The organism is Embleya sp. NPDC005971, assembly GCF_040629175.1.
Taxonomy (GTDB): Bacteria; Actinomycetota; Actinomycetes; order Streptomycetales; family Streptomycetaceae; genus Embleya.
Genome location: NZ_JBEXUX010000005.1, coordinates 1 through 57,671 on the forward strand (window position 1 = coordinate 1; position 57,671 = coordinate 57,671).

At 71.0% G+C, this 57,671-nt stretch carries 47 protein-coding genes, 1 rRNA gene, 1 other RNA gene and 1 riboswitch (1 of these 50 running past the window's edge); of the genes, 31 read left to right on the forward strand and 18 right to left on the reverse strand.

Annotated elements, in window-relative coordinates; all coding sequences use genetic code 11:
- Together rrf and ABZ374_RS06750 are read left to right on the forward strand one after the other, a co-directional pair.
- A 5S ribosomal RNA gene (gene rrf / locus ABZ374_RS06745) occupies positions 1 to 93 on the forward strand; the annotation flags it as partial.
- A gap of 1,416 nt (positions 94 to 1,509) precedes the next feature.
- Positions 1,510 to 1,776 carry a hypothetical protein gene (locus ABZ374_RS06750; RefSeq protein WP_360307189.1) on the forward strand — a complete coding sequence of 89 codons (267 nt, stop codon included), beginning with the start codon at positions 1,510 to 1,512 and terminating at the stop codon, positions 1,774 to 1,776.
- Positions 1,777 to 2,036: 260 nt separating this feature from the next.
- On the opposite strand, the gene ABZ374_RS06755 is transcribed toward ABZ374_RS06750, so the two are convergent.
- Genes ABZ374_RS06755 through ABZ374_RS06775 form a run of 5 tightly spaced genes read right to left on the reverse strand, consistent with a single transcriptional unit; the run spans position 2,037 to position 7,499 of the window.
- A complete protein-coding gene (locus tag ABZ374_RS06755) occupies positions 2,037 to 3,332 on the reverse strand; it encodes a DUF58 domain-containing protein (protein WP_360307192.1) in 1,296 nt (431 codons plus the stop codon).
- A 6-nt stretch (positions 3,333 to 3,338) separates the two neighbouring features.
- Entirely contained in the window at positions 3,339 to 4,307 is a 969-nt protein-coding gene (locus ABZ374_RS06760) for an AAA family ATPase (RefSeq protein ID WP_360307195.1), read from the reverse strand.
- A complete protein-coding gene (locus ABZ374_RS06765) occupies positions 4,304 to 5,446 on the reverse strand; it encodes a DUF4350 domain-containing protein (protein WP_360307198.1) in 1,143 nt (380 codons plus the stop codon). The genes ABZ374_RS06760 and ABZ374_RS06765 overlap by 4 nt, the downstream gene beginning before the upstream one ends.
- Positions 5,443 to 6,108, reverse strand: coding sequence for a DUF4129 domain-containing protein (locus tag ABZ374_RS06770; protein ID WP_360307201.1), 666 nt, complete (start codon positions 6,106 to 6,108; stop codon positions 5,443 to 5,445). Before ABZ374_RS06770 ends, ABZ374_RS06765 begins: the two co-directional genes overlap by 4 nt.
- Positions 6,105 to 7,499 (reverse strand): hypothetical protein, encoded by a 1,395-nt coding sequence (locus ABZ374_RS06775; RefSeq protein WP_360307204.1) that lies wholly within the window; start codon positions 7,497 to 7,499, stop codon positions 6,105 to 6,107. Before ABZ374_RS06775 ends, ABZ374_RS06770 begins: the two co-directional genes overlap by 4 nt.
- Before the next feature lie 393 nt (positions 7,500 to 7,892).
- On the opposite strand from ABZ374_RS06775, the gene mtrA reads away from it, so the two are divergent.
- The 6 genes from mtrA to ABZ374_RS06805 all read left to right on the forward strand — a co-directional run bounded on the left by mtrA (position 7,893) and on the right by ABZ374_RS06805 (position 14,758).
- Positions 7,893 to 8,570: an MtrAB system response regulator MtrA gene (gene mtrA / locus ABZ374_RS06780; protein ID WP_026219725.1), complete on the forward strand. Its 678-nt coding sequence runs from the start codon at positions 7,893 to 7,895 to the stop codon at positions 8,568 to 8,570.
- 97 nt (positions 8,571 to 8,667) lie between these two features.
- A complete protein-coding gene (gene mtrB / locus ABZ374_RS06785; protein WP_360307767.1) occupies positions 8,668 to 10,371 on the forward strand; it encodes an MtrAB system histidine kinase MtrB in 1,704 nt (567 codons plus the stop codon).
- A complete protein-coding gene (locus ABZ374_RS06790; protein ID WP_360307208.1) occupies positions 10,368 to 12,143 on the forward strand; it encodes an LpqB family beta-propeller domain-containing protein in 1,776 nt (591 codons plus the stop codon). Before mtrB ends, ABZ374_RS06790 begins: the two co-directional genes overlap by 4 nt.
- Before the next feature lie 750 nt (positions 12,144 to 12,893).
- Positions 12,894 to 13,259 carry a phosphoribosyltransferase family protein gene (locus ABZ374_RS06795; protein WP_360307770.1) on the forward strand — a complete coding sequence of 122 codons (366 nt, stop codon included), beginning with the start codon at positions 12,894 to 12,896 and terminating at the stop codon, positions 13,257 to 13,259.
- Positions 13,147 to 13,827 carry a ribosome-associated translation inhibitor RaiA gene (raiA, locus tag ABZ374_RS06800; protein ID WP_360307211.1) on the forward strand — a complete coding sequence of 227 codons (681 nt, stop codon included), beginning with the start codon at positions 13,147 to 13,149 and terminating at the stop codon, positions 13,825 to 13,827. Before ABZ374_RS06795 ends, raiA begins: the two co-directional genes overlap by 113 nt.
- A gap of 220 nt (positions 13,828 to 14,047) precedes the next feature.
- The gene (locus tag ABZ374_RS06805) at positions 14,048 to 14,758 is read left to right on the forward strand and encodes a response regulator transcription factor (RefSeq protein WP_052174179.1); all 711 of its coding nucleotides are present in this window, start codon (positions 14,048 to 14,050) and stop codon (positions 14,756 to 14,758) included.
- Between the two features lie 60 nt (positions 14,759 to 14,818).
- On the opposite strand, the gene ABZ374_RS06810 is transcribed toward ABZ374_RS06805, so the two are convergent.
- A complete protein-coding gene (locus tag ABZ374_RS06810) occupies positions 14,819 to 16,033 on the reverse strand; it encodes a crosslink repair DNA glycosylase YcaQ family protein (RefSeq protein WP_360307214.1) in 1,215 nt (404 codons plus the stop codon).
- A gap of 28 nt (positions 16,034 to 16,061) precedes the next feature.
- Entirely contained in the window at positions 16,062 to 16,592 is a 531-nt protein-coding gene (locus tag ABZ374_RS06815) for a GNAT family N-acetyltransferase (RefSeq protein WP_360307217.1), read from the reverse strand.
- Positions 16,593 to 16,731: 139 nt separating this feature from the next.
- Between ABZ374_RS06815 and secA the strand changes: the two genes are divergently transcribed.
- Positions 16,732 to 19,500: a preprotein translocase subunit SecA gene (gene secA / locus ABZ374_RS06820; protein ID WP_360307220.1), complete on the forward strand. Its 2,769-nt coding sequence runs from the start codon at positions 16,732 to 16,734 to the stop codon at positions 19,498 to 19,500.
- 113 nt (positions 19,501 to 19,613) lie between these two features.
- On the opposite strand, the gene ABZ374_RS06825 is transcribed toward secA, so the two are convergent.
- Positions 19,614 to 20,207: an Rv3235 family protein gene (locus tag ABZ374_RS06825; protein ID WP_360307223.1), complete on the reverse strand. Its 594-nt coding sequence runs from the start codon at positions 20,205 to 20,207 to the stop codon at positions 19,614 to 19,616.
- Positions 20,208 to 20,475: 268 nt separating this feature from the next.
- Between ABZ374_RS06825 and ABZ374_RS06830 the strand changes: the two genes are divergently transcribed.
- Both ABZ374_RS06830 and ABZ374_RS06835 read left to right on the forward strand, forming a co-directional pair.
- Complete coding sequence (locus ABZ374_RS06830) at positions 20,476 to 20,937, forward strand: hypothetical protein (RefSeq protein WP_360307226.1); 462 nt, start codon at positions 20,476 to 20,478, stop codon at positions 20,935 to 20,937.
- A 26-nt stretch (positions 20,938 to 20,963) separates the two neighbouring features.
- Positions 20,964 to 21,623, forward strand: coding sequence for an HAD hydrolase-like protein (locus tag ABZ374_RS06835; protein ID WP_360307229.1), 660 nt, complete (start codon positions 20,964 to 20,966; stop codon positions 21,621 to 21,623).
- 31 nt (positions 21,624 to 21,654) lie between these two features.
- Here ABZ374_RS06835 and ABZ374_RS06840 read toward each other — a convergent pair whose 3' ends face one another.
- Positions 21,655 to 22,218 carry a DJ-1/PfpI family protein gene (locus tag ABZ374_RS06840; protein ID WP_360307232.1) on the reverse strand — a complete coding sequence of 188 codons (564 nt, stop codon included), beginning with the start codon at positions 22,216 to 22,218 and terminating at the stop codon, positions 21,655 to 21,657.
- A 358-nt stretch (positions 22,219 to 22,576) separates the two neighbouring features.
- Here ABZ374_RS06840 and ABZ374_RS06845 point away from each other — a divergent pair, with 358 nt between their 5' ends.
- Complete coding sequence (locus ABZ374_RS06845) at positions 22,577 to 27,460, forward strand: NAD-glutamate dehydrogenase (RefSeq protein WP_360307235.1); 4,884 nt, start codon at positions 22,577 to 22,579, stop codon at positions 27,458 to 27,460.
- Positions 27,461 to 27,527: 67 nt separating this feature from the next.
- On the opposite strand, the gene ABZ374_RS06850 is transcribed toward ABZ374_RS06845, so the two are convergent.
- Positions 27,528 to 27,953, reverse strand: coding sequence for a hypothetical protein (locus tag ABZ374_RS06850; protein ID WP_360307238.1), 426 nt, complete (start codon positions 27,951 to 27,953; stop codon positions 27,528 to 27,530).
- Between the two features lie 146 nt (positions 27,954 to 28,099).
- Between ABZ374_RS06850 and ABZ374_RS06855 the strand changes: the two genes are divergently transcribed.
- Positions 28,100 to 28,294, forward strand: coding sequence for a hypothetical protein (locus ABZ374_RS06855; RefSeq protein ID WP_360307241.1), 195 nt, complete (start codon positions 28,100 to 28,102; stop codon positions 28,292 to 28,294).
- On the opposite strand, the gene ABZ374_RS06860 is transcribed toward ABZ374_RS06855, so the two are convergent.
- Genes ABZ374_RS06860 through ugpC form a run of 4 tightly spaced genes read right to left on the reverse strand, consistent with a single transcriptional unit; the run spans position 28,255 to position 33,097 of the window.
- Entirely contained in the window at positions 28,255 to 29,151 is an 897-nt protein-coding gene (locus tag ABZ374_RS06860) for a carbohydrate ABC transporter permease (RefSeq protein WP_360307773.1), read from the reverse strand. The two genes, ABZ374_RS06855 and ABZ374_RS06860, sit on opposite strands and share 40 nt — an antisense overlap.
- Positions 29,152 to 29,171: 20 nt before the next feature.
- Entirely contained in the window at positions 29,172 to 30,533 is a 1,362-nt protein-coding gene (locus ABZ374_RS06865) for an ABC transporter permease subunit (RefSeq protein WP_360307243.1), read from the reverse strand.
- Between the two features lie 9 nt (positions 30,534 to 30,542).
- On the reverse strand, positions 30,543 to 31,889 hold the full coding sequence (locus tag ABZ374_RS06870; RefSeq protein WP_360307246.1) for an ABC transporter substrate-binding protein: 1,347 nt from the start codon (positions 31,887 to 31,889) through the stop codon (positions 30,543 to 30,545).
- Positions 31,886 to 33,097 carry a sn-glycerol-3-phosphate ABC transporter ATP-binding protein UgpC gene (ugpC, locus tag ABZ374_RS06875; protein ID WP_360307249.1) on the reverse strand — a complete coding sequence of 404 codons (1,212 nt, stop codon included), beginning with the start codon at positions 33,095 to 33,097 and terminating at the stop codon, positions 31,886 to 31,888. Before ugpC ends, ABZ374_RS06870 begins: the two co-directional genes overlap by 4 nt.
- A gap of 158 nt (positions 33,098 to 33,255) precedes the next feature.
- A riboswitch (ZMP/ZTP riboswitch) is annotated at positions 33,256 to 33,344 on the forward strand.
- A 32-nt stretch (positions 33,345 to 33,376) separates the two neighbouring features.
- Here ugpC and glyA point away from each other — a divergent pair.
- On the forward strand, positions 33,377 to 34,660 hold the full coding sequence (gene glyA, locus ABZ374_RS06880) for a serine hydroxymethyltransferase (RefSeq protein WP_360307252.1): 1,284 nt from the start codon (positions 33,377 to 33,379) through the stop codon (positions 34,658 to 34,660).
- Between the two features lie 84 nt (positions 34,661 to 34,744).
- Here glyA and ABZ374_RS06885 read toward each other — a convergent pair whose 3' ends face one another.
- Entirely contained in the window at positions 34,745 to 37,369 is a 2,625-nt protein-coding gene (locus ABZ374_RS06885) for an FHA domain-containing protein (protein ID WP_360307255.1), read from the reverse strand.
- A 278-nt stretch (positions 37,370 to 37,647) separates the two neighbouring features.
- On the opposite strand from ABZ374_RS06885, the gene ABZ374_RS06890 reads away from it, so the two are divergent.
- From ABZ374_RS06890 to prfB, 3 genes are all read left to right on the forward strand, one after another.
- On the forward strand, positions 37,648 to 39,150 hold the full coding sequence (locus tag ABZ374_RS06890; protein WP_360307258.1) for a serine/threonine-protein kinase: 1,503 nt from the start codon (positions 37,648 to 37,650) through the stop codon (positions 39,148 to 39,150).
- A 147-nt stretch (positions 39,151 to 39,297) separates the two neighbouring features.
- Positions 39,298 to 41,361, forward strand: coding sequence for a protein kinase (locus ABZ374_RS06895; protein WP_360307261.1), 2,064 nt, complete (start codon positions 39,298 to 39,300; stop codon positions 41,359 to 41,361).
- A gap of 37 nt (positions 41,362 to 41,398) precedes the next feature.
- The gene (prfB, locus tag ABZ374_RS06900) at positions 41,399 to 42,511 is read left to right on the forward strand and encodes a peptide chain release factor 2 (protein ID WP_360307264.1); all 1,113 of its coding nucleotides are present in this window, start codon (positions 41,399 to 41,401) and stop codon (positions 42,509 to 42,511) included.
- Positions 42,512 to 42,863: 352 nt separating this feature from the next.
- Here prfB and ABZ374_RS06905 read toward each other — a convergent pair whose 3' ends face one another.
- Positions 42,864 to 43,586 carry a hypothetical protein gene (locus ABZ374_RS06905; protein WP_360307267.1) on the reverse strand — a complete coding sequence of 241 codons (723 nt, stop codon included), beginning with the start codon at positions 43,584 to 43,586 and terminating at the stop codon, positions 42,864 to 42,866.
- 88 nt (positions 43,587 to 43,674) lie between these two features.
- Between ABZ374_RS06905 and ABZ374_RS06910 the strand changes: the two genes are divergently transcribed.
- The gene (locus tag ABZ374_RS06910; protein WP_360307270.1) at positions 43,675 to 43,866 is read left to right on the forward strand and encodes an LPXTG cell wall anchor domain-containing protein; all 192 of its coding nucleotides are present in this window, start codon (positions 43,675 to 43,677) and stop codon (positions 43,864 to 43,866) included.
- 376 nt (positions 43,867 to 44,242) lie between these two features.
- Here the strand turns inward: ABZ374_RS06910 and ABZ374_RS06915 are convergent, their stop codons facing one another.
- Positions 44,243 to 44,431, reverse strand: a complete 189-nt coding sequence (locus tag ABZ374_RS06915) for a hypothetical protein (protein WP_360307273.1) — start codon at positions 44,429 to 44,431, stop codon at positions 44,243 to 44,245.
- A 237-nt stretch (positions 44,432 to 44,668) separates the two neighbouring features.
- Between ABZ374_RS06915 and ftsE the strand changes: the two genes are divergently transcribed.
- The 7 genes from ftsE to ABZ374_RS06950 all read left to right on the forward strand — a co-directional run bounded on the left by ftsE (position 44,669) and on the right by ABZ374_RS06950 (position 51,179).
- Positions 44,669 to 45,358 carry a cell division ATP-binding protein FtsE gene (gene ftsE, locus ABZ374_RS06920; protein WP_020553326.1) on the forward strand — a complete coding sequence of 230 codons (690 nt, stop codon included), beginning with the start codon at positions 44,669 to 44,671 and terminating at the stop codon, positions 45,356 to 45,358.
- A 56-nt stretch (positions 45,359 to 45,414) separates the two neighbouring features.
- Positions 45,415 to 46,320: a permease-like cell division protein FtsX gene (ftsX, locus tag ABZ374_RS06925; RefSeq protein ID WP_360307276.1), complete on the forward strand. Its 906-nt coding sequence runs from the start codon at positions 45,415 to 45,417 to the stop codon at positions 46,318 to 46,320.
- 201 nt (positions 46,321 to 46,521) lie between these two features.
- Entirely contained in the window at positions 46,522 to 47,742 is a 1,221-nt protein-coding gene (locus ABZ374_RS06930; RefSeq protein WP_360307279.1) for a M23 family metallopeptidase, read from the forward strand.
- 57 nt (positions 47,743 to 47,799) lie between these two features.
- Positions 47,800 to 48,279, forward strand: coding sequence for an SsrA-binding protein SmpB (smpB, locus tag ABZ374_RS06935; protein WP_360307776.1), 480 nt, complete (start codon positions 47,800 to 47,802; stop codon positions 48,277 to 48,279).
- 140 nt (positions 48,280 to 48,419) lie between these two features.
- Positions 48,420 to 48,789, forward strand: a transfer-messenger RNA (tmRNA) gene (gene ssrA / locus ABZ374_RS06940).
- Positions 48,790 to 49,234: 445 nt separating this feature from the next.
- Positions 49,235 to 50,641, forward strand: coding sequence for an NAD-dependent malic enzyme (locus ABZ374_RS06945; protein WP_360307282.1), 1,407 nt, complete (start codon positions 49,235 to 49,237; stop codon positions 50,639 to 50,641).
- A 256-nt stretch (positions 50,642 to 50,897) separates the two neighbouring features.
- A complete protein-coding gene (locus ABZ374_RS06950) occupies positions 50,898 to 51,179 on the forward strand; it encodes an HU family DNA-binding protein (RefSeq protein WP_355539945.1) in 282 nt (93 codons plus the stop codon).
- A gap of 158 nt (positions 51,180 to 51,337) precedes the next feature.
- Here ABZ374_RS06950 and murA read toward each other — a convergent pair whose 3' ends face one another.
- The gene (gene murA, locus ABZ374_RS06955; protein ID WP_360307285.1) at positions 51,338 to 52,681 is read right to left on the reverse strand and encodes a UDP-N-acetylglucosamine 1-carboxyvinyltransferase; all 1,344 of its coding nucleotides are present in this window, start codon (positions 52,679 to 52,681) and stop codon (positions 51,338 to 51,340) included.
- Positions 52,682 to 52,832: 151 nt separating this feature from the next.
- Between murA and ABZ374_RS06960 the strand changes: the two genes are divergently transcribed.
- The 6 genes from ABZ374_RS06960 to ABZ374_RS06985 form a co-directional block, all read left to right on the forward strand.
- A complete protein-coding gene (locus ABZ374_RS06960) occupies positions 52,833 to 53,207 on the forward strand; it encodes a hypothetical protein (RefSeq protein WP_360307288.1) in 375 nt (124 codons plus the stop codon).
- Positions 53,208 to 53,211: 4 nt separating this feature from the next.
- Positions 53,212 to 53,769 carry a YqgE/AlgH family protein gene (locus tag ABZ374_RS06965; RefSeq protein WP_360307291.1) on the forward strand — a complete coding sequence of 186 codons (558 nt, stop codon included), beginning with the start codon at positions 53,212 to 53,214 and terminating at the stop codon, positions 53,767 to 53,769.
- 119 nt (positions 53,770 to 53,888) lie between these two features.
- Positions 53,889 to 54,206 (forward strand): DUF3039 domain-containing protein, encoded by a 318-nt coding sequence (locus ABZ374_RS06970; RefSeq protein ID WP_360307294.1) that lies wholly within the window; start codon positions 53,889 to 53,891, stop codon positions 54,204 to 54,206.
- A gap of 378 nt (positions 54,207 to 54,584) precedes the next feature.
- Positions 54,585 to 55,418 (forward strand): FAD binding domain-containing protein, encoded by an 834-nt coding sequence (locus ABZ374_RS06975; protein WP_360307779.1) that lies wholly within the window; start codon positions 54,585 to 54,587, stop codon positions 55,416 to 55,418.
- On the forward strand, positions 55,415 to 55,984 hold the full coding sequence (locus ABZ374_RS06980; RefSeq protein WP_360307297.1) for a 2Fe-2S iron-sulfur cluster-binding protein: 570 nt from the start codon (positions 55,415 to 55,417) through the stop codon (positions 55,982 to 55,984). Before ABZ374_RS06975 ends, ABZ374_RS06980 begins: the two co-directional genes overlap by 4 nt.
- Positions 55,985 to 56,014: 30 nt before the next feature.
- Positions 56,015 to 57,671, forward strand: partial view of a xanthine dehydrogenase family protein gene (locus ABZ374_RS06985; RefSeq protein WP_360307300.1) — the 5' portion only. The gene runs 515 nt beyond the window's last position; the window shows 1,657 of its 2,172 coding nt (coding positions 1–1,657); its start codon is at positions 56,015 to 56,017; its stop codon lies beyond the right edge, outside the window.

Genomic DNA, 57,671 nt, shown 5'->3' on the forward strand with positions numbered 1-57,671 from the left:
ACGCCCGGTCTCATTCCGAACCCGGAAGCTAAGCTCTCCAGCGCCGATGGTACTGCACTCGAAGGGGTGTGGGAGAGTAGGACGCCGCCGGAATCTACGTGTGAAAGGCCCATCCCGAACAGGGATGGGCCTTTCGCGTTTCCCGGGCCCTTTCCCGGGCCCTTCTTTGCGTCTCGGGGCCGCGGGGAATTTCGGCCGGGCCGGGCACGGGAGGCTCAGTGCTGAACGGCCGGCGTGGACCGGCGGAGATCGGCCCGGTCCCACGGTCACCGGCGGCCGGGAGCCCTGAGTCCTCCGGCGAGAGGTGGGCGTTGCGCGCGTGACCCTCGAACCCCTGAGACGGCCTTCGGACGGCCTCCCGCTCGACCGCCCCGACCCCAAACGCCCACCGGAACAGACCCGCCCCCCCCGGAAAGACTCCCGGCGCCCCTCACCGGGCCGCCCTTCCCGCCACCCGACCCGAAACGCCCACCGAGAACCCCCGCCCACACGCAATCCACCACCGGCATTCACAAACCGGCCCTCGACACGCACTCACGCCGCACGGCCCCGCAAAACCGCAGGTCAGCGAAATCCCGAGCGTGCGAAGCAGCCTCGGGATCCCGATCGTGACCCTCCAAGCCCTCAGACAGCCCTCCACCCGGCCACCCGACCCGAAACGCCCACCGAAACGCTCCCGACCCACTCGAAAAGGCCCCCCGGCGGACCTCACCGGGCCGCCCCACCCGCTCCGCCGTTGCCGGCGCCTTTCCCGCCGAGCAACACCCACCTCTCGCCGGGAAACCCAAGGCTCCCGGCCGCCGGTGACCGTGGGACCGGGCCCATCTCCGCCGATCCACGCCGACCGTTTAGCACTGAGCCACCCGCCGCCGACCAAGACGCGACCGCCGGCCGTGAACGCCCGGCCCACTCGGAAAGGCTCCCCGGCCGACCCGACGCAAGCGCCCACCCGCTCCGCCGTTGCCAGCGCTTTTTCCCGCAGGCGACGCCCGTGTCTCGCCGGGAAGCTCAGGGCTCCTGACCGCCGGTGACCCCGGGACCGGGCTGATCTCCGCCGGTCCACGCCGACCGTTTAGCACAAGGCCACCCGCTGCCGACCAAGACGCGACCGCCCGCCGCAAACGCCCGGCCCACTCGAAAGGTCCCCCGGCGGACCCGACGAAAGTACCCTCCCGCTCCGCCGTTGCCGGCGCCTTTCCCGCCGAGCAACACCCACCTCTCGCTGGGAAACCCAAGGCTCCCGGCCACCGGCGACCACGGGACCGGGCCCACCTCCACCAGCCCACGCCGACCGTTCAGCACAAAGCCACCCGCACCCAACCCAACCAAGACGCACCGCAGGCGGCGAGCACCCCACCCACCCGGCAGGAAGGCCCCCAGGGCCACCCAACTCCTGCCTCAGACCCCAATCTCAATCCCAGCCCGCCCCCAACCGACCACCTCAGCGGTCCCCCGTGTCGGAAGACCTGTGCTGGACTGTGGCTTCCTGCTCAAGCAGTCCGGGCGACGTTGCTGATCGAGGCGGTCCGGGCGGCGATGGCAGGTGGCACGTTGATCAGCCCGCAGGTCACCCTCCGCCTGCTGGACCGGCTGTCGGCGCACCCGACCGCGCCCCCGGCGCCGGCCGTAGGCCATTGCGCCGTACCCGACCAACCGGCCGCGGACCCGCTCACCACCCGCGAGCGCGAGATCGTCCGGTTGATCGCCCGCGAGCACACCAACGCCGAGATCGGCGCGGAGTTGTACAGCACCGTCGGCGCACCGTCGGCACCGTAAAGACGCATATCGCGAACATCCAGGCCAAGCCGGCGGCCCACAATCGAGTTGGGATCGCCGCCTGGCCTGGGCGTGGGCGAACGGGCATGTGACACCAGGAGGTCGAGCCGGCGGCACCACGGCTCGAACCGACTGCCGACTGCCACCCACAAGTCCCGCTCCACAACGGCTTGTTCCCCAACGGCTCGTTCCCCAACAGCCCGTTCCGCAACGGCCGTTCCAAAACCACCCGTTCGCCAACCGCCCTCCCCACGCCCGCCCTACAGCCGCCCCGCCAGCTTCAGTGCCAAATACGTGTCCGTGAGTGCCGACGCCAACTCCCCCGGGGGTGCGTCCACGACGGTTACGCTTCCTCGTCGCAACTCGGCTGCTGTTGCCCGGCGTTCGGCGAGTTCGCGTTCGGCGGCGGCGGCCTCGTAGATCGCTGTCACGTTGCCTCGGCGGGCGGCCATCGCGGTGATTGCCGGGTCGGCGACGGCGGCCACGATCACCTCGTGTCGGGCGGCGAGTCGGGGGAGGACCGGGAGGATGCCCTCCTGGACCGCCTCCCGTTCCAGGCCGGTGATCAGCACGATCAGTGAGCGGCGCGGGGTGCGGCGCAGGATTTCGGCGGTCAGGGATCGGGCGTCGGGTTCGACCAACTCCGGTTCCAGCGTGGCCATCGCCTGGACGAAGGCCGGGAGTATGCCGTTTCGGGGTGCGCGGCGTACCTCGGCGCGGACTCGACGGTCGTAGGCGAGCAGGTCGACCCGGTCGCCGGCGTGGTTGGCGACGGCGGTCAGCAGCAGGGTCGCGTCCATCGCCGCGTCCAGGCGGGGGACGTCGCCGATGCGGCCGGCCGAGGTGCGGCCGGTGTCGAGGACGACCAGGATGTGGCGGTCGCGTTCGGGGCGCCAGGTGCGCACCACGACGCCCTGGTTGCGGGCGGAGGCGCGCCAGTCGATCGATTTCGCGTCGTCGCCGGGGACGTATTCGCGCAGTGTGTCGAACTCGGTGCCCGCGCCTCGGGTGAGCAGGGCCGAGCGGCCGTCGAGTTCGCGCAGGCGTTCCAGTTTCGAGGGGAGCAGTCGGCGGCTGGGGAAGCCGGGCAGCACGCGCAGTCGCCACGGTACGTGGTGGGAGCCCTGGCGGGCGGCCAGGCCGAGCGGGCCGACGGAACGCACCGTGATCCGGTGGGCGTTGCGGTCGCCGCGGCGGGTCGGGGTCATCGTGGTGGTGAGCCGGCGGCGTTCGCCGGCGGGGATGCGCAGGTCGTGCCGCTGGGCAGTGGTGCCGGTGCTGGGTGGCCAGGCGTCGCGCAGTCGGCCGCGCAGGGGCCGGGGGCCGGGGTTGGTGACGGTCAGCGTGACCTCGGCGCGTTCGCCGAGGCGGACCGCGGTGTCGCCGCCGCGGTCGAAGGTCAGGGTGCGGACGCCGGGGGCGAGCAGCAGGTCGACGAGGACGGCGAACAGCAGGGCGCCCTCGACCACGGCCAGGCCGAGCAGCGAGGGCAGCAGCAGGCCGACCACCAGGACGCCCAGTGCTGCGGCCAGGACGGCACGACCGGTCAGGGCCATCGGCGGTTAACGCGGGACCGGGGTGTGCGCCAGGACGGCGTCGATCACCACGTCGGGGGTTACACCTTCCATCTCGGCCTCGGGGCGCAGCCGTACCCGGTGTCGCAGTGCCGGTCGGGCCAGGGCCTTGACGTCGTCGGGGGTGACGTAGTCGCGGCCGGCCAGCCAGGCCCAGGCGCGGGCGGCGGCGAGCAGCGCGGTGGCGCCGCGCGGGGAGACGCCCATGGCCAGTGACGGGGAGGTGCGGGTGGCTCGGCAGATGTCCACGACGTAGGCCAGGATGTCCGGCTCGACGCGCAGGGCGGCCACGGCGCGGCGGCCGGCGGCCAGGTCCGCGGCGCCGGCGACCGGGCGGACGCCGGCGGCTTCGAGGTCGCGCGGGTCGAAGCCCTCCGCGTGCCGGCGCAGCACCACGATCTCGTCGTCGCGTTCGGGCAGCGGCAGGGTGAGCTTGAGCAGGAAGCGGTCCAACTGGGCCTCGGGCAGCGGGTAGGTGCCCTCGTACTCGATCGGGTTCTGCGTCGCGGCGACCATGAACGGGTCGGGCAGCGGGCGGGTGGTGCCGTCGACCGAGACTTGGCGCTCCTCCATGGCTTCGAGCAGGGCGGCCTGGGTCTTGGGCGGGGTGCGGTTGATCTCGTCGGCGAGGAGCAGGTTGGTGAACACCGGGCCCTCGCGGAAGGAGAACGCGGCGGTGCGCGCGTCGTAGACCATCGAGCCGGTGACGTCGCCCGGCATCAGGTCGGGGGTGAACTGCACGCGGGTGGTCGTCAGTTCCAGGCTGCGGGCCAGGGCGCGCACCATCAGCGTCTTGGCGACGCCGGGCACGCCCTCCAGGAGTACGTGGCCCCGGCACAGGAGGGCGATCACCAGTCCGGTGACGGCGGCGTCCTGGCCGACCACGGCCTTGCCGATCTCGCCGCGCAGGGCTTCGAGGGCGTCGCGCGCCTCGCGGGTCTGCTCGGGTGCGCTCACGTCGTGCGTACCTGCCTTATCAGCGCGTCGAGTTCGTCGGACAGGGCGACGAGGGCTTCGTCGCTCTCCGGGCTCGCACCGTACAACAGGGCGTGCAGGTGCGCGGGCGTGTGGTCGGTGCGGGCGGTGACCGAGGCGATCAGGGCGGCCTCGGTGGGGTCGGCGCCCAGGACGCGGGCGATGCGTTCGCGGGCGGCGGCGCGCAGCAGTTCGGCGGCGGTGTCGCGGGCGCGGCCGCGGCGGTAGAGCCGGGCGCGGCCCTCGACGGTCTCGGCGGCGCGGACCACCACCGGGAGCGGTTCGGTCACCACCGGGCCCAGTCGGCGGGCCCGCCACAGGGCGAGCAGGACGGCGGCGACGGCCAGTTGTGCGGCGCCCCAGCGCCAGCCGGCGGGCAGCAGGTCCCACAGCGAGTCGTCGGCGGGCGGGAGTTCGTCGGCGCCGGGCAGGTACCAGACCAGGTGCGGATGGGCCCCGAGCAGGTTGAGCGCGAGGGCGGCGTTGCCGTTGTCGTCGAGGCGGTCGTTGACCAGCGGGCGGTCGGAGCCGAGCACGACGGTGTCGTGGCCGGCGCGGGGCGGGGTGCGGACCAGGGTCGGGCGGCCCGCGTAGGGATAACAACCGGTGGCGTCGGGGAGCAGGTCGAGGTCGAACCGGGCGCCGCCGGTGTCCGCGTCGCCGGCCCGGGTCGCGGCGGGCAGTTCGCAGCGCGGTTGCAGGGTGCGCCGGCCCGCGTCGCGGGCGGTGTGCACGCCGGGCGCCAGGATCGCCAGCGCGGCCTCGCCGGGGCGGACCAGCACCGTGCGGGCGGGCCCGGCGGCGGCGACGGTGCGCAGCCGGTCGTCGGCGAGCAGGTCGGGGAAGGGCACCACGAGGGTGCTGTCCGGGCGGATCGCCCGGGCGGCCTCGTCGGCGGAGCGGGCCAGGTGCACCTCGACGCCGCGGGCCCGCAGCAGTTGGGCCAGGGCCTTGCTGCCCTGCGGGTGGGTGGAGCGCGGGTCGAGCCGGCCCTCGTGCCGGTCGCCGCGGATCAGGATCAGGGCGGAGACCACGATCAGGACCAGGGCGACCAGGGCGAGCGGCGTGCGCACCCGGCGCCAGACCTGCTCGGTGGTGGGGCCGAGCGCGGTGTCGCTCATCGGGGCATCCGTTCGTCCACGCGTGGGCGGGCGGCGGCGCAGCGGGTGTCCAGCTCGCGCAGGTCGCGGTCCAGCGCCCGGTCGGCGGTACGCCCGCCGTAGTGCACGTCGTCGAAGGTCGCGGCGGCGGCCCGCAGGTCCGCGGCTGCCTCGGGCAGCGCCCGGCCGGCCTCGGCGGCGGCCTCGTCGGCGGTGCGGCCGGGGCGTACGTCGAGCACGGCACGCTCCTCCAGGGCCCGCACGATCGCCCGGAAGCGTTCCCGTACCGCCTCGTCCCAGTGCCCCCGGTCGGCGTGCGCGTCGGCGGCGGCACGGTGCTCGGCGGCCGACAACGGGCCCTGTTCGCCGTAGAGCGGCAGCTCGGCGCGGCGGGCGGTGCGCAGCGGACCCAGCCGCAGCCGCAACACCACGAGCGCGGCGATCACCAGGAGCACGATCACCACGAGGCCGAGACCACCACCGGGGCTGTGGTCGCCGGCCCGGGAGATCAGGTCGCCCAGGTGGTCGAGAAACCACTCCAGGGCCCGGCGGACCGGGCTGGGGTCGTCGCGGTGGTATTCGGGGCGCGAGAGTTCGTCCCGGGCGGCGTCCCGCGCGTCGTCGCGCGGGACGTCCACCGGCTCCCAGTCCCGGACCAGGGTCGTGAGCGCGTGGCGGTTCACGCCGGCGCGGGTCCCGAGGTCGCGTCGCCGCCGGGCTCTTCGTCCAGGACGCCGGCCGCGCGGGCGAGGTCGAGGTCGAGTGCCTCGCGGCGGATGCGCTGGTCGATGTAGAGCAGTGCGGTGGCGCCGGCGGCGAAGGGGTAGAGCAGCGCGGCGCTGATCACCGCGCCGACGCCGGTGATCAGCAGGTCGCCGAAGGAGGGGTCCGGAACGTCGGAGGGCTTGGACGCGGTGAGCGCCGAGATGCCGTCGGAGACCAGCAGGAACGGGAACTGGATGATGGCGCCGACGACCGTCATGATCAGCGCGATCAGCAGCAGGATGCCGCACACCCGCCACCACGCGCCGGTGACCAGCTTGCGCGAGCGCTCCAGCGCCTTGCGCACCGACTGCTTCTCCAGCATCAGGGTGGGGCCGGCGAGCGAGAAGCAGACGTAGAGGTAGACCGCCGCGACGACGCCGCCGATCATGCCCGGGAGCAACAGCAGCGCGCCGAGGCCGTCGGCGCCGACGGCCAGCAGCAGCAGGCCCGGCAACATCGCGATCAGGAGGGTGCCGACCGGGATCAGCCAGGAGGCGAAGGTGACGCCGAGCAGGCGCGGGAGCAGCGGGCGCACCGCCGTCCAGGCCTGGGTGGCGGACATGGTCTTGGCGATCACGGCGCGGCTGACCACGACGGTGAGCATCGCGGTGGCGGCGATCTGCCCGAGGGCGGCGACCACGATCGGCACGATCACCAGCGCGCTGGTGTCGCGCAGGTAGCGCCACGCCTCCTCGCCGGTGGCGTCGTCGCCGAGGTCGCTGGGCGAGAACTCGCGGTTGAGCAGCCAGGTGACCGGTACCTCGAGGCACTGGGTGAGCAGGGCGACCACGACGGCGATGCCGATCATGACCTTCCAGTGCGCGCGCATGGCGGCGAACGCGCCGTCGAGGATCTCGCCGACGCTCAGCGGGCGCAGTGGGATCACGCCGGGCTTGGCGGCCTGTACGTAGGGGCCGTTCCAGCCGGGAGGCGCGCCCCACAGCGGCGGTTGCTGCTGGGGGGCACCCCAGCGCGGGTCCTGGCCGGGGCCCGGTTGCGGGGGTCCCCATCCGGCCGCCGGGCCCTGCTGCGGCGGTCCCCATCCGGAGGCGGGCGGCTGGACCGGGGCCCACCCGGGGGCCGGGGCTCGGGGGCCGGGCTGTTCCGGAGCCGCGGGCTCGTCCTCGGCCGGGGGTTTGTCCAGGGACGGCTTGTCCGGCGACGGCGGCTTGTCCAGGGACGGGGGCGTGGCCGGCGACGGCGAGTCGGGCGCGGGCGCGGGTCGGTCGGGTGACGTGGCGTCGTCCGCCGGGCGTTCCTCGTCCGGCCCCGGGGCGTCCGGGGTGGGCGGGCCGGGCGAGTCCGTCATGCGATTGCGCTCCTCGTCCTGATCGGGTGGTGACTCATCGTGGCATGCCGGTGTGGGCCCCGGATGAACGGGCGGCCATCGGATCCGGTCCGCCGGCGCGGGTACCTCGACCGCCGGGACAACGTCGAGCGCGCGTCGCACGTTCCGGCACCGGTTCGCCCGGGCTCCGGCGGGCCCCGGCGAGGTCCGGCGGACGCCGTCGGGGGGTCGTGGGCATGGCCGAAACGCCCGTTGCGCCGGTCGGTGGGCCGGCGTACGGCCCGGTCGGGGACGTGACTCCGCACTCTCTCCGGTGGCAATGATCAGTATTTAGGCGATTTTGTCGTCGATCGGCGCGGCCGGAATCGGTCGGATGAGTGCAGGTCACAATCCGGTAATGCGACGATGATGTACATGAAGGGACGCGTCCTCATCGTTGACGACGACACCGCACTGTCCGAGATGCTCGGGATCGTGCTGCGTGGCGAAGGGTTCGAGCCGTCGTTCGTGGCGGACGGCGACAAGGCACTCCAGGCTTTTCGGGATGTAAAACCGGACCTGGTACTGCTGGACCTGATGCTGCCCGGCCGTGACGGCATCGACGTCTGCCGCCAGATCCGTGCCGAGTCCGGCGTGCCGATCGTGATGCTCACCGCCAAGAGCGACACGGTCGACGTCGTGGTCGGGCTGGAATCCGGAGCCGACGACTATGTGATCAAACCGTTCAAGCCCAAGGAGCTTGTCGCTCGTGTGCGGGCCCGCCTGCGCAGAGCCGAAGAACCCACCCCGGAGCAGTTGGTGATCGGCGATCTGGTGATCGACGTGGCCGGCCACGCCGTGAAGCGGGACGGGCAGAACATCGCGCTCACCCCGCTGGAGTTCGACCTCCTTGTCGCACTCGCCCGCAAGCCCTGGCAGGTGTTCACCCGCGAGGTGCTTCTCGAACAGGTCTGGGGATACCGACACGCGGCGGACACCCGCTTGGTGAACGTGCACGTCCAGCGGCTGCGCTCGAAGATCGAGCGCGACCCCGAGCGTCCGGAGACCGTGGTCACCGTGCGCGGGGTCGGCTACAAGGCGGGACCGGCCTGACCTTGAGTTCGTTCCGGTGAGCACCGCACAGCGGTCGCCCTCTCCATCGGCCTGGTCCCTCGCCCTGCGTCGCGTACGCGGTGGCGTGGGCCGGGTCATGGCGTTGTGGAACAGATCGATCCAGTTTCGCGTCGTGGCCACCACCCTGGTGTTGTCCGTCGCGGTGATGGTGCTGCTCGGGGTGGTGGTGGTCGGCCAGGTCCGCAACGGCCTGCTGGACGCGAAGGTGGCCTCCGCCCGCTCCCAGGCCCAGGGCGGGATCGCCGATGCCCGGGCCCAGGCCGACGAGATCGCCACCAGCCCGGGCCGGCACGTCCAGGTACCCACCGGCGTGCCGGCCGGCACCCCGGCGTCCGGCAACCGGGTGAACACCGGCGACTGGCTCAACGCCCTGGTCAAGCAGCTCTCCAGCGGCGGCCAGGGGGTCTACGACGTGGCCGCCACCAGCCAGGACACGGCGGACAACCCGCCCGGGTCCGGTCGCAGCCCCCGCGCGTCCGGCGACGTGGTCCCCGACGCCAGCGTGCCGGACGAGCTGCGCCGCGAGGTCGGGCTCAAGCGCGGTGTGCCACTGCTCCAGTACACCCAGATCGTGCGCGAGGGCCAGCACGGCGAGGGCCCGGCCGAGACCACCCGCGAGGCCGGCCTGGTGGTCGGTGCGGAACTGGAGGATCCCGACGGCGGCTTCTACCAGCTCTACTACTTCTTCTCCTTCGGCCCGGAGGAGAAGACCCTGGGTCTGGTGCGCAGCACGCTGGCCACCGCCGGGGTCTTCCTGGTGCTGCTCCTGGTGGCGATCGCGGCGCTGGTGACCCGGTGGGTGGTCACCCCGGTGCGGATGGCGGCCCGGATCGCCGAGCGGTTGGCCGCCGGTCGTCTGGAGGAACGCATGCGGGTCGTCGGCGCGGACGACCTGGCGCGCCTGGGCTCCTCGTTCAACAAGATGGCCTCCAATCTGCAGAACCAGATCCGGCAGTTGGAGGAGCTCTCGCGCGTGCAACGCCGGTTCGTCTCGGACGTCTCGCACGAACTGCGCACCCCGCTGACCACCGTGCGGATGGCGGCCGACGTGCTGCACGAGGCCCGCGAGGACTTCGACCCGGCCACGCGGCGCTCGGCCGAGCTGTTGCAGAACCAGTTGGACCGGTTCGAGGCACTGTTGTCGGACCTGCTGGAGATCAGCCGCTTCGACGCCGGCGCGGCCGTGCTGGACGCCGAGCCGGTGGACCTGCGCGACCTGGTGCGTCGGGTGGTCGAGGGCGCGGAGCCGCTGGCCGAGCGGCGCGGCAGCCGACTGGTGGTGCGCGCACCGGACAAGCCGTGCGTGGCAGAGGTGGACCCGCGCCGGATCGACCGGGTGTTGCGCAACCTGGTGGTCAACGCGGTCGAGCACGGCGAGGGCCACGATGTGGTGGTCACCGTGGCCGGCGGCGAGGACTCGGTCGCGGTGGCCGTGCGCGACTACGGCGTGGGCCTCAAGCCCGGCGAGTCCTCGCTGGTGTTCGCCCGGTTCTGGCGGGCCGACCCGGCTCGGGCCCGGACCACCGGTGGTACCGGACTGGGCCTGTCGATCGCGTTGGAGGACGCGCACCTGCACGGCGGCTGGCTCCAGGCGTGGGGCGAGCCGGGCGGCGGCTCGCAGTTCCGGCTGAGCCTGCCCAAGACCGCGGGTGGCGATCTGGTGCGTTCGCCGCTGCCGTTGGAGCCCGAGGACTCGCGGGCGAATCGGGGCCTGGGCCCGGCGGGCTCGCCCTATCGGCGCACCGTGCGTGCGGCCGGCCCCGCGGGAGGCACTCGATGAGGCGGATCAGCCCGTTCCTGGCCCTGGTGTGCGTGTTGTGCACGCTCAGCGCGTGTGCGTCCATGCCGCACAGCGGCAGCGTGCGCGAGGCGGCCAAGGGCGAAAGCAAGGAGCAGGGCCCCGAGCAGCAGGTGCGGGTGTTCGCGGTGCCGCCCAAGCCCGGCGAGCAACCGCACGGGATGGTCGCCGGCTTCCTGGAGGCGGTCACCAGCGACGAGCCCGACTACACGACGGCGCGCGCCTACCTGACCCCGGAGGCCCGGGCCAAGTGGGTGCCCACCCGCGAGATCGTGGTGCTCGACTCGATCGCCCGGATCGAACTGGTCCCCGGCGCCGACGAGCGCACCTATCAGGCGGAGGTGTCGGGCACCAAGGTGGGCACGGTCGACAACCGCAACGCCTACCAGCCCGAACAACTGCCGAACGCGCAGTACCGGGCGACGCTGCAACTGCGGCTGGGTACCGACAACCAGTGGCGGATCGCCGACCTGCCGGACGGGCTGATCCTGTCCCGGGCCGAGTTCCACCGGATCTACCGGTCGGTGAACACCTACTGGTTCGCCACCGCGATGCCGGTGGGCAAGGACATCCTGGTGCCCGACCCGGTCTACCTGCGCAGCCGCGTCGGACTGACCTCGGCGCTGGTGCGCCAACTGGTGGGCGGGCCCACCGACTGGCTGCGGCCGGTGGTGGAGACCGCGTTCCCGGCGGGCACCGAACCCGCCGACCGGGTCGTCTCGATCGAGGACAACCGGATCGCCCGGGTGCAACTCAACCGGCAGGCCCGGCTCGCCCAGACCAAGGGCTGCGAGCGGATGGCCGCACAACTGCTCTACACCCTGCGCCAGGTCTCCGGAGTGGATTCCGTCTCGATCACCGGCGGCGGCGAGCCGATGTGCTCGCTGTCCTACGACGACGCCGCCCAGTACGACCCGGGGCGAGCGGCCCGGACGTCCGCGCCCACCGGCTACTTCATCGCCAAGGGCAACGTGGTCAACGTGGTGCCCGGCCCGAACGGCAATCCGCCGGTGTTGCCCGGACCGTTCGGCGACGGCACCTACAAGGTCGACCAGATCGCCGTCTCGCGCGATCCGTTCCGCCGCCGGATCGCGGGCATCGACACCAGCGGTCGCCGACTGCTGGTCGGCGACGTGGACGGCCACGGCGAGGTCCAGGAGTGGCTGACCACCGCTCCGGCGTCGCTGCTCAGTCCGACCTGGGACGGTCGCGGCGTGTTGTGGGTGCTCGACCGCACCAAGGACGCCGAACAGGTGCTCGCGCTGTACGAGGACGAGCGCAGGCAGATCACCCGGGTCGCGGTCGACGTGGAGGGCATCACCGCCGCCCGGATCACCGGCCTGCGGCTGTCCCCGGACGGCACCCGCGCCGCGCTGATCGTGGACAACGGCAAGGTGCTGATCGGTCGGGTGGAGCGTCGGGTGAACAACGGCGCGGTGGCCCTGACCATCGCCGCGCCACGCTCGGTGATCCCCTCGCTGGTCGAGGTCAAGGCGATCTCCTGGAACGGCCCCGACCGGCTCGCGGTACTCGGCAAGGAGGGCCAGGGCGCGCTGGCCCCGCAGATCGTGGACATCGACGGGGGCCTGTCGGTCTCCGTCGCCTCGGTCAACGGCATGCTGCGCATCGCGGCACCGGACGGCTCGGACCAGCCCCTGTTGGCGGACTCCGGCGAGGAGAACATCTACCAGTTGTCCCAGGGCAACAACTGGACCAAGGTGCACAGCGGCCTGTACCCGGTCTATCCGGGCTAGGCCCCGTCCGGCGGCCCCACCGGGATCCGCCGGACAGGGCCTGGCGGCGGGGCCGGTCGGCCGGCTCTCGGCGGGGCCGCGGGGTCGATCGGTCCCATCGGATTCGGTCGGATCGGGGGCGGTCCCGGTCGCGTCGGGTCCGCCTCGATCGTCCGCCACGGCGCGCCATGACCGGATCGGGTGGTTGTGCGTACCGTCGGTCCGTTTCGGGGCCGGCCGTGCGAGCTTGGGGGCATGGAACGGTCTCGGGTGCTCGCGGCGTGGGCCGACCTGATGCTGCCCGTGTGTTGCGCGGGTTGTGCCGAGTCCGGGGCGTTGCTGTGCGGGCGCTGCCGGGCGGTGTTCGCCGCGGCGCCCGTGCCCGTGCGGCCGACGCCGGCGCCGGAGGGGCTGCCGCCCGTGCACGCGGTCACCGCGTACCTGGGGCCGGTGCGCCCGGTGCTCGCCGCCTTCAAGGAGCACGGCGCGCGCCGACTGGCCCGCCCGCTCGGCGACGCGCTCGCGCGGGCCGCAGCGGCCGGGCTGCCCGATCCGGCCGGGTCCGCCCTGCTGGTCCCGGTGCCCTCGACCCGGGCCGCGGTGCGCCGCCGGGGTCGGGACGCCACCGGCGAGTTGGCCCGGCGCGCGGCCGGTCGACTGCGTGCGGCCGGAGTGCCCACCCGGGTGCTGCCGGCCCTGCGACATACCAGGCGAGTACGGGATCAATCAGGTCTTTCGGCGCATGAACGGAGGATGAACATCCGCCGATCAATGATCGTTTCGGACAGGTTGGCGCCCTTGTTTACGGGCATTAGTGTGGTGATCGTCGTCGATGATGTTTGCACCACCGGCGCAACTCTCGCGGAGGCGACCCGTGCGGTCCGAGCCGTGGGAGGGCGAGTCGGGGCGGCGGCCGTGGTGGCCGCGACGACCCGACGGCGCCGGGCGGAGCAGGACCATCGCCGACCTGGTCGGCCGGATGGGTGGCCACCCCTCCGGCATGGCGCAATGGATGGAGTTCTGCGTGGACATTGTCGTCAAGGGCCGCAAGACCGAGGTACCCGAGCGTTTTCGCAGGCACTGCGTCGAGAAGCTGGAGAAGATCCGCAAGCTCGACGACAAGGTGATCAGCGTTGACGTGGAGGTGTCCAAGGAGCGGAACCCGCGGCTGGCGGAGCGCTCGGACCGGGTGGAGATCACGCTGAACACGCGTGGTCCCGTCATCCGGGGCGAAGCCGCCGCGTCCGACCCATACGCCGCACTCGACATGGCGTGCGCGAGACTCGAAGCGCAGTTGCGCAAGGCCGCCGACCGGCGGCGCGTGCACCATGGTCACCGTTCCCCCGTATCGGTGGGCGCGGCCACTGCGGAGATCAATCACGCCGACCGGCTCAATGGGGCCGTGGTGGCGTCCGCGGAAGACATCGAGGCTGTGAAGAACGGCGAATTGAGGCCCCAGCCGCACATGGCGGGCCCGATCGAGGTAGACGGCGAAGGCCCCCTCGTGGTTCGCGAGAAGGTACACGCCGGGCGCCCGATGGCGCTCGACCAGGCGCTGTACGAGATGGAGTTGGTAGGCCACGACTTCTATCTGTTCATCGATTCGAGCACCAGGTGGCCGAGTGTGGTGTACCGCCGGCACGGCTACGACTACGGTGTGATCCACCTCAAGCCCGAGGACCGCGAGGACGGCGGACCGCAGTAAGCAGCGGTCGGGCCGTCCCGCCGCGCCCTTTGGCGGTCAACGGACGCCGAAACCCTTCGGGGTTTCGGCGTCGGTTGCGTTCTCGACCGTGGCGTTCCCTGGCGAAAGTTCCGCTTCGCAAGTACGTTCCGCACATAACACCCATCAGGGCCTGGCGTCGTGGCGATCACGTGGGATCATGTCCTGGACACGGATCGTGCCGACCCAGGGGGGAAACACGGTGGGTGAACAGTCTGTTCCGACCCGCGTGGACCACGGCTCAGCGGGCGAACCGATTCGCGTGCTGGTGGTCGACGACCACGATCTGTTTCGCCGGGGTCTGGACATCGTGCTCGCGCCCGAACCGGACATCACGGTGGTGGGCGAGGCGGGGGACGGCGCCGAGGCGCTGGAGGCCGCACAGGATCTGCTGCCCGACATCATCCTGATGGACGTCCGGATGCCCAGACGCGGCGGTATCGAGGCGTGCACGGCGATCAAGGAAGTCGCACCCAGCACGCAGATCATCATGCTGACGATGAGTGAGGAAGAGGCCGACCTCTACGACGCGATCAAGGCCGGCGCGACCGGCTATCTGCTGAAGGAGATCTCGCACGGCGAGGTGGCCTCGGCGATTCGCGCGGTGGCCGACGGGCAGTCGCAGATCAGTCCGTCGATGGCGGTCAAGCTGCTGACCGAGTTCAAGTCGATGAGCCGGCGCGACGACGAACGACGCCTGGTGCCGGCGCCGCGGCTGACCGATCGCGAGATCGAGGTGCTGCGGCTGGTGGCCACCGGGCGCAACAACCGCGACATCGCCAAGCAGTTGTTCATCAGCGAGAACACGGTCAAGAACCACGTGCGCAACATCCTGGAGAAACTCCAACTGCACTCGCGCATGGAGGCCGTGGTCTACGCGATGCGGGAGAAGATCCTGGAGATCGGCGACTGACCCGGCGGTGGCTGCCGACCGGGCGAGGATCCGCCCGGTCGGCAGTCGTGCGTGGGCGGATCAGCTCGCGAGCAGGGCGCCCAGCGGTGCGCGGGTGCGCTCGTGGTCGATGTGCTCGATCCGGACGTCCTGGCAACCCACCCACTGGGCGGCCTCGCGCAGCGCCCCGGCCGCCGCCGCGAGGGTGCGCTCGGTGACCTTGGCGCCGGCCTCGAAGGACAACCGCCGGGCCACCAGCGTGCGCCCCTCGCGAGCCGGGTCCACCCGGCCGACCAGCCGCCCGCCGGCGAGCAGCGGCATCACGAAGTAGCCGTGCACCCGCTTGGCGGCCGGCACATACGCCTCCAGGCGGTGCTCGAAGCCGCCGAACACCCTGGCGGTGCGCGGTCGGTCCCACACCAGCGCGTCGAACGGCGACAGCAGCGTGTTGCGATGCCGGCCGCGCGCGGGAGCGGCCAGCGCGGCGGGATCTGCCCAGATGCCCTCGCGGGCGGCCCGCTCGCCCCAACCCGCGACGGTGACCGGGACCAGGCCGCTGTCCGGCAGCGCGGCGTCGACCTCGGCCCGGGTCAGCCGGTACTGGTCCATCAGGTCGGCCCGGGTGGCCACGCCCAGTTGACGGCCCGCGAGGGCGACCAGGCGGCGCACGCACTCGGCGTCGTCGGGCTCCTCGGCGAGCAGGGCCGGCGGGATCACCCGCTCCGGCAGGTCGTACACCCGCTTCCAGCCCTCGCGGCGCACGCAGACCACGTCGCCGAAGGCGAGCGCGCGCTCGGCCGCGATCTTGGTCTCGCTCCAGTCCCACCACTCGCCCTTGTTCTTGGCGCCGCCCAGGCCGGTGGCGGTGAGCGGGCCCTCGGCGCGCAGCCGCTCCAGGACGTTGCGGTACGCCTCCTCGGTGACCCGTTGGCCCCACAGGTGACCGCGATCTCGGTGGTGCCGACGGCGGAAGGCGAAGTCGGGCCAGGTGTCCATCGGCAGCACACAGGCCGCGTGCGACCAGTACTCGAAGGCGGTCTCGCCACTCCAGTAGGCGGCCTCGACGGCCGGTCGACCGACCGCTCCCAGGCGGGCGTACGGCACCAGTTCGTGCGAGCGGGCCAGGGTCGAGATGGTGTCGAGCTGTACCGCGCCGAGCGCGTGCAGCACGCCCAGGACGCCGGTGCGGCGGTCGGGGGCACCGAGGAAGCCCTGGGCGGCCAGCACGATCCGGCGGGCCTGGTCGGCGGTCAGCTCGGCGACGGGGTGCCGGTCGGCTGTCGGCTGTGGGGTCATGGACGCCACCTTAGAACGTATGTTCGCATCAGGTGTCCGTGGCGAGCCGGGCATGCAGATGTACGTCCGCGAACGGTTCGTCGGCACCGGTGAAGCACTGCCGCAGTACTCCTTCGAGTGCATATCCCGCCGCGCCCGCGACCGCGCACGAGCCGGCGTTGGTCACGGCGTGCCGCAGTTCCACCCGGTGCAGGTCCAGTGCGCCGAACGCCCAACGGCTCACCGCGCCCACCCCGTGTCGGGCCACGCCACGACCTCGGGCGTGCTCCAGCGTCCAGTAGCCGATCGCGGTGGTGCGCCACCGCGGGGTGGTGTCGGCGAGCCCCACATGGCCGAGGACCTCGCCGGTCACCGCGTCCATCACCGCGAACGAGGGCCCCTCGCCGTCGGCCCAGCGCCGCGCGCGGGTGGCCAGCCACGCGCTCGGATCACCGTCCGTCGGCACCGCCATCCAGCGGGTGATCTCCGGATCGGCGAGAGCGGTGCGGACCACGTCGACGTCGTGTTCGTTCCAGGGGCGGAGCTGAAAGCGCCCCGCCGCGATCTCCACAGGTTCCATGCCGGTCACTGTGCCGGCCCGCGAGGCTCGATCCCGGCTTGCCTCCTCGCATACGATGGCCGTATCGGCGGGACGGGCCCCGCCGTGCCGTCACGTCCGAAAGGCGGGCGGGCGCCGTCGGGCAAGGAGCTCATCCAGCGTGTCTATCTTCGATAAGGTCCTGCGCGCCGGCGAGGGCAAAATCCTGCGCAAGCTCAACCGCATCGCAGATCAGATCGAGTCGATCGAAGATGACTTCAAGGACCTCTCCGACGCCGAGCTGCGCGCACTGACGGACGAGTACAAGCAGCGCTACGCCGACGGGGAGACCCTCGACGACCTGCTTCCGGAAGCCTTCGCCACCGTTCGCGAGGCCGCCCGCCGCACCCTGGGCCAGCGGCACTACAAGGTGCAGCTCATGGGCGGCGCCGCGCTGCACCTGGGCAACATCGCCGAGATGCGCACCGGCGAGGGCAAGACCCTCGTCTCGACGCTGCCCGCCTACCTGAACGCGATCGCCGGCGAGGGCGTGCACGTGGTCACGGTCAACGACTACCTCGCCGAGCGCGACTCGGAGTGGATGGGACGCGTCCACCGCTTCCTGGGGCTGACCGTCGGCTGCATCCTGGCCAACATGCCGCCGCACGAGCGCCGCAAGGCGTACGGCTACGACATCACCTACGGCACCAACAACGAGTTCGGCTTCGACTACCTGCGCGACAACATGGCGTGGTCGGCCGACGAGCTGGTGCAGCGCGGCCACTTCTTCGCCGTGGTCGACGAGGTCGACTCGATCCTGGTCGACGAGGCCCGTACACCGCTGATCATCTCCGGCCCGGCCGACCAGGCCACGAAGTGGTACGCCGACTTCGCCAAGATGGTCAAGCGGCTCAAGCGCGGCGAGGCGGCCAACCCGCTCAAGGGCATCGAGGAGACCGGCGACTACGACGTCGACGAGAAGAAGCGCACCGTCGCCATCCACGAGTCCGGCGTCGGCCGGGTCGAGGACTACCTCGGCATCGACAACCTCTACGAGGCGGTCAACACCCCGCTGGTCGGCTACCTGAACAACGCCATCAAGGCGAAGGAGCTGTACAAGCGGGACAAGGAATACGTGGTCGTGGACGGCGAGGTGCTCATCGTCGACGAGCACACCGGCCGCATCCTCGCCGGTCGCCGCTACAACGAGGGCATGCACCAGGCGATCGAGGCCAAGGAGGGGGTGGACATCAAGGACGAGAACCAGACCCTGGCCACCGTCACCCTCCAGAACTTCTTCCGCCTGTACAAGAAGCTCGGCGGCATGACCGGTACGGCGATGACCGAGGCCGCCGAGTTCCACCAGATCTACAAGCTCGGCGTGGTGCCCATCCCCACCCACCGCTCGGTGCAGCGCGTGGACCAGTCCGACCTCGTGTACAAGACCGAGGAGGCCAAGTTCGACGCGGTGGTCGAGGACATCACGCAAAAGCACGAGAAGGGCCAGCCGGTCCTGGTCGGCACCACGAGCGTGGAGAAGTCCGAGTACCTCTCCGCCCAACTGCGCAAGCGCGGCGTGCCGCACGAGGTGCTCAACGCCAAGCACCACGAGCGCGAGGCGCAGATCGTCGCGCAGGCCGGCCGCAAGGGCGCGGTCACGGTGGCCACCAACATGGCCGGCCGCGGTACCGACATCATGCTCGGCGGCAACCCGGACCACCTGGCCGCGGCCGAGCTGGCCCAGCGCGGGCTCACCCCGACCGAGACGCCGGAGGAGTACGAGAGCGCCTGGCCGGACGCGCTGGAGAAGGCCAAGAAGGCGGTCAAGGCCGAGCACGAGGAGGTCTCCGACCTCGGCGGCCTGTACGTGCTGGGCACCGAGCGGCACGAGTCCCGCCGGATCGACAACCAGCTCCGCGGTCGTTCCGGCCGCCAGGGCGACCCGGGCGAGTCGCGCTTCTACCTCTCGCTCGGCGACGACCTGATGCGTTTGTTCAAGGCGAACATCGTCGAGCGCGTGCTGACCCTGGCCAACGTGCCCGAGGACCAGCCGATCGAGTCGAAGATGGTCTCCAACGCGATCAAGTCCGCGCAGACCCAGGTCGAGCAGCAGAACTTCGAGATCCGCAAGAACGTGCTCAAGTACGACGAGGTGCTGAACCGCCAGCGCGAGGTGATCTACGGCGAGCGCCGCCGGGTGCTCGCGGGCGAGAACCTGCAGGAGCAGATCGGCCACTTCATCGACGACACCGTCCAGGCGTACGTGCACGGTGCGACCGAGGGCTTCGCCGAGGAATGGGACCTGGAGAAGCTCTGGGCCGAACTCAAGCGCCTCTACCCGGTCAGCGTCACGATCGAGGAGGTCGAGGAGGAGTTCGGCGACCGCTCCGACCTGGACACCGAGCAGCTCGTCGAACTGCTGCGGGCGGACGCCCAGGCCGCCTACGCGCTGCGCGAGGAGAAGCTCGGCGAGGAGGTCACGCGCGAGCTGGAGCGCCGGGTCATCCTTTCGGTGCTCGACCGCCGCTGGCGTGAGCACCTCTACGAGATGGACTACCTCCAGGAGGGCATCGGCCTGCGGGCGATGGCGCAGCGCGACCCGCTGGTGGAGTACCAGCGCGAGGGCTTCGACATGTTCAACGCCATGATGGAGGGCATCAAGGAGGAGTCGGTCGGCTACCTCTTCAACGTCGAGGTCGAGATCGAGCAGGTGCCCGAGGCGCCGAGCATCTCGATCGACAAGGCCGCGCCGCTGCCGGAGATCCACGCGAAGGGCCTGGACGCGCCCCAGCGGCCGGCGCACCTGCAGTACAGCGCGCCGACGATCGACGGCGAGGGTGGCGTGGTCACCTCCGAGGAGAGCTTCGACGAGGACGAGGTCGAGCTCGACGAGGGTGCGACTCGGGCCGAGCGGCGGCGGGCTCAGCGGGCGAAGCGCAAGAAGAAGTAGTCGGCGGGGGCGGGTGGGCCTGCGGCCCGCTTGTCCTCGAACGCCGGTTGGGCCGGATGTTCGACCCGAGGGCCCGGATCGCTGTGGCGATTCGGGCCCTCGGGCTTTCCGGGTCAGGTCAGGTTGTCGTGTTCCAGGGCTGTGCACAGCCAGGTGTCGGTGGGCCGGCGGGTGGGGGCGTCGCGTTCGAGGCGGAAGGCCAGGGTGAGGACCCAGGAGGCGGCGCGCAGGCGGGCGTAGCCCTCGGCGACGCCGTCGGCGGGGGTGCGACCGCCGCACGATTCCACGCTCAGCCGGCCGACCCGGCGGGCGGCGAGGCGGCGGACCAGGTGTTGCGTGGTGGCGTAGACGGCCGCGGAGGCGTACGGGCGCAGTTGGCCGACCGTGCGCAGGCCGGAGCCGATCTCGGCCAGGGCGTGGGCCAGCCGCCGGGCGCGCAGGCGGGCCTCGGTCGGGTCCGGCTCGGCCGGGGTGTGGATCAGCCGCAGGGCGGGGCGCGATACCGGCCGGGGGACGAAGTCGGGGTCGGCGGCCAGTGCGAGGGAGCCGTGTACCCGCGCGGATCGGTACGCGGGGGCGTCCGGCGCGAGGAGCGCGCGTGGCGAGCTACGGGCCGGGGCCGGGTCGAAGGGGCTTTCGCCGGCGGGTGCGCGCACCACGTACAGGTGCGGTGGCGAAGTGGTGCGGGCGGTGTTCGTGTGGACCATGGGTCCTCCCCGAGAAGTGCCGAACATGACGTGCCCGCCGCCGACGTGCCGGGCATGGGTGTGCCGCACTCGTTCCGCTCGTTCCCCCGACCGGGACGTGTGCAGGCACTTCCTAGCCGGCTCGCGGCGCATGGTCAACCATTCGTTCGGCCGACCCGGGGATTACGCTGACGCGTCGACTCACGCAATGTGGCGGTAGGTCGACCGTCACCCCGGCTCCCGTCGCACACGAACGGATGTCGGGATTTCACTCGATTGGAGTCGCCCGATGCGCGTGTTCATCCCCACCACGCCCGCAGGTCTGGCCTCGGTGCACGCCGACGGCGGGATCGGGTCGGCGCCGGTGGTCGCGTTCGCGGTCACCGACGCGTTTCGTACCTGGTACGACAGCTCGGACGAGGAGGAGTTGGAGTACGGGGCGCTGACCCGGGCCGCCGAGGACTCGTTGCGGTTGCTCGCGGCCGAGCCGGGGGCGATGCGCCGGGTCGTGCTGGCGGCGGATGTGCCGGACGCGCTGGTGCGCGAGCGGGCGCAGGACGGGCCGGGCGCGGTCCTGGTGGACGCGACGGTGCCGCGCAAGCGGATCGCGGCGGTGCACATGGACACCACCGAGGCCGAGGGCGCGATCGCCGCGGCGCTGGCCGGCGGACTCACCGACGAGTGGATCGAGGCGACCGAGGAGCACGAGCTGTTGTGGTTCGCGACACAGGAGCTGGCCGATCTGCTGTGAGCGCGCCCACGGCACAATGAAGGTCCATGAAGAGTCGATCTCCGCACCTGGTCTGGGACTGGAACAGCACGCTGTTCCACGACATGGACGCGATCATCGCGGCCACCAATGCCTCGTTCGCTCTGCTCGGGCTGCCGCCGATGACGCTGGAGCGCTATCGCGAGCTGTATTGCGTGCCCGTGCCCAAGTTCTACGAGAAGGTCACCGGCCGGGTCCCCGAGCCGGCCGAGTGGGTGTTGCTCGACGACGCCTTCCAGGAGGTCTACACCGCGCACAGCGCGCTGTGTGAGCTGGCCGACGGTGCGGACGAGTTGCTGCACGCCTGGCAGCGCGAGGGTGGCACCCAGTCGTTGTTGTCGTTGACCGCGCACGAGGCGCTGATGCCGTTCGTGCGCCGGTTCGGGATCGAGGACCGGTTCGTCCGGGTGGACGGGCGGGTGGGTCCGGCCGGCGGCGGCAAGGCCGAGCACCTGGTCCGGCACCTGGCCGGGCTGGGTCGGGAGCCGGCCGAGGTGGTGCTGATCGGCGATGCCGCCGACGACGCGGCGGCGGCGTTGCACGTGGGCGCGCGGGCGGTGTTGTACTCGGGCGGTTCGCACGCGCGGGCCGGCCTGGAGGCGGTCGGCGTGCCGGTGGTGGATTCGCTCGCGGACGCGGTGGAGCTGGCGCGTACCCTGCCGGGCTGAGCCGTGCGCGGCCGTCGGGCGGGTCGAGTGCTCAGGCCGGTGCCTTGGCCCGCAGGACCCGGACGAACTCGCGCATCCAGGCCGGATGGTCGACCCAGCTTCGGGCGGAGACCAGGGTGCCGTCGACGACCGCCTCGCCGTCCACCCAGGTGCCGCCCGCGGCTCTGATGTCCGGCGCGATCGTCGGGTAGGCGGCGGTCCGGCGCCCGGTCAGCATGCCCGCGGCGGCGGCGATCAGCGGGCCGTGACAGATCTGCGCGATCGGCTTGTCCGCCTCGAAGAAGTGCCGCACCAGGCGCTGTACGACCGGGTTGTTGCGCAGGTATTCCGGCGCCCGGCCGCCCGGCAGCACGAGCGCGACGTAGTTCTCCGGCCGCACCTCCACGAACGCGAAGTCGGCCGGCCACGTGTAGCCGGGCTTCTCGGTGAAGGTGTCGAAGCCGTCGACGAAGTCGTGCACGACGAAGGCGAGCTTCTTGCGCGAGGGGCCCGCCACGTGCACGTCGTACCCCTCCTCGCGCAGGCGTTGGTACGGGTAGAGCACTTCCAGCGACTCCGCCGCGTCGCCGGTGATCAGCAGCACCTTCTTGGCCATGACGATCGTCTCCCCACCGAATTCGTCCCGCCGTGCACGGATGTCGCCCTCGACCGTCCACGGTGCCCCGGACGTCGCCTTCGGGGCAATGGGTACGAGGTGTCCGGAGCGACCGGGAAATTACTTACAGCCTGTTCCAAGATCCCCTCTCGGCGGTCGAGGGGCACCCGAGTAGCCTGACGATGCGGCGACGCCGCGCGGCCGCGGGCCGGGACGACGGAGTCCCGGAACCACCGCCGGTCGGACGACGTCGCCTGAAACAGGTACTCGCGACAAAGCGGGTACCGGCAATACACGGCCGGGCACGCCCGGGGACGGCAATGGTCACGCAACGGCGCGCGACAGGAGCGGCAGCATCATGCAGAGCAAGCTGGACGAGGCGAAGGCGGAGCTTCTCGCCCGAGCGGCGGAAGCGGCACGAGCGGCATCGTCACAGCACGGAGGCGGCGGGCCCGAGGGCCCGAACCGGGTGGACCTCGATGTCCTCCTGTCCCGCTATTACCGGCACACCGCACCCGACGACCTGATCGATCGCGATCCGGTCGACGTGTACGGCGCGGCGATCTCGCACTGTCGACTCGCGGCGGAGCGCCCTCAGGGCACCGCGCGGGTCCGGGCGTACACGCCCACGGTGGAGGAGAACGGTTGGGCTTCGGGGCACACCGTGGTCGAGGTGGTCACCGACGACATGCCCTTCCTGGTGGACTCGGTCACCAACGAGCTGTCCCGCCAGGAGCGCAGCATCCACGTGGTGATCCACCCCCAGCTCATCGTGCGGCGCACGATCGCCGGCGAGCTGCTGGAGATCGTGGACACCACCGACGCACACGGGGTGCCCGAGGACGCGATCATCGAGTCCTGGATGCACATCGAGATCGACCGGGAGAGCGACCGCGAGGACCTGCGCTCGGTCGAGGCGGGGTTGCAGCGCATCATCCGCGACGTGCGCGAGGTGGTCGAGGACTGGGCCAAGATGCGCGACACCTCGCTGCGGTTGGCCGACGAACTCGCGAGCGACCCGCCGGCGGCGCTGCCGGAGGAGGAGATCGGCGAGGCGTGGGAGCTGCTGCGCTGGCTCTCCGAGGACCACTTCACCTTCCTCGGGTACCGCGAGTACGACCTGGTGTGCGAGGACGACGAGGACGTGCTGCGCGCGGTGCCCGGTACCGGTCTCGGTATCCTGCGCGCCGACCAGGACCTGTCCGCGTCCTTCAGCCGGCTCTCCACCCAGGCACGCGCGAAGGCCCGGGAAAAACAGCTGCTGATCCTGACCAAGGCCAACTCGCGGGCGACCGTGCACCGCTCGGCCTACCTCGACTACATCGGCGTGAAGAAGTTCGACGCGGCCGGCAACGTGGTCGGCGAGCGTCGCTTCCTGGGGCTGTTCAGCTCCGCCGCGTACACCGACAGCGTCCAGCGCATCCCGGTGGTGCGCCGCAAGGTGCACGCGGTGCTGGACAAGGCCGGCTTCCCGCCGGTCAGCCACGACGGCCGGGACCTGCTGCAGATCCTGGAGACCTACCCGCGCGACGATCTGTTCCAGATCGCCGTGGACGAGCTGCACGACATCGTGATCAGCGTGCTCTACCTCCAGGAGCGCCGCCGGTTGCGGCTGTTCCTGCGCAAGGACGAGTACGGCCGGTTCTACTCGGCCCTGGTCTACCTGCCGCGTGACCGGTACACCACCGAGGTCCGGCTCAAGATGCAGGACATCCTGCTCGCCGAGCTGGCCGGTTCGGTGGTCGACTACACCGCGCGCAACACCGAGTCCGTGCTCGCGCGCCTGCACTTCACGGTGCGCGTGCCCACCGGCGCCGAACTGGGCGACCCGGACGTGGACTACATCGAACGACTGCTGGCCGAGGCCACCCGCTCGTGGATCGACGACTTCGGCGAGGCCCTCGTCGCCGAATGCGGCGAGGAGAGCGCGGCCGAGCTGTCCCGGCGCTACGCGCACGCGTTCAGCGAGGGCTACAAGTCCGACTTCCCGCCCCGGACCGCGGTGGCCGACCTCAAGCGGATCGAGGAGCTGACCCCCGAGGCGGACTTCAAGCTGCACCTGTACGAGCCGATAGGAGCACTGCCGGGCGAGCGGCGGTTCAAGATCTATCGCTCCGGTGGGCACGTGTCGCTCTCCGAGGTGCTGCCGATTCTGCAGCGCATGGGTCTGGAGGTCGTCGACGAGCGGCCCTACGAGCTGCGCCGCGCCGACGGGACCGTGGCGTGGGTGTACGACTTCGGCCTGCGTTACGACGCGACGTCGATGTACGGGCAGCCCGAGGACGTCAAGGAGCTGTTCCAGGACGCGTTCTCGGCGACCTGGACCGGGCGGGCGGAGAACGACGGGTTCAACGCCCTGGTCTTCCGGGCCGGGCTGACCTGGCGCCAGGCGATGGTGCTGCGTGCGTACGCCAAGTACCAGCGGCAGGCCGGGACCACCTTCGGGCAGGAGTACATCGAGGACGTCCTGGTCTCCAACCCGCACACCACGCGGCTGTTGGTGAACCTGTTCGAGGCCCGCTTCTCGCCGGGCCACCAGCAGGCCGGCACCGAGCTGGTGGACGGCATCGTCGAAGCCATCGAGGGCGCTCTGGACCAGGTGGCCAGCCTGGACGAGGACCGCATCCTGCGTTCCTTCCTGGCGATGGTCAAGGCGACCCTGCGGACCAACTTCTTCCAGCACCGCGAGGACGGCGAGGCGCACGACTACCTCTCGCTCAAGTTCGACCCGCAGGAGATCCCGGACCTGCCCGCGCCGCGGCCCAGGTTCGAGATCTTCGTCTACTCGCCCCGGGTCGAGGGTGTGCACCTGCGCTTCGGCGCGGTCGCGCGCGGCGGACTGCGCTGGTCGGACCGGCGCGAGGACTTCCGCACCGAGATCCTGGGCCTGGTCAAGGCGCAGATGGTCAAGAACACGGTGATCGTGCCGGTCGGCGCCAAGGGCGGCTTCTTCTGCAAGCAACTGCCCGACGCCTCGGACCGCGAGGCGTGGCTGGCCGAGGGCATCGCCTGCTACCGCACCTTCATCGGCGCGCTGCTCGACATCACCGACAACCTGGTGGACGGCGCGGTCGTGCCGCCGGCGGACGTGGTGCGCCACGACGCGGACGACACCTACCTGGTGGTGGCCGCGGACAAGGGCACCGCGACGTTCTCCGACATCGCCAACGAGGTGGCGCAGGCGTACGGCTTCTGGCTGGGCGACGCGTTCGCCTCCGGCGGCTCGGCGGGCTACGACCACAAGGGCATGGGCATCACCGCGCGCGGTGCGTGGGAGTCGGTCAAGCGGCACTTCCGCGAACTGGGTCACGACACCCAGACCGAGGACTTCACCGTGGTCGGCATCGGGGACATGTCCGGTGACGTGTTCGGCAACGGCATGCTGCTGTCCGAGCACATCCGACTGGTCGCCGCCTTCGACCACCGGCACATCTTCCTGGACCCGAACCCGGACGCGGCGGCCTCCTTCGCCGAGCGGCGCCGGTTGTTCGACCTGCCGCGCAGCTCGTGGGCGGACTACGACAAGGAGCTGATCTCGGCCGGCGGCGGGGTCTACCCGCGCACCGCCAAGTCGGTGCCGATCAGTGCCCCGGTGCGTCAGGCGCTGGGGCTGCCGGCCGGGATGATCCGACTCACCCCGGCCGACCTGATGAAGGCGATCCTGAAGGCCCCCGCGGACCTGTTCTGGAACGGTGGAATCGGCACCTACATCAAGTCGAGCGGCGAATCGCACGCCGACGTCGGCGACAAGGCCAACGACGCGATCCGGGTCAACGGCGCCGATCTGCGGGTCAAGGTCGTCGGCGAGGGCGGCAACCTGGGTTGCACCCAGCTCGGTCGGGTCGAGTTCGCGCTCGCCGGCGGCCGGATCAACACCGACGCGATCGACAACTCGGCGGGCGTGGACACCTCGGACCACGAGGTGAACATCAAGATCCTGCTCAACCAGGTAACCGCCGCCGGCGACATGACCCTCAAGCAGCGCAACGAGCTGCTCGCGGCCATGACGGACGAAGTCGGACACCTGGTGTTGGCCGCCAACTACGGCCAGAACTGCGCGCTGTCCAACGCGGTCTCCCAGGCCGGCAGCCTGCTGCACGTGCACATGCGGTACATGCGCCGGCTGGTGCGCGACGGGCACCTCGACCGGGAGATCGAGTTCCTGCCCACCGATCGGCAGTTGCGCGAGCGGCAGCAGAACGGGCAGGCGATGACCCAGCCCGAGCTGGCCGTGCTGCTGGCGTACACCAAGATCGTGATGGCCCAGGACCTGATCGCCTCGGACCTGCCGGACGACCCGTTCCTGGCACGGGAGTTGTACCGCTACTTCCCCAGCGCGCTGCGGGCGAGGTTCGTCGAGCAGATGGACCGGCACCCGCTGCGCCGGGACATCATCACCACCGTCGTGGTCAACGAGGTGGTCAACCTGGCCGGTCTCTCGTTCATGTTCCGCATGCGCGAGGAGAGCGGCGCGTCGGCGGAGGAGGTGGCCCGGGCGCACATCACCGCGCGGGAGATCTTCGGCGTCGATCGCATCATGGGCGCGATCGCGGCGCTGGACAACAAAGTCCCGGCCGAGATGCAGACCACGCTGCGGCTGCACAGTCGGCGGCTGATCGAGCGGGCCACCCGCTGGTTCCTGGGCAGCCGGCGCGAGATCGACATCGCCGCGCAGGTGGAGTTCTTCCGGGACGGGGTGGCCGAGGTGGTCGCACACCTGCCCAAGGTGCTGCGCGGCTCGGACCTGGCCTGGATGGACGGGCTGTACGAGGAGTTCACCGGGGCCGGCGTGCCGACCGAACTGGCCACCGCGGTGGCCGGGATGTCCTCGGCGTACGCGGCGCTGGACATCGTCGAGGTGGCCCGCGATTCCGAGCGTGCGGTGCTCGACGTCGCGCAGGTGTACTTCGACATCGCCGACCGGCTGCCGATCGCGTACCTGCTCGACCGGATCATCGAACTGCCGCGCAGCGACCGGTGGAAGTCGATGGCCCGCGCTTCGCTGCGCGAGGATCTGTACGCGGCACAGGCCGGGCTCACCGCGGAGGTGCTCGGTTCCGGGGACCCGGACGACAGCCCGGAGTTGCGGTTCAAGGCGTGGGAGCACAAGAACGCGCCGGTGCTCACCCGGGCACGGTCCACGCTGGACGAGTTGCAGGAGGCGGAGAACTACGACCTCGCGACGCTCTCGGTCGCTATGCGGACGATCCGTACGCTGCTGCGGACCGGTAGCAAGAGCTGATCGGTGCGCAAGCGCCGCCGGCCCGGAACCCGCCGGGGTTCCGGGCCGGCGGCCTGTTCGGGCCCGACTACGGTTCGAGCATCAGCAGTTCGTGGTGGCTGCGTTCGCGCACCGCCCACCAGCACGGCAGGTAGATCACCGCGGGCAGGCCGGCCACCAGGATCGACCAGGTCGGGCAGTTCATCAGTGCCGCCACCAGTGCGACGAATACGTGGATCAGGCCCACCGCGGCCGCCCGGGCGAGTGCCCCGGTGCCGCGCCGCATCGCGTCGCGCACCCCGGCCACGCCCATGCCGCAGACCACCGCGACACCCGCGCACAACACCGACGCGATCAGCAGCAGGTCGCCGAGCCCTTCCAGGCTCTTGCGGTCGTCGCGCACCGCGAACGACATGATCGCCAACGTGACGGCGGTCGCGCTCATCAGCACCGTCTCGACGGCCAGCGCGATCAGCAGGGTTCGCAGAAAACCGATTCGACGATTTCCCCTCATAGTTCCCCCGAAATGACGTTTGCCCCCCGTTCGGTACACCCCCGAGCCGGTTCCGAAGCGGCGGGGAGCACCCTACGCCTTCGGACGATGCCACACGGAATCCCGTTCCCGAAGTCGGGTCGGTAACGATGGCGGTACGAAACACGGTGGGAAACACGAAGGCCGCGGGGTTCGTCCGGGCGTTGCCGGACGGCCCCGCGGCCTTCGCCGCGATGTCCTCGGGACGTCGATCGAGCGCCGGCAACCTGCGCGACGACGTGCTCGACGACGTGCTCGACGACCTGATCGACCCCCTGCTCGACTACTTGACGGCGCCCGCCATCACGCCCTGGACGAAGTAGCGCTGGAAGCTGAAGAAGACGATCACCGGGACGATCAGCGACAGGAAGGCGCCGGGTGCCAGCACGTCGATGTTGGCGCCGAACGCCCGGGATTGGGACTGCAACGCGACGGTCAGCGGCGCCGATTCGGTGTCCGCGTAGATCAACGCGATCAGCATGTCGTTCCACACCCACAGGAACTGGAAGATGCCCAGCGACGCGATGGCCGGCAGGCCCAGCGGCAGGATGACCCGGAAGAAGATGGTCAGGTCGGTGCCACCGTCCATCCGGGCGGCCTCCAGCAGGTCGCGGGGGATGCCCGCGAAGTAGTTGCGCAGCAGGAACACCGCGAACGGCAGGCCGAAGGCGACGTGGAAGAGCACCACGCCCGCGATGGTGCCGAACAGGCCGGTGTCGCCGTACAACTTCGAGATCGGGATCAGCGCGACCTGTACCGGCACCACCAACAGGCCGACCACGATCAGGAACAGCCAGTCCCGACCGGGGAATTCCAGCCACGCGAAGGCGTAGGCCGCGAGCGAGCCGATCAGGATCACCAACAGCGTGCTGGGCACGGTGATCCAGATCGTGTTGAAGAACGCCCGGGTCATGTCCTTGTTGTCGAGCAGCTTGTCGTAGTTCGAGAAGGTCAGGTCGCTCGGTTTGCCCAGCACCTTCCACCAACCGGACTTGCTCATCTCCTGCGGGTCGCGCAGCGAGGAGACGAGCAGACCGAAGGTGGGCATCAGCCAGAACAACGCGATCAGCACGAGTGCGACCGCCGCCAGGCCGCCGCCGGTGCGGCCCACGATCCGGGAGGCCAGGCCGCGCTTGATGCCTCCCTCCCCGCCCACCGGTGGTTGTCGAGGCTTCGTCAGGTCGGGGGCTGCGGACGCGCTCACCGGTTCTCCCTTCGGAAGCGTCGGATGTTGAACAACATCGCCGGCAGTACCAGCAGGAAGAGCAGGATGCCGATGGCGCTGCCCAGGCCCTGGTTGTTGCCGCCGCCGAAGGAGGCGATGTACATCTGCAGGGCCAGGACGTTGGCCTCCTTCTGCGACGAGCCCAGCGAGATGATGTACACCAGGTCGAAGATCTTGAGCACGTTGATCACCAGAGTGACCATCACCACCACCAGCACCGGGGACAGCAGCGGGATGGTGACCCGGCGGAAGACCTGCCATTCGGTCGCGCCGTCCACGCGCGCGGCCTCCAGCGCGTCCCTGGGGATCGCGGCCAGGCCCGCCGCGATCAGCACCATCGCGAAGCCCGCCCACATCCAGATGTAGGCGCCGATGATCGCGGCGGTGATCAGGTTCGGCCCGAGCCAGTCGTAGCCACCGAAGGACTTGGCGAAGTTGCCCTCGGTCAGCCGCAGTTGCACCGGGCCCTCGCGGGCGGCGGAGGCGGGCATGGTGAACGAGCCGTCCTTGCCGGTGGTCGCGCTCGCGACGGTCCTCCCGCCACGCACCGCCTCGACCCGGACGCCCGGCAGGCCCTTCTCGCCGGGATCGACCACGCCCGGCTTGCCCGCGTTGCCCTTGCTGAAGTCGACCCACACCACGCCGCCGAGTCCGCCGGCGGCCGGCACCCCGGGCCTGGCGTCCCGCGCGTCGCCGGGAATCTTTTCCGCGGGCAGGGAGACCAGCGGCAGCAGTGCGGTGCCGCCCGGCCCGGTGCCGGCCCGGGTGACGAAGCCGCCGCCCTGAGGGGTGAGCACGGTGTCGTTGCGTGGGCGGGCACCCGGATACGGCGCGCCCTCGCTGAAGATGTCGTGCACGCTCGTGATCACCGCGTTGGCCACGCCCTGGTCGGGCTCGCGGTCGTAGACGAGCCGGAAGGTGATGCCCGCGGCCAACATGGACACGGCCATCGGCATGAAGACGATCAGCTTGAACGCCGTGGCGAACCTGACCCGTTCGGTCAGCACCGCGAAGATCAGGCCGAGCGAGGTGACCGCGGCCGGTACCACCAGGACCCAGATCAGGTTGTTCTCGAGTGCGGTGAAGGTGTCGTCGTCGGTGAACAGTTCCTTGTAGTTGTCGATCCCCACGAAGTCCGACCAGCCGTCCGCGCCGAACAGGCTGCGCAACAACGACCACACGATCGGATAGGCGACCAGGACGGCGAGCATGACGATGGCCGGCAGCAGGAACAGCCAGCCCAACAGGGCGCCCGAACCGAGCCCGCGCGACTCGCGCGCGGGCATCGGCTTCGTCTTCTCGGGCACCGCGACCGGTACGGGTGCCTTGTCACTCATGGCAGCGGATCACCCGCCCGCGTATGCCTTGGCGGCGTCCGCTTCGAGCTTGCTCTGCGCCCCGGCCACGTCCGAGGGGTTGCGCAGGAAGTCCTGGAGGTCGCGCCATTCGCCCTCACCCTTGGTGCCGCCGAACGCGGCCGGTGCCTGGTCGGAGAGGTCGAAGCGGAAGTCGTCGCCCGCGCCGATCAGGTTCTTGGCGATCCCGCGCGTGGTGTCGTCGCGATAGGCGGCGAGGTCCAGGTTCTTGTTCGGTGAGAGGTAACCACCCTGCTGTGCCCACACCTTGGCGGCGTCCGGCGAGGCCAGGTACTTGAGCAACGCCTGCGCGCCGGGGGAGTCCTTCATCGCCACGGCCACGTCGCCGCCGGTGACCACCGGCGCCTTGCCGGTGCCGACCGCCGGGAACCCGAAGAACTTCGCGTCGGTGCCGATCTTGGCCTTGGTGTCCTTGATGATGTTGGTGCCGATGAAGTCGCCGCCGGAGATCATCCCCGCCTTCGGCGGGTCGCCGAACACCTGGGGCACCGAGGCCGGGAACTCGGTCTGGAGCACACCGCCGCTGCCGCCGGGGAACCAGTCGCCCTTGCCGAAGACCTGGGCCAGGGTCTCCAGGGCGGTCTTGACCGAGGGGTCGGTCCACGGGATCTTGTGCTGGGCCAACTGGTCGTACTTCTCCGGGCCGGCCTGGCTCAGGTAGATGTTCTCGAACCAGTCGGTGAGCACCCACCCGTCGGCGCCGCCGATGGCGAACGGCGGGGTGCCGGAGTCGGAGATCAGGCCCGCGTTCTTGAGCAGGTCCTCCCAGGATTTGGCCTCGGTCGCGCCCGCGTTCTCGTAGACCTTGGCGTTGTACCAGACCAGCGACTTGTTGGCGCCCTTGTAGTAGACGCCGTAGAGCTTGTCCTGGTACGAGCCGAGCTTTTGCCACTGGCTCGAGAAGTTGGCCTGCACGGCCTGCTGCACGTCGGCCGACAGTGGCTTGATCCAGCCCTTTTGGGCGAACTGTTGGAGTACGCCCGGCTGGGCCAGGAACGCCACGTCCGGCGGCGCGTTGCCCTCGACCCGTTGGCCGAGGAAGGTGGAGGCGCTGTCGCCGGTGGGAATGAACTCGGTCTTGGCTCCGGTGCGCTTCTCGAAGTCGGCGAGCACCTTCTTGAACGCCGCCTGCTCGTCACCGGTCCACACCGCGGCCACGCTCACCGTGGTCCCGTCGAGCCGGGGTACGGCCGGCGCGCCGCTCCCGCTCGGCGTCGAGTCGCCCTTCTTGCCCTTGTCGTCACCGTCGTCGCTACAGGCCGCGAGACCCATGGCGAGCATCGAGGCGACCGCCAAGGCGCCCACGAACCGCTTCACGCATCCTCCGTTATGGACAGACCCGTTTCCGGGTCGAAGAAGTGCAGCCGATCGGTTGCCACCCGCATCACCACGTCGGCGCCCTCGCGCGCCCGGGTCCGCGGCCCGAAGCGGGCCACCAACTCGGAATGCGCCGCGTCGGCGTCCGGCACCGTGTCCTCCGCGCCCACGTCGCGCGCCAGTTCCTGGACGTCCTCGGTGACCGCCGGAGGCGCGTCCAGGCGCATGTGTACGAGCACCTCCGAGCCCATCGCCTCGACCAGGTCGGCCTCGGCGCGCAGGACGGCGCCCTCGACGGGCTCGGCGCCCTCCAGGGCGGTGTCGTGCAGATCCTCGGGACGGATCCCGACGATCAGCGAACGCTCCCGGTAGCCGGCCAACGCCGGGCGCGCGGCGAGCACGTCGGGGTGCACGGTCAGTCGTTGGCTGCCGATGTCCACGGTGGCCCCGCCCGCGTCGTCGTGGTGCAGGGTGCCGGTCATCAGGTTCATCGCGGGCGAGCCGATGAAGCCGGCCACGAACAGGTTGACCGGGTGGTCGTACAACTCCTGCGGTGGGGCGACCTGTTGCAGAACGCCCTTCTTCATCACCGCGACCCGATCGCCGAGGGTCATCGCCTCTGTCTGATCGTGCGTCACATACAGCGTGGTGACCCCGAGTTCGCGGGTCAGCCGGGCGATCTGGGCGCGCATCTGCACGCGTAGCTTCGCGTCGAGATTGGACAGCGGTTCGTCCATCAGGAACGCCCGCGGCTCGCGCACGATGGCCCGACCCATCGCCACCCGCTGACGTTGGCCGCCGGAGAGTTGCCGCGGTTTTCGGCCCAGATGTTCCTCCAGGCCCAGGGTCCGCGCCGCGTCGCCGACCCGTCGGCGGATCTCGTCCTTGGGCAACTTCCGCAATCGCAAACCGAATCCGATGTTGTCCCGGACATTGAGATGCGGATACAGCGCGTAGCTCTGGAACACCATCGCCACGTCCCGATCGCGGGAGGGGACGTGGTTGACGACTCGGTCGCCGATGCTGATCGTGCCCTCGCTGATCTCCTCCAGGCCGGCGACCATCCGCAGCGCGGTGGTCTTCCCGCATCCGGAGGGACCGACCAGGACCAGGAACTCCCCGTCGGCGACCGTCAGATCGAGCGAGGTGACCGCCCGTGTGCCATCCGTGTAAAGCTTTCCGACTCCAGCAAGAACCACTTCCGCCACGAATTCCCCCGAGGGTGGACAGATCCCGCCTACCGATGTCCTGTGGTACGCCTGGTGTGGCGTCGACCACAACCCCTGCCCGGAGCAACGAGCCTTATTCGTGACTTTCGATCATCACTGCGTAATGGGGCGACGGGGGCCGGTCGCGCTCCGTATGCTGAACGGGTCGCGACTGGCGTCTGCGTGGGATCGACCACGAGGAAGCGGCAGTTCCACCGACGCGGTGTCGTCCGCCTGGGCACCCGGATCACATCGATTGTGAACCGAGCCGGAGGACGCATGGACGACCACGTGCAGACGAACGACCGTCGGGACGAACTGGACCGCACCGACCCGGAGATCGCCGCCCTGGTGCGCGCCGAGGAACTGCTCCAGCAGGACACGCTGCGCCTGATCCCGAGTGAGAACTACGTCTCCGCCGCCGTCCTGGCGGCGACCGGGACCGTGCTCACCAACAAGTACTCCGAGGGCTATCCGGGCCGGCGGTACTACGAGGGCCAGCAGAACATCGACCCGATCGAGATCATCGCCCGCGACCGGGCGCGGGCGTTGTTCGGCGTGGAGCACGCCAACGTGCAGCCGTACTCCGGCTCACCGGCCAACCTCGCGGTCTACCTCGCCTTCGCCCGGCCCGGTGACACGGTGTTGGGCATGGCGTTGCCGATGGGCGGGCATCTCACCCACGGCTGGGGCGTGTCCGCGACCGGCACCTGGTTTCGCGGGGTCCGCTACGGCGTACGGGCCGACACCGGGCGCACCGATCTGGACGAGGTGCGCGATCTCGCGCTGCGCGAGCGGCCCCGGATCATCTTCTGCGGCGGTACGGCGGTGCCGCGCACGGTGGACTTCGCCGGGTTCGCGGCGATCGCCCGCGAGGTGGACGCGATCCTGGTCGCGGACGTGTCGCATATCGCCGGGCTGATCGCGGGTGGGGTGCATCCCTCGCCGGTCGGGCATGTGGACGTGGTCTCCACGACCACGCACAAGACGCTGCGGGGCCCGCGTGGGGCGATGTTGATGTGCCGCGCCGAACATGCCAAGGCGATCGACAAGGCGGTCTTCCCGGGCCTGCAGGGTGGGCCGCACAACAACACCACGGCGGCCATCGCGGTGGCGCTGCGCGAGGCCGATACCGACGAATTCCGGGCCTACGCGCGGCAGGTGGTCGCGAACGCGAAGCGGCTCGGGGAGGAACTCGCGGAGCGCGGCTTCGAGTTGGTGTCGGGCGGGACGGACAACCATCTGCTGCTGGTGGATCTGACCCGGCGCGGGGTGGCCGGGAAGGTCGCGGCGAAGGCGCTGGATCGGGCCGGGATCGTGGTCAATTACAACACCGTGCCGTTCGACACCCGGTCGCCGTTCGATCCGTCCGGGATTCGGATCGGTACGCCCGCGCTCACGTCGCGCGGGTTGCGCGAGTCGCACATGTCGCTGATCGCGGGGTGGATGGATCGCATCGTGACGGGGGCGGCGGCGGGGTCGTCGGAGGAGGAGATCGCGGTGGTTCGGGCCGAGGTGCGCTTGTTCCTGAGCGGGTTTCCGGCGCCCGGGTTGCCTGTGTAGTCGGTTGGGTCGGGGGAGTTCGCCCGCCCGCTGCGGTGCACGACCGCGGGGCCGCCTGGTGGGCCCCGCGGCCCGGTGGGCGGGTCAGCGGGCCTTGCGGGCGAGGTGTTCCAGGGCGGGCCACAAGGGGGTTTGCAGGGGGGTGCCGAGTTGTTCCGCCGCTCGGCGGACGGCGCCGGTGAGCAGGGCCAGGTCGGTGGGGCCCTTGCCGCCGCCCACGGGCGTGGGGCGTCGGGCCAGGCGGTTGCCCATCTCCTGCCACTCCTGGCGCACCACGGTGGGCCGCAGGGTGGCTGTGCGCGGCATCCGGCCGGTCACCCGGCCGCCCTGGAACGGGACGACGGCGCCGTCTCGCCCGCGCACGAAGCCGCGGCCGGGATAGTCCTCGTCCACGGCCGCCGCGTCCTCGACGTCGATCAGCACCCGGGAAGCCTGCGGGTCGTCCACCCGCAGGGCGATCCGCAGCTCGGCGGCCGCGGCGGCCTCGATCTCCGGGGTGCGGGCAGGCCGGCCGGTGGTCACCAGCAGGTGCACGCCGTGCGGGCCGCCGCGGTGGGCCACGTCGGCGAGGCTCTTGACGAAGCCGGGGTACGCCTCGGCCAGCAGGTCTATGTCGTCCACCGCCACCACCAGCCGGGGCAGCGGCCGACCCGGGCCCGGTCGGTACGCCTCGAACGGGGCACCGCGCAACAGCCCCTCGCGGCGGTCCAGTTCGTCCCGCACCGCGGCGATCGCAGCGCCGGTCGCCGGGATGTCCGCGTCGGCGATGTAGCCCACCACGTGTGGCAGCTCGGAGAGCCCCTGCGGGCCGCGGACCAGCGCGATGGCCAGCTCGTCCGGCCGATTGGCCACCGCGAGCGAGCACAACACGGACGCCAACAACTCGGAGCGGCCGGAGCCGGCGGCCCCGCCGATCACCACGTGCGGACCGTCGGCGGACAGGTCCACGGCGACCGCGCCGCGCGCGTCCGAGCCGAGCACCGCGCGCGGTGAGCGGCCCGCCTCGCGCCAGCCGGCCAACAGCTTGGCGGGGGTGAGCAGGTCCAGATTGAGCAGGTCGAGCAGCCGCACCGACTCCGGCAGCGGCGAGGTGACCCGGCGGGTGGCCTCGCGCAACGGGGCCAGGGCCCGGGCGAAGCGGTCCGCCCACGCGGACGACACCGCGTCCGCGACCACGTCCTCCACGCGCCGGGTGCCCGGCCCGATCAGGTCGATCCGGGTGCCGACCTCGCCGGTGACGTGCGCGACCGCCGAGCACTGCGCCGGCAACTCCTCGGCCCGCTCGTCCAGGCACAGCGCGTGTACGCCCGCCGCCGGTCCCTCGACCAGGAGCCGGACGATCTCCGGGCGGGCGGCCAACCGGCCCGCGCCGTCCAGGATCACCACCGTGCGCCGGACCGGAACCCGCTCGGCGGTGTCTATGCGATCGAGCAACTCGCCCGCGCGCGCCCGCACCTGGTCCGTCCCCAGACCGACCAGGAGCCGGCAGTCCTGACCCTCGCCCGGCCGCAGGTGCGGCAGCCAGCGGGCCCAGGACCAGTCGCCGGCGGTGCCGGGATCCGCGCACAGTACGACCAGCTCCACGTCCTGCGGTCCGTGCAGTCCGGCGAGTTGAGCCACCACCGAGCGGGCCAGGCCCAGCAACCGGGGTCGGTGTCCGGTCAGGCCGAGCACGGTGTCCTTGAGCGAGACGGTGACCGGGACCGAGAACGCGGTCAGCCTGCGTTCCTCGCCGTCGGTGCCCGCGACGGTCGAGGGCTCCACCAGGGTCACCCGCGAGGGCAGGTCGCCGACCCCCAGGCGCACGCCGAGCGCCTCCGGGTGGCCGGCCGCACGTTCCCACAGCCGGCCCGCCGGCCCCGGCTCACCGGTGGCCAGCGCGTCCAACAGCAGTGTCGCCGGGTCGGGCGACTGGTCGCGGCGCCAGCGCACCTCGTCGAGCAGCGCCGAGCGGGCGGCCGCCTCGATCGTCTCGCGCTCGGTCCCGGCGACCTTGCGGCGCAGCGCGAACGGCCGGCGTCGGCCCCCGCTCTCCTCGGGCAGTTCGAAGCGGGCCCGGGCGGGCACCGGCAGTTGGGCCCGGGCGGTGCGGCGCACCTCGATGTGCCCGGTGCCGTCGGCCCGGGCGCGGGCGCCGGTGTCGTCCTCGGGGGAGCCGTAGGGCTGGGGCAGGAAGGTCTGCAGGGTGGACTCGCCGACCCGCAACAGCGAGCCCGGCGGCAACTCGACCGGTTCGCGGCCGATCGGCATCCCGTCCACGGTGGTGCCGTTGGTCGAGCCGAGATCGGCGATCCGGATCCGGCCGGGCTCTATCCACAATTCGGCGTGCAGGCGGGACAGGTCGGGATCGCCGAGGCGCACCTCGGCCTCCGGCGCGCGGCCGATCCGTACCCCGCCCTGGTGCAGCAGGTGCACACCGCCCGCGTCCGGCCCGCCGACCACGCGCAACTGCGGGGAGCCGGCCGAGGGCGACGGCGAGCCGAGCGCGTCGACGGTGATCAGCGCGCCGTCCACCAGCGGCGGCCGACCCACGAGGGTGTCGTCGCGCAGCCGGATGTCGCCCACCCAAAAGCGTTGGCCCTCGGTCCCGGAGGCGGTTCGCAGTGCGCCCGCTATTCCCGCGAAGGTCGTCCCGGACGGCGCGGTGACGAGCACGTCGGCGCCCGGTCCGGTCCGCTGCGGGCCGTGCACGGTGAGCCGGATCTGCATGCGCGCCTCCCTCCTCCGAGCAGAAAACAAGAGGCATCCTCGCACCCGCGACCGTCATGTCGCCCACGGCCGGACAGACGACGGATCTTGTCCGAATTTCGACCGGAAAGGACCGGGTCGCCGGCGAATCGCCCGAACGTGATACCGATCCGAGCCACCCTCGTCACCGAGTATGGGTCGCACACGCTCCGGGCACCGGAGCCGAACCGTACCTGGGGTCGATGCGTCCCAAGCGGAGTACCACCTAGGGTGGAAGGCAACCCGGCACCACCGCCCAGGTGGCGGACAGGACAGTGGGGAGCGTCGTGGACCGGCCGGTCGGCAGCAAATATCTGCTCCAGGAAACCCTGGGGCGCGGAGCCAGTGGCACCGTCTGGCGCGCGAGCGTGCGCGATTCCGGCGAGATCGTCGCGGTCAAGGTGCTGCGCGAGGAGTTGAGCACCGACCCGGACGTGGTCACCCGCTTCCTGCGCGAGCGCTCGCTGCTGCTCAACCTGCGCCACCCCAACCTGGTGCACGTGCGCGACCTCGTCGTCGAGGGCGAGACGCTCGCCCTGGTGATGGACCTGATCGACGGCCCCGATCTGCGCACCTACCTGCGCGAGAACGGCCCGTTGCCACCGGCCGCCGCCGCCTTGACGATGGCTCAGATCTGCGACGCGCTCAGCGTGACGCACGCGGACGGGGTGATACACCGGGACCTGAAACCGGCCAACATCATGCTCGCCCGCAACGGCGACTCGCTCTACCCGATGCTGACCGACTTCGGCATCGCCCGCCTCGCCGACTCGCCCGCGCTCACCCGCACCCACGAACTCGTCGGCACGCCCAGCTACGTCGCGCCCGAGACCGCCGAGGGCCGCCCGCTCACCCCGGCCGTGGACGTCTACGCGGCGGGCGTGGTGCTCTACGAACTGGTGGCCGGACACCCGCCGTTCCGGGACACCAACCCGATCGCGCTGCTGCACCACCACCTGACCGAGGTACCCACCCGCGCGGCCGGCATGCCCGACGCCTACTGGCTGATCACCGAGCGCTGCCTGGCCAAGCGACCCGAGACCCGACCGGACGCGGCGGGCCTGGGCCGCGCCCTGCGGCTGGCCGCCGACATCGTCGCCGGCGTCCGGCCCGACGACGGCTCGCTCGCCCAGGTGCTGGCCGCGAGCGCGTTCGGCGCGCAGGCCGGGGCCGCCGACCCCACCCGCGCCCTGCCGCAGACCCAGGTCGGCTATCCGACCCCGCCGACCACGCCGCCGCCGACCCCGCCGGGCGTACCCAACGCGACCCGGGTGATGAGCACCCAGCCGCCCGGCTATCCACAACCGCCGCAGCACTACCCGCCGCAGCCGGTCCGGGCCGAGCCGGTGCGGCAACAGGCCGGGCCGGCCGCCGCGCCGCCGCCGCTCGCCGACCCCGGACCGCCGCCCCCGCCGCCGCCGCGCTACCGACGCGAGGAGGCGCCCGAGCGCGAGCCGCGGCGCCGCGACCGCGCCGTACGCGAACCGCGCGAACCCAGGGAACGCGAGCCCGAGCCCCGCGACCGCGAACCACGCCGCCGCCGCGGCTTCCGGCTCTCCAGCATTCCGGGCGTGGGCTGCACCATCGGCTGCCTGCTGCGGCTGGTGATCCTGGGCGCGATCCTGTTCGCCGTCTACTGGTTCAGCCCGCTGCGCGACTGGGTGCACTCCGCTATCGACGGATTCGATACCGTTCGAGGCTGGTACGACAGTGTCAAGGACTTCGTCACCGGCGGCGACAACGGCGGCGACACCAAGAATTGACGCATAGTCATCCCTATCGCCCGTGTCGAGGACGACCTCGTACACGCCGTCCCACCCGACGGTCCCCGCATCCGGGGCCCGGCCGCGTAGGGTGCGGTCGGGGAAGTCCGCTGTGAGCACCACGCTCGCTGGGTCCACGGAGCTGCTTTGGCACGCAAGATCGGTAGCCGATACGTCGCCCTGAAGGTGCTCGGGCGCGGCGCCAGCGGGACCGTCTGGCAGGGCGAGGGACCCGAGGGACCCGTCGCGATCAAGCTGTTGCGCGAAGACCTCGCGTCCGACCAGGTGTTGGTCGCGCGCTTCGTCCAGGAGCGCACCGCGCTGACCAGCCTGGACCACCCCAACATCGTGGGCGTGCACGACCTGGTCGTCGACGGCACCGACCTCGCGCTGGTGATGGACCTGGTGATCGGCCCCGACCTGCGCGCCCGGCTGGAGCGCGAACGGGTGCTCACCCCCCGGCTGGCCGCCGCCATCGTGGCCGACGTCGCGGACGGCCTGTCCGCCGCCCACGCCGAGGGCGTGATCCACCGCGACGTCAAGCCCGAGAACATCCTGATCGACAACTCGGCCGGGGTCTCCCGGGCCCGACTCACCGACTTCGGCATCGCCCGCCTGGTCGACGCGCCGCGCCGCACCCGGGCCACCCGGATCATCGGCACGCCCGACTACCTGGCCCCCGAGATCATCGAGGGCCTCCAGCCGACCGCCGCCGTGGACGTGTACGCGCTGGCCACCGTGCTGTACGAACTGCTCACCGGCTGGACGCCGTTCGGCGGCGGCCACCCCGGCGCGGTGCTGCGCCGGCACGTCACCGAACCGGTGCCGGGCATTCCCGGCCTGCCCGACCCGCTCGCCGCCGTACTCGCGTCCTGCCTGTCCAAGGCCCCCGCGGCCCGGCTGACCGCCCGCGAATTCGGCGAACGGCTGCGCTCGGCACTGCCCGCGCTGATCGGCCTGCCCGCGTTCGACGTGCCCGACCCCAACGGGAACGTCGGCCGCCAGGACACCCCCGTGCCCCGCCCGGCCGGCGTGGTTCCGCTGGTCTCCGGCACCTCGGAGGCCGCCGACGGCAGCCGGGACACGCACACCAACCTGACCCGCCCGGTGTTCGACGGAGCGGTGCCGGTGCAGTCGCACCGGCGCGGCAAACCGGGCCGGCGCGAGGGCGGCGCACGCCGCCGGCTGATCCCGGCGATCTGCGGCGTACTCGCCGTCGCCGCGGTCGGCGCGGGCGCGGTGTGGTTCACCCGGGACGAGGGCACCCCGACCCGACCCGCCGGACAGACCTCCGCCACCCCGCGACCGGTCCCCTCCGGGAGCGCCGCCGGCTCGGCCGGACCCACCTCGGGGCGCGCCGGCGGCTACACCTGGGCCGCGTTCGCGCCGCTGCCCGCCGCCCCGGTGCTGCTCCAGGGCGGCCCGGCGGTGACCCGGACCGATGCCGAGCACAGCTACGTGGTGCAACGCGACGGCGAGGGCGCCCTGTGGTACCTCGGCAGCGACGGGCCGCGCTGGGGCGAGTGGCGCAGGCTGCCCACCTTCCGCACCGGCGACGATCCCGCCGCGGTCAGCGCCGCGCCCGGTCGGATGGACGTGTTCGCGGTCGGTTCGACCGACAAGCTGCTCTACCGGGCCACCTTGACCGAGGGCCGATTCGGCGAGTGGACCAGGACGGACACCAGGACCAAACTCGCCGGCGCGCCCGCCGCGGTCGTCACCGGTGATCGCATCGACATCGTCGCGCGCACCGGCAGCGACGGCCTGGCCGCCGGATCGCTCACCGGGGCCGGCTGGAGCGGCTTCACCACGGTGCCCAGCGCGGGGCGGATCGAGGCCGCGCCCGCGCTCGCCACCGGCGCCCCCGGCACGCTCGACGCGTTCGTGGTGCGCGCCGGCGACCACGCGGTGTTGCACATCCCCTTCGTCGACGGCGGCTGGCGCGAACCCGAACGGGTCGGCCTGGCCGCCTCCGCCCGCCCGGCCGCCGCCTACAGCCAGGGCCGCGGCCTGGTCGTGCTGGCCCGCGACGGCAACGGCCGGCTGCTCGGCGCGGTGCCCGGCGAGGGCGGCTGGCGGCCGGTCGACCCGAACACCGCCACCGCCGACGCCCCCGGCGCGGTGGCCGCCGGACCCGACCGGGTGGACGTGTACATCCGGGCCGACAACGGCCGACTGCAGGCCGCCTCGTCGAGCCCGGACGCGGGCTGAGTCCGAGTCCGGCCCATCGTCCACTTAGGATGGTGGGGTGGCTGCCGTTGATCCTTCCGAAGAGCTCAAGTCCGTCGAATCGACCATGACGTCGATCGAGGCCGTCCTCGACCTCGACAAGATGCGGGCCGATGTGGCCGCGCTCAACGAAAAGGCGGCTGCGCCGGACCTGTGGGACGACCCCGAAGCTGCCCAGAAGGTGACGAGCCGGCTCTCGTTCCTCCAGGGCGAATTGCGCCGGGTCGAAGACCTGCGCCGGCGGCTGGACGACGTCAACGTGCTGTTCGAGCTGGCCGAGGCCGAGGACGACGCGGACACCCGCACCGAGGCCGAGAACGAGCTCACGTCGGTGCACAAGGCGGTCGGCGAACTCGAGGTGCGCACGCTGCTCTCGGGCGAGTACGACTCGCGTGAGGCACTGGTGACCATTCGCTCCGAGGCCGGTGGCGTGGACGCCGCCGACTTCGCCGAGATGCTCCTGCGGATGTACACCCGCTGGGCCGAGCGGCACGGCTACCCGACCGAGGTCTACGACACGTCCTACGCCGAAGAGGCCGGCATCAAGTCGGCCACCTTCGCGGTCAAGGTGCCGTACGCGTACGGCACGCTGTCCGTCGAGCAGGGCACGCACCGACTGGTGCGGATCTCGCCGTTCGACAACCAGGGCCGCCGACAGACCTCGTTCGCGGGCGTCGAGGTGCTGCCGGTCGTCGAGCAGAGCGACCGCGTCGACATCGACGAGTCCGAGCTGCGGGTGGACGTCTACCGTTCGTCCGGTCCCGGTGGCCAGGGCGTCAACACCACCGACTCGGCCGTGCGCATCACGCACATCCCGACCGGCATCGTGGTGTCCTGCCAGAACGAGCGCTCGCAGATCCAGAACCGCGCCTCCGCGATGGCGGTGTTGTCCGCCAAGCTGCTGGAGCGGCAGCGCCAGGAGGAGCAGGCCCGGATGAACGCGCTCAAGGGCGAGGGTTCGTCCTGGGGCAACCAGATGCGTTCGTACGTCCTGCACCCGTATCAGATGGTCAAGGACCTGCGCACCGAATTCGAGGTGGGCAATCCGCAGTCGGTGCTCGACGGCGAAATCGACGGTTTCATCGAGGCCGGAATCCGCTGGCGCAAGACGCAGCAGACCGCCGCCGCGTAGCGGGTCGGCGGGCGATGCCGACGCCGGTTTCGACCCCGACGAAAACGGGGCAACAACCCGATTCGTGACCCCGAGGGCCTCCGTGTATTCGCGGGGGCCTTCGTGGTATGCCGCGTTGCGCTTTCGTGCCGATTTTCTCGGCGAATCGGAATTAACCCCGCAACCCTCTCCGAACGCCCTTGACGCGGCATCCGCCCGGTTACCAGTCTGAACGGCGGCATTACCACGACGCATCCGATCGGAGTCCGAGGCGCATCGACAGATGGCACGGACGAGCGTCGAGGTGATGCCCAACGGCGTTTGGGACCCCACCCGCGCCGGCGCGGATACGGGGATCTCATCCAACTGGGGGTTAATTGATGACAACCAAAATGCGCGTCCGGACGGCTCGGATAGCCGCCGCCGCGCTGTTCGCGGCGGGCGCGTCCTTCGCGGTCGCGGGCGTCGCGAGCGCGACGGACGGTTCGGACGGGTGCGAGCAGACGCACACCTGCCCGGGCGGCGAGACCGAGGGTTCGACCACGGGCAGCACCGCCGGTAACACCACCGGCGGCACCGTCGTGGGAGCCACCACGGGCGGCACCATCGTGGGTGCGACCACCGGTACCACGTCGGGTTCGACCACGGGCAACAGCACCTCGGGTTCGACCACGGGCAACACCACGTCCGGTGCGACCGGTAACACCACGTCGGGTTCGACGACCGGTGAGACCACGTCGGGTTCGACCACGGGCAACACGACGTCCGGTTCGACCACGGGTAACACCACGTCGGGTTCGACGACCGGTGAGACCACGTCGGGTTCGACCACGGGCAACACGACGTCCGGTTCGACGACCGGCAACACGACGTCCGGTTCGACGACCGGCAACACCACGTCGGGTTCGACCACGGGCAACACCACCTCGGGTTCGACCACCGGGAACAGCACCTCGGGCAGCTCCGGCGCGGCCACATCCGGTGGCGGCACCACGGGCGGTGGCAACACCACCAAGGGCAACTCGGGCGGTTCCGGCGGTACTTCGAAGGGCAGCACGGGCGGCAACACCGGTGGCGGCAACACGTGTGACGCCACGCACGCCTCCGGCGGCCTGGACCTGAACTGCGGCGGCGACGGGAACACCCGCACCACCAGCGGCAACGGCGACCAGCAGAACGCGCCTGTGCGCGACTTCGGCGGCGGCGACACCGCTCCGGCGGCGCAGCAGCCCGCGAACAAGGAACTGGCCTCGACCGGTTCGGGCGCCAACATGGCGTTCCTGATCGTCGGCGGTGCCGCGATGGCGGCCGGTGGCTTCACCTTCACCGTGCTGCCCGCGCGACTCAAGCGCCGTCAGCAGGCCTCCGCGGCCTGAGCCGAAGACTTGTGCCCCGGCGCGGCGGTTCCGGGGCACTGAATCCGCCGTCCCGGCGTTCCGAGCCGGGCGCACCGCGTCATCGCGAGTGCGTCTGTGAAACGGTCGGCTCGGGACCACGGACGGTGGGCGGCACCGCGGTACGACGCCGGGCTCAGGCCCGGCATCGAGAACGGGGCGCCCGCTCGGATCGGTACGCGTCGACAGGGCCCTGTCGACAGGATCGATCCGGGTTCCGGAAGCTGCGGAGCGCCGCTGTACAGCGCGAAGGCCCTGGGGGCACCCAGGGCCTTCGTGTCGTCTCGGGGGGTTGTTCTCGGCCTTCGTCGCGCGTCCGGCTCGTCGTATCCGGCCCGGCGACTCGTCTTACGGCGGCTCAGCCGCCCACGCGGGCCAGCAGCAGCGCGCACACCAAGACCAGCAGTGCGAGGGCCGCGAGCATGGCCGGATTGAGGTTGATTCCGCTCGAGCGCCGGAGCCGTTCGCGGCTCGCTCGGCACGTCGGACAGCGACCCTCGGTGACCAGGCCGGCACAGTTCGCGCACACCAGGCGGTCCAAGGTCATCTCGACTCCTCCGCCTCGATTTGCTCCACTATCACGCATCGCTACCCATAACGCTCACGACGCGGTGGGAAGTTCCCGTCCCCTTCCACTGTGCCGCTTACACTCACGGAATGGCCATGCCCGACGACCACTCTGTTCGAGCCTGGGCGCCCGGCCCCGGACAGTGTGGTCCCTTGGCCCCCTCTGTGCCCCCAGCCGTATGCCCTGCCCCCTACACTGGCGCACCGTGATGCAACCGTGATCCGATTCGACAACGTCAGCAAGACCTACCCGAAGCAGCCGCGCCCCGCGTTGCACGACGTCTCCCTCGAAGTGGAGAAGGGTGAGTTCGTCTTCCTCGTCGGGTCCTCGGGCTCGGGTAAGTCCACCTTCCTGCGGCTCGTCCTCAAAGAGGAACGACCATCGCTGGGCAACATCTTCGTGGCCGGCAAGGACCTCGGTCGGTTGTCCAACTGGAAGGTGCCGGCCCTGCGCCGTCAGGTGGGCACCGTCTTCCAGGACTTCCGCCTGCTCCCCAACAAGACGGTCTATCAGAACGTCGCGTTCGCGCTCGAGGTGATCGGCAAGCCCCGAGGCACGATCCGCAAGGTGGTACCGGAGGTTCTGGACCTGGTGGGCCTGGGCGGCAAGGAAGACCGCATGCCCGGCGAACTGTCCGGTGGTGAACAGCAGCGCGTGGCGATCGCGCGTGCCTTCGTGAACCGGCCGATGATCCTCATCGCCGACGAGCCCACCGGCAACCTCGACCCGCAGAACAGCGTCGGCATCATGAAGCTGCTCGACCGGATCAACCGGACGGGCACCACGATTCTGATGGCCACGCACGACCAGGCGATCGTGGACCAGATGCGCAAGCGCGTCATCGAGCTGGAGCAGGGCCGACTGGTCCGCGACCAGTCTCGCGGCGTGTACGGCTACCAGCACTGATCCACCGGACCACCACGGCGCGGCAGTCCGGCCGCGCCCCTAGCGACTAGGACATCATGCGCGCCCAGTTCGTCCTCTCGGAGATCGGAGTCGGTCTCCGCCGGAACCTGACCATGACGATCGCGGTGATCGTCAGTGTCGCGCTGTCCCTCACGCTGGCCGGAGCGGGTCTGCTGCTGCGCGTTCAGGTGAACGAGATGAAGGACTTCTGGTACGACCGGGTCGAGGTCTCGATCTTCCTGTGCGGCAAGAGCGACCACGGCCCCGGGTGCGAGGGCGGCGAGGTCTCGAACGAGCAGCGCGAGGGGTTCCGTCAGGAACTCAGTCGGATGGCCCTCGTGGAGAAGACCTACTACGAGACCAAGCAGGAAGCGTTCCAGCACTTCAAGGACCAGAACAAGGAATCGCCGCTGTCCGGCAGCGTGACCGCCGACCAGTTGCCGGAATCCTTCCGGGTCAAGTTGAAGGACCCGACCAAGTACCAGGTCGTGGCGAGCGCGTTCGCGGGCAGACCGGGCGTGCAGTCGGTCCAGGACCAGCGCAAGATCCTGGAACCGTTCTTCAAGCTGCTGAACAACGCGCAATGGGCCGCGATCGGCGTGATGGGCTTCATGCTCCTGGTGGCGATTCTGCTGATCGTCAACACGGCCCGGGTCTCGGCGTTCAGCCGTAGGCGGGAAACGGGCATCATGCGACTCGTCGGCGCGTCGAATCTCTACATCCAATTGCCGTTCATCATGGAATCCGCCATCGCCGGCCTGCTGGGCGGTGCGCTGGCCTCCGGTCTGTTGAGCACCGGGTTCTTCTTCGGCGTCAAGAAGGGGCTCGGGCAGCAGTTCAACGCATTCGAGTTGATCGGGTGGGGGCCGGTGCTGGCCACCCTGCCGTTGCTGGTCGTCTTCGGGGTGTTGATGTCCGCGATCGCGTCGTTCTTCACGCTCCTCAAGTACCTCAAGGTCTGACCTTCGTCCGATCCCGGGATCCGCGTGCGGATCCGCTTCGAAGGCCCTGTTCCGCCGCGGCGGAACAGGGCCTTCGAACGTCTGTATGCGACCGGATGGGTTCGTATTACTTCCATACCGGTGTGGGTCGTGGCAATCATCGACGATTGCGCGTTTCTTGTGATCATGGGAGGAATTCGGACGAGGCGACTCGGATTGTCGGTGCTCGTGGTGATCACGGCCGCCGCGGTGGGTTTCGTGCCCGCGTACGCCGACGGCGACGACGGCGACGCGCACGTGCGAAAGCAGCGTGCCGACGTCGCGGCCAAGGACATGCGGGCCGACCTGGACGCGTCGCTGGCCCGCCTGGCCACCGCGGAGACCGCGTACGCGGAGGCCGAGGCGGCCAGGCCGGGTGCCCGGGCGGCCCTGGACCAGGCCCGGGCGCGGGTGGCCCGGGCGCAGGCCCGCAGCGCCGAACTGGCGCACGGCGTGGAACTGGCCCGGGCCGCGGTGGCCACCGCCGAGGCCGAGCTGCGCGATGTGGCGGCGGCGACCCAGGCGGTGCGCGAGGACGTCACGCGGCTGGTGGGTCGGGCGTACCGCAACGGCGCAATGGCGCAGTTGTCGATGATCCTGCGCGCGCAGACCCCGGCGGAGCTGCTGAGCAATCTCCAGGGATACCGGCAGATGCTCCAGGCGGACCACGAGACGATCGCGCGGCTGGAGCGCACCCGCGACGCGATCGACCTGCGGCGGGCCGAGCTGGAGCGCCGGCGGGAGGAGGCCCGGGTCCGGCACGCGGAGGCCGGGCGACAACTGGTCGAGGTGGTCGCGCTGGAGAAGGCCGCGAACGACGCGGCGGCCAGGGTGACCGCGCTGGCGGCGCAACGCGAGGCGGCGCTGGTCACCGCGCGTGAGGAGAAGGCGGCCGACCAGCAGCGCTACGAGGCGATCCGGGCCGAGCAGAAGCGGCTGACCGAGCTGGTGAACCGGAGCAACGCGCCGGCCGCCGCGAGCGGTCGCCCGGCCGCGTCCTCGATGCAGGGCGGCGCGCTGTCCCACCCGGTGCGCGGCCCGGTCAGCTCGGACTTCGGGATGCGTTACCACCCGATCCTGGAGTACACGAAGCTGCACACCGGCACCGACTTCGCCGTCCCCGAGGACACCTCGGTGACCGCCGCCCGCGCGGGCACGGTCGTGCAGACCGGCTACAACGCGGCGTACGGCTACCGCGTGGTGCTCTCGCACGGGCGGGTCGGCGGGGTCGCGCTGACCACGACCTACAACCACCTGTCCCGGATCACCGTGCGCGAGGGGCAGCGGATCCCGCGCGGCGATCAGGTCGGCCGATCGGGCAACACCGGCTGGTCCACCGGCGCACACCTGCATTTCGAGGTGCTCGTGGACGGCGACTTCGTCGACCCGGCACTGTGGTTGTGAACGGCGTGGGGCCGGGCGGGTAATGAGCTTGCGGCGATGCGCGAGAATGCAGGGATCATGGCGAAAGAGACCGGGCGCAAGCTCATCGCGCAGAACAAGAAGGCGCGGCACGACTACCTCATCGAGGACACCCTCGAAGTCGGCCTCGTCCTGACCGGCACCGAGGTCAAGTCGTTGCGGGCCGGCAAGGCGTCCCTGGTGGACGGCTACGCCAGCATCGACGGCGGCGAGGTGTGGCTGCACAACGTGCACATCTCGGAGTACTCGCAGGGCACGTGGACCAATCACACGGCGCGGCGCAAACGCAAGCTGCTGTTGCACCGGCACGAGATCGAGAAGCTGATCCAGGAGACCCAGGAAACGGGTCACACCCTGGTGCCGCTCAGCCTGTACTTCAAGGACGGTCGGGCCAAACTCGAACTGGCGCTGGCCAAGGGCAAGAAGAACTACGACAAACGACAGACCCTGCGCGAGCAGCAGGACCGGCGCGAGACGGAGCGCGTGATGTCGAAGTACGTGCGCGGCCGCCGAGCGTGACCCGCCGGGAATGAAGTGGACCGGTCCGACGTTGGACCGTACGATGTGCGTGGTTCGGGCCGAGCAGGTGTGGCGGGTCGGGCCGTCGGGCAGGGCACCAGGGTTCCTCGGAGCCTCGGTGGTTGCTTGACAACTCAATAGGGGGTGATCGGTTTCGACTGCGGCTGTCGAAGCAGAGGAAGCGAGCCGAGGAAGCGACAATGATCTCGTTAACCACCTGTCGCAAACAAATAATCGCCGATACCAAGCGCGATTCCTTCGCCCTCGCTGCCTAAGCGAGTATCCGAAGGTGTCAGACCGGATGCGTCCCCGCTCCGGACCCTGGCATAATCTAGGGGACTCCACCGTACGACCCGGTTACGGGGTGGTACGGGACAAAAAACAGTAACTGGGCCTGTCGGTGTCTTGTCCACGTGAACACCGGGGCCGAGAAAATCGTTGTGGACTGCGCTCGGAGAAGCTCTGGTTCTGCACCGTAGGACGCGGGTTCAATTCCCGCCACCTCCACCCCTGTTGACGAAAAGACCCGGTGTGCCTGCACACCGGGTCTTTTTGCGTTCCGGGAAAGCTGTGTGCTCCGGGAGACCGTGCATCCCGGAAGAGGCGTGCGTTCCCGAAAGCGACGAACCGGCGGCCCTGGGGGCCGCCGGTTCGCGAAGTCGAGGACACCGACCCGCCAATGCTCGCCTCTCGGCAAGTGGTCCCTCGTAGGGACTAATGGTTGGGCCCGGGGGCTTGGATCGAGCCGGTGTCGTCGACCAGCGTAGCCGACCGTCCGGCGGCGCCGGAATGATCGGCGAAGGAGGAGGATCACAGTTTGCGGAGCCGTCGGCTCCGGGTAGAGCGGGGCCGCGGCGCGGCCCGCGGCCCCGTCCGTGTCCACGAAGTGAGACCATCGGGAGCGATGCGACGCCGTGGGAAACGGGTGTCGCAGCGATCGGAGGAGAAAGAGTTCATGCCCGCAGCGCCCAGCGCCTCGTACTCGATCACGGCTCGGCTGGAGGTCCCCGCGGGGGGCCGATCGGTCAGCCGGCTCACCAATACGGTCGAATCCGCCGGGGGGTCGATCACCGCGCTCGACGTCACCGCGTCCGGCCACGAGCGCCTGCGGATCGACGTCACGATCGCCGCGACCTCGACCGACCACGCGGACCGGCTCGTCGAGGCGATCCGGCAGATCGAGGGGGTCACCCTCGGCAAGGTCTCGGACCGAACCTTCCTGATGCACCTCGGCGGCAAGATCGAGATGCAGTCCAAGCATCCGATCCGCAACCGTGACGACCTCTCGATGATCTACACCCCGGGTGTGGCCCGGGTGTGTCTGGCCATCGCGGAGAACCCGGACGACGCGCGCCGGCTGACCATCAAGCGCAACACCGTCGCGGTGGTCACCGACGGCTCTGCGGTGCTGGGCCTGGGCAACATCGGCCCCAAGGCCGCGCTGCCGGTGATGGAGGGCAAGGCGGCCCTGTTCAAGCGGTTCGCCGGGATCGACGCCTGGCCGATCTGCCTGGACACCCAGGACCCGGACGAGATCGTCCGGGCGGTACAGGTGATGGCGCCGGGCTTCGCCGGGATCAACCTGGAGGACATCTCCGCGCCGCGCTGCTTCGAGATCGAGCGTCGGCTGCGCGAGACGCTGGACATCCCGGTCTTCCACGACGACCAGCACGGCACCGCGATCGTGGTGCTGGCGGCGCTCACCAACGCCCTGCGGGTGGTCGGCAAGAAGATCGAGAATGTGCGCATCGTCATGTCCGGCGCGGGCGCGGCGGGCACGGCGATCCTCAAACTTCTGCTGTCCGCGGGCGCCGGCCACGTGGTGGTCGCGGACGTACACGGCGTGGTGCACACGGGTCGTACGGACATGGGCGAGGACCTGCGCTGGATCGCCGAGCACACCAACGAACAGGCCCTCAGCGGCACCCTCAAGGAGGCCGTGGTCGGCGCGGACGTGTTCATCGGCGTGTCGGCGCCGAACGTACTCGCCGGCTCCGACATCGCCGCGATGGCCCCGGACTCGATCGTGTTCGCGCTGGCCAACCCGGATCCCGAGGTGGACCCGGCGGCGGCCCTGGAGCACGCCGCGGTGGTCGCCACCGGCCGCAGCGACTTCCCGAACCAGATCAACAACGTGCTCGTCTTCCCGGGTGTCTTCCGAGGTCTGGTGGACGCGCAGAGCCGGCACATCACCAACGACATGCTGCTCGCCGCCGCGCGGGCGCTGGCGTCGGTGGTCACCGACGACGAAGTGAACCCGAACTACATCATTCCGAGCGTTTTCCACCCGGAGGTGTCCGCCGTGGTGGCGGCGGCGGTGCGGGACGCGGTGTTGGCGGAGCGGCAGAACCCTGCGGGATGAGCGTCGGAACCCTGCGGGATGATCGTCGTACTGTCCGTACGGATCCCGGTTGCAGGGGCCCCCGAACGGCCCCGTAATCTGCCGGAACCGCGAAATCACGGGGCTTTCCCAGTGATTTCGCGTGTCCTTGATTAGCTTCCGGGCATGGATGAGTGCAGGATTCGTCCCCGGGGCAAGAACAGCGAGTTGGACTGAACCACGTTTGCGACCACGTTCGTGGTCGTCGGCGGAGGTCAGCAAGACACGGGAGTGACACATGAACCGCAGTGAGCTGGTGGCCGCCCTCGCGGAGCGCGCCGACGTGACCCGCAAGGACGCGGACGCCGTACTGAGCGCGCTCGCCGACGTCGTCGGCGAGATCGTCGCCAAGGGTGACGAGAAGGTCTCGATCCCGGGCTTCCTCACCTTCGAGCGCACCCACCGCGCTGCCCGCACCGCGCGGAACCCGCAGACCGGTGACCCGATCGACATCCCGGCCGGCTTCGGCGTCAAGGTTTCGGCGGGCTCGAAGCTCAAGGCCGCGGCCTCGGGCAAGTAAGCCCGTAGCGCCCCGGAGGAAAACCGGAAGGGCGGCTTCCCCTCGGGGAAGCCGCCCTTCCGGCGTTGTGGGGTCCACCCGGACCCGTTCCGGCCCTCCTCGGGCCCCTGTGGCCCCGGGAAGGGGGCACCGGGGCCCGAGCGGCCGGCGGAAAATCGTCAGGCGACGCTCTCGGTGACCCGCATCGGCAGCTCCACGCGGGCGCCCAGGGCCTCCAGCTTGGCCTGGAAGTCCTCGTAGCCGCGTTCGATCAGGTCGATGCCGGTGACCCGCGAGGTGCCCTCCGCGGCGAGGGCGGCGATCAGGTACGAGAAGCCCGCGCGCAGGTCCGGGATGTCCAGGTCGGTCGCGTGCAGCTTGGCCGGTCCGGAGATGACCGCGGAGTGCTGGAAGTTGCGCTGGCCGAAGCGGCACGGCGTGCCGCCCAGGCACTCGCTGTAGAGCTGGATCGTGGCGCCCATCTGGTTGAGCGCGGAGGTGAAGCCGAGCCGCCGCTCGTAGACCGTCTCGTGCACGATGGACAGCCCGGTGGCCTGGGTCAACGCGACCACCAGCGGCTGCTGCCAGTCGGTCTGGAAGCCGGGGTGCACGTCGGTCTCCAGCGCGATCGCGTTCAGCGGACCGCCCGGGTGCCAGAAGCGGATGCCCTCGTCCTCGATCGAGAACGCGCCGCCGACCTGACGGAAGACGTTCAGGAACGTCATCATGTCGAGCTGGCGGGCGCCGCGGACGTAGATGTCGCCGTGGGTGGCCAGCGCCGCGCAGGCCCAGGAGGCGGCCTCCAGGCGGTCCGGCAGGGCGCGGTGGTCGTAGCCGCCGAGCTTGGACACGCCGGTGATCCGGATCACCCGGTCCGTGGTCACCGAGATGATCGCGCCCATCTTCTGGAGCACGCAGATGAGGTCTATGATCTCCGGCTCCACCGCCGCGTTGGACAGCTCGGTGGTGCCCTCCGCGCGCACCGCGGCCAGCAGCACCTGCTCGGTGGCGCCCACGCTGGGGAACGGCAGGCTGACCTTGGTGCCCTTGAGGCCGTTGGGCGCCTCGATGTAGAGCCCCTCGGGGCGCTTGGTGATCACCGCGCCGAACTCGCGCAGCACGCTGAGGTGGAAGTCGATCGGTCGGTCGCCGATCATGCAGCCGCCCAGGTCCGGGATGAACGCGCGACCCAGTCGGTGCAGCAGCGGCCCGCAGAACAGGATCGGGATCCGGCTCGAACCCGCGTGCGCGTCGATGTCCGCGACGTTGGCCTGTTCGACCTGGGTCGGGTCCATCAGCAGCTCGCCGGGCTCGTCGCCGTCGCGCACCGCCACGCCGTGCAGTTGCAGCAGGCCCTTGACGATGCGTACATCGCTGATCTCCGGGACGTTGCGCAGCCGACTCGGCGCCTCGCCCAGGAGTGCGGCCACCATCGCCTTCGGCACCAGGTTCTTGGCGCCCTTGACGCGAACCTCGCCCTCAAGCGGGGAACCGCCGTGAACCAAGAGCACGTCGTCTTGCATGAATCCTCGCACTTCTGTGGGTACCGAAGCCGACAGGGGAGATGGGCCGACAGCGCTACACGGTAGTGGGACCGGTGCCGCTCCCGTGCCGACTCACGGCGCCGAAGGGCCCGGGAAAAAGGGTCGTTCGGCCCGTGACCGAAGGGGTCGGATGACCGTCGGCAGGCTTGCGTACTGGGCATTCGCGGGAGCGGTGCTGGTGAACCTGGTCCTCCTGTTCAATCCGGGCAGTCCGGGCGACCCGGCGCCGTTTGTTCCACATCGTGACAAGATCGTGCATTTTCTCTCGTTCGCGGCCATAGCCTGGACCGGTCGGCGTGTCGGAATCGGTCCGTTCGTGCTGGGCGCGGCGCTCGCGGCACACGCGGTGGAGAGCGAACTGGTCCAGCATTTCCTGCTTCCGCACCGCAGCGGCGACCCGTGGGACGTGGCCGCGGATCTGCTCGGCGCCCTCGGCGCGCTGACACTCGCCGGCCGACTTCCTCGCGGGGTGGCACACCGCGACGCGGCGGTTGCGGGATCATGAGCGCATGACCGAGGTAACGCTCACCGGACGCCTGCTCGTGGCCACGCCCGCGCTGGCCGATCCCAACTTCGACCGGTGTGTGGTCTTCCTCCTGGAGCACGACGAGGACGGCACCCTCGGCGTGGTGATCAACCGCCCCAGCCCGGTGGACGTCAACGACGTGCTCGTGCCGTGGTCCAAGATCGTCAGCGAGCCGCCCGTGGTCTTCCAGGGCGGTCCGGTCGCGATGGACTCGGCACTGGCCATCGCGTCGGTGCCGGGCGGGGCCGAGCCGCTGGGCTGGCGTCGCGTGCACGGCGGCCTGGGGCTGGTCGACCTGGACGTGCCGCCCGAACTGGTCGCCGCCGACTTCGGCTCGATGCGGGTGTTCGCCGGGTACGCGGGGTGGGGGCCGGGGCAGTTGGAGACCGAGCTCAAGTCCGGTGCGTGGTACGTGGTCGACTCCGAGCCGGGCGACGCGTTCACACCCGCGCCGGACCGGCTGTGGCGGGCGGTACTGCGGCGCCAGGTGGGCGAGTTGGCCATGGTCGCCACGTATCCGGAGGATCCGACGCTGAACTGACGGCGGGGCGGGGCCGGAGCGGGGCCGGGCCCGGGCGTGCGCCGGGTGGTGCGGACCGCGACGCGGGCGTGATCCAACGCGCCGTTCGGTGCCGCCGACGTCTGGCTATCCTGGTGGGCATGACCACTCCCCAGAGCTTCCCGGAGCCGGAGCACGGGACGGGCACCGGCACGCTGATCGAGGAGACGCCGAAGCTCTCCCACGGCGACGGTGACCACGAGCGCTTCGCGCACTACGTCCAGCGCGACAAGATCATGGAAAGCGCGATGTCCGGGAGCCCGGTCATCGCCCTTTGCGGCAAGGTCTGGGTGCCGGGTCGCGACCCGAAGAAGTACCCGGTCTGCCCGATGTGCAAGGAGATCTACGAAACGATGCCGGCCGGCGGGGCCGGTGGCGACAAGGACAAGAGCGGTGGCAAGAGCGGCGGCAAGAAGTAGGTCGCCGCGGATGTACTGATGGTGCCGGAGGCGTCGGTCGTGGTGACCGGCGCCTCTTGCGTTGCCCGGGTGCGGGGCTTCGGGTGTCGGGTTCGGCTTCCGGTCCCGCCTCCTGTCTCGCATCCCGTTCGGGTGGCGTCTCTCGCATCCCGTTCGGGTGGCGTTCGGCGTCGCGCCGGCGTCGCGTCTCGTGTCGGTCGGGAAGGTCCGTTCGATTTGGTCGGAGGCCGGTGTTTTACGGCTTCGGAGCGGGTCTGGGCGGGCCTGGTGGCGTTCGGGAGTGCCGGGGTTTCGGGTTGCCTCAAATCTGTGCCGGGTCGGCCCTTTCGGTCGGCGCGTGGCAATAGGGTGGGCGGCGCTGTGGACGCGACGATCTTGATGCCGCTGTCGCTCGACGAGGCCGTGGACGCCCTCGCGCGCGATCCCCGGGCACTGCCGGTGGCCGGGGGGACCGACCTCATGCCCCGCGTCAACGCCGGAACGGTGCGACCGCCGGCCCTGGTGGGTCTGGCCAAGGTCGCCGACCTGCGGCGGTGGGGTTACGAGGGCGATTTCGTCATGCTCGGCGCCGGGCTGACCTGGGCCCGGCTCGCGGACGCCGACCTGGCCTCGCTCGTCCCGGCGTTGGCCGCCGCCGCCAACGAGGTGGGCACCGCGCAGGTGCGCGCGATGGGCACGCTGGGCGGCAACATCCTCGCGAGCGGCCGCGCCGCCGACTCGCTGCCCGTACTCGCCGCCCTGGAGGCCACCGTGTCCTGCCGTTCGCCGGGCGGAGTGCGCGAGGTCGCCCCGCATCTGCTCGCGCCCCAGGCGGGTCCGATCGCCGAACAACTGTTGCGCCCGGGGGAGTTGATCACCGGCGTGCGGGTGCCGTTGCTGCGCGGCGTGCAGGAGTTCGTCAAGGCGCCGGTGGGTGGTGGGCGACACCTGACCCTGGCGCTGGTGGCCGGTCCCGTGGTCGGCGACGTGCGTTGTGCGGTCGGCGGGGCGCATCCCGGTCCGGTGCGCGCGTTCGCGGCCGAACAATGGCTGGCGGGACGGATGGACCCGCACACGGGTCGGCTCTCGGACGCGCGCGACGCGGCCGACTTCGGCCGGTTGGTCGCGGACGAGATCCGGCCCGAGGCGGAACAGCGGGCCGCCCGGGCGCACCTGCGGCACGTGGTCGCGGTGTGCGCGCGGCGCGCGGTACAACGGGCGTTCGGCGGATGAGCGGCCCCGGGTTCGACTTCGACGCGGCCCCCACCACGTCGTACGTCCTGCGCGTCAACGGCGAGGCGCGGCTGATCGAGAACGCCTGGATCGGCGAGAACCTGCTGTACGTGCTGCGCGAGCGGCTCGGCCTGCCCGGCGCCAAGGACGGCTGCGGACAGGGCGTCTGCGGGACCTGCACGGTGCACCTGGACGGGGTCGCGGTCTCCGCGTGTCTGGTCGCGGCGGCCACCCTGGGCGACCGCGAGGTGCGCACCATCGAGGACCTGGACAACGACCCGGAGACCGCCGGGGTGCAGCGCGCGCTGGTCGAGTCCGGCGCGGTCCAGTGCGGATACTGCGTGCCGGGAGTGGTCGCGTCCGCGTGTGCGCTGCTGGCCCGCAGCTCCGAGCCGGGCGAGGTGGAGATCCGGCGGGCGCTGGACGGGCACCCCTGTCGGTGTGCCGGGCCGCATCCGATGGTGGACGCGGTGCGCACCGCGGCGCGCAGGCGCGCCCCGCGCGAGACCCACTCGACGATGATGTTCAACGTGATCGCGCCGCCGGCGGCCGGCGGCACCGAGTGATCGGCGAGACCAAGTGATCGGCACGAATCGGTGATCGGCGAGTCCGCACCGCGCCCCGACGGGGACGCCAAGGCACGGGGGCGGTTCTCCTACACCGGCGACCTGTGGGCGCCCGGCCTGCTGTGGTGCGTGCTGGTGCGCTCCCCGTACCGGCACGCGCGGATCCTGGACGTGGACCCGGCCGGGGCCTACGCGGTGCCGGGGGTGCGCGGCGTGGTCACCGCGGCGGATCTGCCGCCGGGCGCGTGCCACGGGGTGATCGTGGCCGACCGGCCGGTGCTCGCGGACGGCGTGGTGCGCTTCGCCGGGGAGGCGGTCGCGGCGGTCGCCGCGGAGACGCTGCACGCGGCGCGGGCCGGCGCCGCGGCGGTGCTCGTGTCGTACCAACCGTTGGAGGCCGCCTCGGATCCCGAACACGCCTTCGCCGGGCCGCCGTTGCATCCGGACGGCAATGTGCTGCGGCACATCGCGCTGCGCCACGGGCGGCCGGTCAAGCTGCGCCGGGACGGCACGCCGGTGGACGAGGTGGTGGTCGAGGGGCTGTACGAGGTGCCCGCGCAGTACCAGGCCAACCCGGCCACCGACGCCGCGCTCGCGCTGCCCTCGCCGGACGGCGGCGTCGAACTGCACGTGGCGTCGCCGTATCCGCACGCGGATCGGGACCAGGTCGCGGAGTGTCTGGGGCTGCCCGCCGGGATGGTCCGGTTGATGCCCACCGGCGCGGGCGGCTCCGCCGGCACGCGCGAGGACGTCGGACTGACCGCCGTGGTCGCGCTGTTGGCGCTGCGCACCGGGCGGCCGGTCAAGGCGGTGCTGGAGCGGGACGAGTCGTTGTCGGTGGGCGGACATCGGCACGCGGCCCGGATGAAGTACACCCATCGGGCGGATCGGGACGGCCGGTTGCTCGGGGTGGAGGCGCAGATCATCCTGGACGGCGGCGCGTACGCGGGTGTCTCGGCGGAGGTGATCGGGCGGCTGATCGGCTGCGCGGCCGGGCCGTACATGGTGCCGTACGCGGCGGTGGACGCGTGGGCGGTGCGGACCAACAATCCGCCGGCGGGGGCGATGCGTGGGCCCGGCGCGGTGCAGGTGTGCTTCGCGCACGAGGCGCAGATGGACAAGCTCGCGGACGCGCTGGGGATGGACCCGGTGGAGTTGCGGCTGCGCAACGCGCTCAGCTCCGGAACGATGTTGACGACGGGTCAGGTATTGGACGGGCCGGTGCCGGTGGGGGCCGCGTTGCGGGCGGTGGCCGAGGCCGCGCCGCCGGCCGCGCCGCCCGCGCCCGGGACGTTGCGCGGGACGGGGTACGCGGTCGGGTTGATGCCGCTGCTGGGCATCGAGGGGGCCGACGAGTCGTCGACGGCGACCGTGCGACTGGACGGTGGCGTGGTGACGGTGACCTGCGCGGCGGTCGAGGTCGGGCAGGGCTTCGTGACCCTGGTCCGGCAGATCGTGGACGAGGTGTTGGGGGTGCCGGACGCGATCGTGCTGCAGGCGGGCACCGCGTTGCCGACGGCCGGGGCGCCGGGGGTGGGGCGGCATACCTGGCTGACGGCGGGCGCGGTGGAGCAGGCGGCGCGGGAGATCCGCGAGCGGCTGTTGGCGCCGGTGGCGGCGCGGTACGGGATGACGGCGCGGTTGTTGGACGTGCGGGACGGGCGGATCAAGTCCTACGACGGGCTGA

Coding starts and splice junctions, on each gene's coding strand:
- ABZ374_RS06835 (WP_360307229.1), top strand. CDS start 20,964: ATGAAGAGTCGATCTCCGCACCTGGTCTGGGACTGGAACAGCACGCTG.
- ABZ374_RS06790 (WP_360307208.1), top strand. CDS start 10,368: ATGAGGCGGATCAGCCCGTTCCTGGCCCTGGTGTGCGTGTTGTGCACG.
- ftsX (WP_360307276.1), top strand. CDS start 45,415: ATGCGCGCCCAGTTCGTCCTCTCGGAGATCGGAGTCGGTCTCCGCCGG.
- mtrB (WP_360307767.1), top strand. CDS start 8,668: ATGGCGTTGTGGAACAGATCGATCCAGTTTCGCGTCGTGGCCACCACC.
- ABZ374_RS06845 (WP_360307235.1), top strand. CDS start 22,577: ATGCAGAGCAAGCTGGACGAGGCGAAGGCGGAGCTTCTCGCCCGAGCG.
- ABZ374_RS06810 (WP_360307214.1), bottom strand. CDS start 16,033: ATGACCCCACAGCCGACAGCCGACCGGCACCCCGTCGCCGAGCTGACC.
- ABZ374_RS06795 (WP_360307770.1), top strand. CDS start 12,894: ATGATCGTTTCGGACAGGTTGGCGCCCTTGTTTACGGGCATTAGTGTG.
- ABZ374_RS06830 (WP_360307226.1), top strand. CDS start 20,476: ATGCGCGTGTTCATCCCCACCACGCCCGCAGGTCTGGCCTCGGTGCAC.
- ABZ374_RS06950 (WP_355539945.1), top strand. CDS start 50,898: ATGAACCGCAGTGAGCTGGTGGCCGCCCTCGCGGAGCGCGCCGACGTG.
- ABZ374_RS06965 (WP_360307291.1), top strand. CDS start 53,212: ATGACCGAGGTAACGCTCACCGGACGCCTGCTCGTGGCCACGCCCGCG.
- ABZ374_RS06840 (WP_360307232.1), bottom strand. CDS start 22,218: ATGGCCAAGAAGGTGCTGCTGATCACCGGCGACGCGGCGGAGTCGCTG.
- ABZ374_RS06970 (WP_360307294.1), top strand. CDS start 53,889: ATGACCACTCCCCAGAGCTTCCCGGAGCCGGAGCACGGGACGGGCACC.
- ABZ374_RS06885 (WP_360307255.1), bottom strand. CDS start 37,369: ATGCAGATCCGGCTCACCGTGCACGGCCCGCAGCGGACCGGACCGGGC.
- ABZ374_RS06915 (WP_360307273.1), bottom strand. CDS start 44,431: ATGACCTTGGACCGCCTGGTGTGCGCGAACTGTGCCGGCCTGGTCACC.
- ABZ374_RS06945 (WP_360307282.1), top strand. CDS start 49,235: ATGCCCGCAGCGCCCAGCGCCTCGTACTCGATCACGGCTCGGCTGGAG.
- ABZ374_RS06755 (WP_360307192.1), bottom strand. CDS start 3,332: ATGGCCCTGACCGGTCGTGCCGTCCTGGCCGCAGCACTGGGCGTCCTG.
- ABZ374_RS06850 (WP_360307238.1), bottom strand. CDS start 27,953: ATGAGGGGAAATCGTCGAATCGGTTTTCTGCGAACCCTGCTGATCGCG.
- mtrA (WP_026219725.1), top strand. CDS start 7,893: ATGAAGGGACGCGTCCTCATCGTTGACGACGACACCGCACTGTCCGAG.
- ABZ374_RS06980 (WP_360307297.1), top strand. CDS start 55,415: ATGAGCGGCCCCGGGTTCGACTTCGACGCGGCCCCCACCACGTCGTAC.
- ABZ374_RS06765 (WP_360307198.1), bottom strand. CDS start 5,446: ATGAGCGACACCGCGCTCGGCCCCACCACCGAGCAGGTCTGGCGCCGG.
- ABZ374_RS06975 (WP_360307779.1), top strand. CDS start 54,585: ATGCCGCTGTCGCTCGACGAGGCCGTGGACGCCCTCGCGCGCGATCCC.
- ABZ374_RS06775 (WP_360307204.1), bottom strand. CDS start 7,499: ATGACGGACTCGCCCGGCCCGCCCACCCCGGACGCCCCGGGGCCGGAC.
- ABZ374_RS06815 (WP_360307217.1), bottom strand. CDS start 16,592: ATGGAACCTGTGGAGATCGCGGCGGGGCGCTTTCAGCTCCGCCCCTGG.
- ABZ374_RS06865 (WP_360307243.1), bottom strand. CDS start 30,533: ATGAGTGACAAGGCACCCGTACCGGTCGCGGTGCCCGAGAAGACGAAG.
- smpB (WP_360307776.1), top strand. CDS start 47,800: ATGGCGAAAGAGACCGGGCGCAAGCTCATCGCGCAGAACAAGAAGGCG.
- ABZ374_RS06825 (WP_360307223.1), bottom strand. CDS start 20,207: ATGGTCCACACGAACACCGCCCGCACCACTTCGCCACCGCACCTGTAC.
- glyA (WP_360307252.1), top strand. CDS start 33,377: ATGGACGACCACGTGCAGACGAACGACCGTCGGGACGAACTGGACCGC.
- murA (WP_360307285.1), bottom strand. CDS start 52,681: ATGCAAGACGACGTGCTCTTGGTTCACGGCGGTTCCCCGCTTGAGGGC.
- ABZ374_RS06960 (WP_360307288.1), top strand. CDS start 52,833: ATGACCGTCGGCAGGCTTGCGTACTGGGCATTCGCGGGAGCGGTGCTG.